Raw genomic sequence first — 57,671 nt, forward strand, 5'->3', positions numbered from 1 at the left:
AGCGCTGGTGGAGATGTCAGCCATGGTCGTGGGTGTGTTCGTGGTTGGTGGGTTAAATGGGGCGGCGCGATTCATATTCACCCCTGCCTTGCCTTCCATGCCAGCATCGGCCAGAGTTGTGTCGTATTTCGCAATCGGTCATGTCCACCAAGCCCTCCATCCTCAGTGTCGTGCCGGTTGGCGCGGCGCATCGTGTGCAGGGGCACCGGGCGGTGACGCTGCCGGGGGTGACGGTGGACATCCTGACCACGCGGCAGATCGAGCTTCAGCAGTGGGAACTGCATCGGCTGAATGACCCCTACTGGCGGCTGTACTGGCCCATGGAGGAGGGCGGCATCATCGAGATCAATGAGGAGGTCACGGCGCTGAAACCGGGCACGGTGTATCTGATCCCGCCACACACGACCTTCAGCACCACAACGAGCCAGCCCTTCAGCAAGTGGTACTCGCACTTCAATCTCGGGCCGCTGGCGGATCGCGCGGCACCGGGGATCTATGCTTTTCCTGTCACCGCTCCGCTGCGGACTCTGCTGCGTGAGGTGATCAAGCTCGGTGACCAGCCGGGCAAGGCTTCATTCCCCTGGGTGTCCATCCTGCTGGTGACGGAACTGGTCAAAAAGCTGCCGGTGAGCGTGTGGGAGCAGCAACGGCTGGATCCGCGTGTGCTGAAGGCCATGGAGTTCATGAACCAGCATCTCGGCTTAAAACTCACGGCGGAGCAGATCGCCCGGCATGCGGGGCTGAGTGTGCGAAATCTGAACCATCTGTTCCAACAAGAATTGCATCTGCCACCGATGCGCGTGCTTTTGGACTACCGGCTGGATGAGGCCTGCCGCCTGCTCCGGCACACGGACGACAGCATTGAGAACATCGCCGAGGACTGCGGACTGGTGAACCGGCACTACTTCAGCCGCATGCTGCGGCAGTATCGGAACACCTCGCCAGCGGCCTATCGGCAGGAAAGTCTGGGCTGAAATCAAGAGCCCCCGGAGTGGCGACGTATGTGTGGCTATGCCCTCGTCCGGTCATGGCTGTTCTGGTCACGGAGAAGCGCACGCATTCACCTTCATGAATCCGCGTGTGAGGGATGGTGTCGTCGTGCATGGACGTCGTTCGGTGCTGAAGACGAGCCTGGCAGGACTCGGTGGACTGACGTTGCCCGGCCTGATGAAGCTGCGAGCTGAGGGCACGGCCACGAAGAGTGGCAAGTCAGTGATCTTGCTCTGGATGACAGGTGGTCCGTCTCACATCGATACCTGGGATCCGAAGCCCGACCGACCGATCGAGAATCGCGGACCTTTCAAGACCATCCCGACCCGGCTGCCCGGGGTGCGCATCTGCGAGTTCCTGCCGAAGCAGGCGGCGATGCTGGACAAGTTTACGGTCATCCGTTCCGTGGACTGCCGATTCAGCAATCATGAGCCGAACATGGTCATGCAGACGGCGAACCTCGCCAACGAGCCGCGCACGAATCCAAAGGCCAAACTTTATCCTTCGTTTGGCAGCATCGTGGCGAAGCATCATGGCGCGAATCATCCGGCCATGCCGCCTTATGTAGTGCTGAACATGAAGTCGCGGTCACATGTGGCCTGGGGCGGTTATCTCGGCACGCAGTATGATCCTTTCGATGGCAACAATGCGACGAAGCTTTTTCAACTGCCTGCAGGCCTCACGATGGATCGCCTGCATGCGCGCCAGGCGCTGAGCAAGCAGATGGACGGACTGCGTGCGGAGATTGATGCGAGCGGCATGATGGGGGCCATGGACAGCTTTGGGCAGAAGGCTTTTGACATTGTCGCCGGCGGTCGGGCGCAGGAGGCTTTTGATCTGGAGAAAGAGCCGAAGAAGATCCGGGATCGCTACGGTGAGCATGACTGGGCCAAACAAGCTTTGCTCGCACGCCGGTTGGTGGAGCGCGGATCGTCCTTCGTCACCATCGATCTGAGCAATCACGGTGCCTCAGGCACCTGGGACAATCATGGCGACAACATCCCGCCTTATGGCGGCATCTGGAATGGCCTGCGCCCCTTGCTGCCGGTGTTTGATCATGTGATCACGACACTCGTCAGTGATCTCGGTGAGCGCGGAATGCTGGATGACACGCTGGTGATCGCGATGGGCGAGTTTGGCCGAACGCCGAACCTCGGGACCCAAGGCAGCACGGATGGCCGCAACCACTGGCCCGTGGTGATGAGCATGTGCCTGGCCGGTGGCGGGTTCAGGCACGGGCAGGTCATAGGCTCCTCCACAAAAGATGGGGCAGAGATTGACGAGCGTGCCGTGACACCGAGTGATCTCGCTGCCACCATCTTCCACCACATGGGCGTGCCGCAGGATGTGACCTATGCCGACCACCAGGGCCGGCCTAACTTCATGATCGATCAGGGCAGGCCGTTGGTGGAGTTGATTTGAGCGACAGGAGTGTGCGTGAAACTCCTGATGCACGCAATCACTTCGACGGCGCAACAGTCTGTGCATCCTGCGCAGGTTTGGCAAGGATGGCTGGAAGGGCGAGGCAGGTCGTCACACAGAGCCATGTCATGCAGCTCATGACGGAGAATGTGACCACCCAGGCGATTACTTTAGTCACTGGTCGACGAACCGCCTGCCATCCGGGCCACAAATTCTCCAGGGCGATGAAGAAGAGGATAATAGCGATGATGATGAAGTTAAAGTTGTCCACAAAGGTGTGGCAGAGGCCGATCACCCATTCCGCTTTGGACACTCGCGCTCCAGCCACTTTCCAGATCTGCTCGACCTTGGGAAGAAGGACGAAGCTGGCGAAGATGACAAAGAGTGCCGACGGCACTCCGTAGGCGAGAAGATGAAGATAGGGCCGAAGACCTTTGTCTGTCTTTTTGGCTGCGAGAGGTGATGGTGTCATGTGCCAGCAGCCTAATCGATATGGCTGCCAGCATACAAGCGCTCAGTTTACATGGGGTGAAGGCTAAACCTCCGGCAGCTCAAACCCGGCCGCATACTCTTCTTCGCAAAGTTTGTTCGCCTCGGCGGCGAACTCGCCGGTGAAGCGGTTGCTGGCGGCATCGAAGTCGAGCCAGGGGCCTGCGATGATGGGCTGCTGGGCGAGGTCGAGGCCGTTGTTGGAGAGGTTTTTCAGGAACTCGGCATAAAGCTCCTGGCCGAGCTTGTCGCCTTCGAGGCGCTCCTTGATCTGCTCCGGCTTCATGGCCTTGCCGACACGGTAGGAGACGTTGGCGAGATGGGACAGGCAGGCGGCGTGATGACCGTGACGGATGTGCAGAACGTCCTTCGTGTATTTGCCGGCGCGGACGCTGTCGATGAAGTTCTTCATGTGGTCGGGGCCGGTGAGGAAGTTCTCGAACTTCATGATGGCCTTGCCTTCGTGATCATAGGCCTTGGACTCAGCCACGTAACCGCCTTCGCAGTGGATGATGTTGCCGGTGCGGATGCCTTTGTAGGGTGGCTCGCCGCTCTTGGGATCCACATTGCGCATGGGCAGGCCGAACTTGTCCATGATCAGCGGCACAGGCTCATAGGGGTGATAGGCCATCTGGCAGTTCGCGCTCTGGCCGTCATCTACATAACCCCAGCGATTGCCAAAGCTCATCACGCGTTTCGGCAGAGTGTCCGGATCACCGAGTGCCCAGCGTGCCACGTCATACTGATGCGGGCCCTGGTTGCCGATATCGCCGCCGCCATAGGGCCACTGCCAGTGCCAGTCATAGTGGAACTGCTTGCGCATGAGGGGCAGCTCCGGACGTGGCGCGGACCAGAGCTTGTAATCCACCGTGGCGGGTGGTTGCTGAGGTCCATCGACCTTGTCGATGCTCATGCGCAGGCCGTGCACGACGGCATGGGAGAGCTTGGGTTTGCCGATGTGACCTTCCTTCACCCACTGCATGGCGGAGGCCCAGCCCTCGTCCGAGCGGCGCTGCATGCCATGCTGCACCACGATGCCTTTCGCGGCGGCCTTGGTGGCGGCAGCCATGAGCTTGGCGCTTTCGATGAGGTTGTGGCTCACGGGTTTTTCCACATACACGTGCTTGCCATGCTGCAGGGCAGTTAGCGCGATCAGAACATGGCTGTGGTTAGGCGTGGCGATGGTGACAGCATCCACGTCCTTGTCCGCGCAGCATTCGCGGAAGTCGCGGTAGGTCTTGACCCTGATGTTGCTCTTCGCGAGCTCGGCGACCTTCTTGTCCACCACGGCGGAATCGACATCGCAAAGCGCCACGAGCCGCACGCCGGGGACTTTGAGCAGTTCCTTGATGTGACCGCCGCCGCGACCTCGGAATCCGATGACGGCAACCCGCACATCTCCATTGGCACCGAGCGGTGCGCCCCAGGCGGGCAGTGAAACAGCTCCGGCAAGGGAGGTGGCGAGGAAATGACGGCGTGAGGTGGTGGTCGCATTCATGGCGCGGACAATACGCACGTCACCTGCGCTCCTTTGCTTGGCAGAGCCGAATGTGTTTACGGAGACTCTGATTCAACCACAGAGAACACAGAGGGACACAGAGTATGATTTTCAGGCCTCTGTGCTTCTCTGTGTGCTCTGTGGTGAAAAGGATCTCTATCTGGCTCTAGGCGGATCAGCTTCTCTTCACTTCTTCACCAGCGCATCCGTGGTCTTCAGGTCAAAGCGCAGGCTGACGACGCTGTGCTTCGCTTTGCCCGGAGCATACTTGACATAGGTTGTGGCGACGATGGTGCCATCGGGCAGGAGCTCCATGCCGGGGTAGCCGCAGTCACCGCCGGCATTGCTGTGCAGCAGTTTCACGCGATACTGGCCGGGCTTGGTGTTCTTGATGTCATCATAGGTGCCGACCCAGGCGACGAAGTGGCCTTTGGTCGGGCTCTTCAAGGCTTGATCGCGAAAGGCGACGACCATGCGACCATCCTTCGTGAAGACGCCCATGTGACGATCTCCGGTTAGGCCCCAGGAGGTGTTCACAGGAGTGCTCCAGGTCTGGCCTTCATCGCGGCTGAACATGACGAGGCTGCGCTCTTTGTGGGTATTTTCGCGGAGCAGGGTGCAAAGCTCGCTGCCATCGGGAGAGCGGAAGACAAAGGGTTCGCAGGGGTTCTTGCCCTCCACTTTCGCGACGACTTTGGGTTCGCTCCAGGTGAAGCCGCCGTCAGCGGTGATGGTTTGCAGGACTTCCAGAGGGGCTTTGTCCGCACCATCGGGACCTTTGTGATAAAGGCCGAGATAGCGGCCATCTTTGAGGCGCACGATGCTGCTGAAGGTCATCACGCAGCGGAATCCGAGCGGTGGCATTTCCTTCCAGGTCTTGCCAGCGTCCTCGCTCATGATGCTGGGCATGCCAGGGCCTTTGCGCGTGTCCTTCGCCGCGGAGAAAACCCACAGGCGCTCTTTGCCCGCAGGATCGGTCATGCGATAGATGCTGGGGCAGTTGAGATGGGTTTTGAAGCCGGGAGGCATGGTGTCGTCCATGCGAGTCCAGGTCACTCCGCCGTCATCACTGCGGGCCATGGGGCCGGCGGCACCACCGTGATTGATGCACCAGACGCAGAAGATGGTTTTGCCATCGGGCATCGAAACGGTGGTCGGGTGACCTTGATAGACCTCCTCAGTGCCTGCGGCGATGATGGTGTGCCGCTCCTTTTGATCCGAGATGTCCACGATAGGCAGATCGGGCTTGTCTTCGGCAAAGGAAGCGAGTGCAACAAAGGCGAGAAGGGCTGGAAGGAGACGGTTCATGCGAGTGCGAGTCAACCCGACTCGAGCGACATCTCTTTCGTGGTCTGTTCTTTTGGCCATCACGTGATGACACCTGTGAATGTGCGCTTTGCCATGCCGTGCGTTGTGACATAGTCGGCCCATGATGGATCTACATCTCAAAGGTCAGACCGTTGCTGTCATCGGTGCCGCGAGGGGCATCGGCCGCGCTATTGCCGAGGGTTTTGTCGCCGAGGGCTGCCAGGTGCACGGGTTTGATTTCAATGTGCAGGCGGGACCTGCGGAAGGCATGCGCGGGCTGCATCAGGGTGATGTGGCTTCTTTGGAGCAGGTGCGTGCCTTTGCGGACACCTTGGCAGAGGTGGATCACGTGATCTTTTGCGTCGGTGTTGGTTCGGGGAAGTTTGGCTTTCCGTTTTGGAATCTGGAGCCTTCGGACTGGTCGCGTGTGCTGGAGGTGAACCTCATTGGCGCGGTGAATGTGGCTCACACTTTTGCTCCCAAGCTCATTTCGCGTGGCAAGGGCTCGATGCTGTTTCTGGTGTCTGTGGCGGGGCAGATCGGCTCGCAAACGGACCCGCCATATAGCGCTTCGAAGGCAGGCTTGATCAACTTTACCCAATGCGCGGCGAAGGATCTGGGGCCCTACAATGTGCGGGTGAATGCGCTGTCTCCAGGCATGGTGAAGACGGAGCTGAACCAGTCCATCTGGGCGGCAGGGCAGGCGAGGCTGCCAGAGGCGCAGCGGCAGAGCTTTGACGACTGGGCGGCGGAGAAGATCCGCAAGGTCTCGCACCTCGGGCGCTGGCAGATGCCGGAGGAGTATGCCGCCATGGCCTGCTTCCTGGCGTCTGACCACGCGAAGAACATCACCGGCCAGACGATCAATATCGACGGCGGCCAAGTCATGCGCTAACTGGCACCTCTGCGATCCCTGTCATGCCCAGCGCGCCCCTTTTCCTCGCCCTCCGCTACCTGCGTCCGAAGCGCTCGTTTGTGTCCATTATTACGCTCATCTCTATTTTGGGAGTGATGCTCGGTGTGGGCGTGCTGGTGGTGGTGATGTCCGTCTTCAAAGGCTGGCAGGTGGAGTTCAAGAAGCTGCTGCTGGGCTTCGAGCCGCACATTGTGCTCGTGCAGGATGCTCCGCCGCGTGGCGAGCTTCCAGAAGGTGTGACTCCGCCGCCGCGCCTGGACTGGCGCGAGCTGCAGAAGCAGATGCTGAAACGTCCTGGCGTGGTCTCCGCGACACCGATCGTCGAGGGCGTGGGCTTCATCCGCAATGGCAAGAGCGACCCGGAAGGTGCGCAGCTTCTCGGTCTCAAAGAAGGCACTGACAATGCGCTGCTGACCAAGCTGGAGCGTCATAAGCTGGAAGGGAAGTTTGACCTGAAGAGTGACAACATCATCATCACGGACAAGCTCGCAAAGAAGCTCAAGGTGAAGCTGGGAGACACGCTCGGAGTGCTGGCGGGCGATACCATCCGCCAGATGATCCGCGACCTGCGCGCCGCAGATGAGGAGAAGGATGCCGCGAAGGCCAAGGCCGCGAAGGAGGACATCGTGGTGGTGCCGAAGGAGTTGGTCGTCACCGCCATCCTGCGCGCAGACACGGCGGGTGAGCGCTGCTACGTACCGCTCTTCATCGGGCAGGAGCTTTACAATTATGGTGGTGATGTGAGCGGCATCGAGATCGAGCTCAGTGAGCCGGATGCGGCGGACCAGCTCTCCTATGACTGGATGAACTCCGAGCAGTGGCCCTTTGACTGGCGCCCGCGCACCTGGACGGAGAACCACGGCTTTATGCTGCAGACGGTGGAGAACCAGAAGTCACTGCTCTACTTTTTGTTATTCTTCATCATCCTCGTGGCGGCTTTCTGCGTGATGAACACGACTATCACCGTGACGGTGCAAAAGCGGAAGGAGATCGGCATCCTCACCGCGCTGGGCACGAAGGCCTCGCAGATCATCAGCATCTTTCTCACGCAGGCGGGCATCGTGGCCGCCGTGGGCATTGTGGCGGGGCTGGCGGGTGGCTTCACCGTGCTGCATTTCCGCAATGATCTGCGGCAGTGGGTGGCGGCTCAGACGGGGAGGGATTTCTTCCCGCAGGACATTTACTTTTTGAGTGAGATCCCCGCGAAGATCGAGGCGGCGGATCTGGGATCGATCTGCGGGCTGGCGCTGGTGCTATGCGTGCTGGCGGCGCTGATTCCAGCGTGGTTTGCGGCGAAGGTGGATCCGGCGGTGGCGCTGAGGGAGTAGGGAACGTAACGCTAAAGATGGTTAGGTGATGCGTCAGGTGCTCGAGGCGCCCACCCCATTGGAATGGGGTGGTACGTCCGGACCGGATCAATACACGTCGCGGCGGTAGCGCTTGGCTTCCTTGAAGGCGGCCATCCAGGCGATGGCTTCCTCGGGGGACTTGCCGCCTTCTTTTTCGAGAATGGTGTGCAGGGCTTTGTCCACATCCACAGCCATGCGGGCAGCATCACCGCAGACGTATACGATGGCGCCTTGCTGCAGCCACTCGTAGATCTCGGAGCTGTTCTCCAGCATCTTGTGCTGCACGTAGATCTTCTCCGCCTGATCACGGCTCCAGGCGGTGGTCAGCTTGGTGAGGGTCTCATTGGCTAACCAATTTTCAAACTCGTCCTTGTAGAAGAAGCAGGTCTTCTCGCTGACTTCGCCAAAGAAGAGCCAGGCCTTGCCCTTGGCCGCCGTAGCGCGGCGCTCTTGCAGGAAGGCGCGGAAGGGGGCGATGCCCGTGCCTGGCCCGATCATGATGATGGGTGTCTCTTCGTTCGGATCTGGCAGGCGGAAGCCCTTGCCATGGTTCACGAAGACAGGGATCAGCGTCTCACCCACATGCACACGATCCGCGAGGAAGGTGGAGCACACACCGCCGCGCTCGCGGCCGTGGCTCTTGTAGCGCACGGTGGCGATGGTGAGGTGCACCTCTTTGGGATGCGCCTTCTGGCTGCTGCTGATGGAGTAGAGGCGGATGTTCAGCTTCTTCTGTGTGGCGATGAATTCCTGCGGCTCAAACTTGGCTGTGGGGTTTTCCAAAAGCAGATCCACCACAAAACGGCCCCAGAGATAGCTCTTCAGGTCTTCCTTGCGATCAGGCTCCAGCAAACCAGCGAGCGCGGTATTGCCGCCGGTTTTCTCAATGATGGCCTTGATGAGCTTGTTATCGATCTCCGTGATCAGCGAGGCCTCGGTGAGGGCCTGACGGATCGGCACATCCGTGGCGTTCTTGGGATGCTTCACGATCTCTTCACCTGTGAAGCCGAGGGCCTTCAGGGTGTCATCGACCAGCGCCGGATCATTCGTGGGCTGCACGGCGAGGGAATCGCCAGGCAGATACTCCAGCTCACCGCCTTCGAGGTCGATCTCATAATGGCGGGTGTTTTTCGGCGCATCCGGATCGGAAATGTCATGCGCCTTCATCACGCGGGCGATGAAAGGGTTCTTGACGTTGTAGACGGGCTTTCCGGCGGCGGCTTCAGTGCTCATGGACAGGTTTTGGGGGGAGGAAAAACGGGCGGGAAGGTTATGGGACGGCAGCGCTGCTTGTCAATGAGCAGGCCTGTCGTTCGTTTGAGGTAGGTTGTCGGCCCTCCGGGGAGGCGGATCTTAGATGGAAAGCGTGCCCGTGCTGGTGCCGAAGCTTTCGGTCGGCACGCCTAGGTTTTGCAGCAGCTTAACAAAAAGATTGCTCATCGGCGTGTTGTTCTTCGGGTCACCTGCGATGTGCTGCCCGTGCTTGAAGCCGCCACCGGCCAGCATCATCGGCAGGTTGTGCCAGTCATGGGAGTTCGCATTGCCCAGATTGCTGCCGAAGAGCACCATGGTGCTGTCCAGCAGGCTCTTGCCAGCCTCCTGCGCGCCGTTCAGCTTCGTGAGCAGGCCATTGAGGGCGGAGATCTCCGCGCGCTCCACCAAGCGAAGCTGCGCGATCTTTTCCGGATCCTGGCCGTGATGGGAAAGGTTGTGGTGATCCTGGCTCACCCCATCGATTTTTGGCACATCGCCGCGACCCTGAATCATGACGGTGATGAGGCGCGTGCTGTCCGTCTGCAGGATCAGCGGGATGAGCTCAAACATCAGGTTGATGCGGCCGATGAGGTCCTTCTCATCGGTGATGTCCTGCGGCTGCTTCATACCCACCTGCGGCTTCGGCTTTTTGGCCCATTCCTCAGCCTTGATCAGGCGCTGCTCCATCTCGCGGACGGAGGTGAAATACTCGTCGAGCTTGTCCTTGTCAGCCGCGCCGAGACGACGCTGCACGCGCGCGGCTTCCTCACGCACGGCATCCATGATGCTGCGCCCCTCGCGGAGCTGGCGCATCTGGTTAAAAATCTCGCCCTGGGTGCCATTGAGGAAGAACTTGGCGAAGATTTTCGAGGGATGCGAATCAGCCTGCAGCATCACACCTGCGCGGCTGTAGCTCTGGCTGTTTCCGCCACCGGTGTTCAGCACCAGGGAAGGGTAGCGAGTCTCCGCGCCGAGGGTCTCCGCCGCGAGCTGGTCGATGGAGATCGTGTTGCGAAAGCCACCCATGCCCGGATGACGAGCGCTGGTGAGCCAGGTCATCTCCGAGGCATGGCCATCACGCCCATTTTGATCCGGGTGCGACATGCCGGAGAAGACCGTGAACTGCTTCCGATGATCCTTCAGCAACTCAAGGTAGGGCGAGGCCGTGTAGTTCTCTCCGGCATCCTTCGGGAAGAAATCAGGGCCGTAGATGCCGAGCGATGAGCAGACCGTGACCAGGCGCTTCGGAGCCGGAGTCGCCGCTGCTCCCATCATGCGCCGGGGCAGCATCGCGTCCAGAAACGGCAGCGCCATGGAGATGCCGGAGGAGCGGAGAAAGAGGCGGCGTGAAAGGGTGCTCATGAACTGGAAAAAGGGCGGTCAGAAACAGGAATGCCGGGAGCCTTTAAAGCAGCCCCTAAAGAGGTCATCTTCAAGCACTTTGTGGGGCTTGTTGACGGAGATGAGGGTAGCCTCACCGTGCTCGATTTCCGCACTCTAACGAGTGCGCCTGCTTGTCATCACTTCACCGTCCGCACCTCCAGCTTCCGGAAGGTCACCTTGCCACCCATGGGGATGTAGATCCCGGCCAGGGCCACGAGTCCGCGAGGCGACTCCAGTTTCAGATCTGAGGTGCGCTGCGGAGGCATGGCCACACCGTTGAAGGCATAGTCTACGTTCGGTCCATTGACGGTGAGGTGAAAGGTGTTCACGGGTTTGATCGGGGTTTCCTGCTCACCCACGCGCTTGGTGTAGAACTTGCCTGCCAGGGCCATTTTTGGCTTCTCACCGGCCTTGTGGTAGAGCACGCCGCGGACACCGCTGGCCACCGGGGGAAAGCTGGCGCGTTCAGGCTGCCAGCGCAGCATCGGTGACACGACCCAATTGTAGAACCAGTCTTTTTCGGGCGGCATGGCCATGCTCACCTCGCCTCTCATTTCCACCTGATCTCCCACCGGCACCAGAAAGGTGAGGTCGGCCTGATACACATCGCCACCGGTCAGGGTGATCTCACCGGGCACGCTCACGCTCCACTCTCCGCCGGTGCTCAGGCAGGTGGCCAGACCTGCATGCACGGGCAGGGGATGCCAGCCGCCTTTGGCAAGCTTTGCGGGCATGTCCAGAGTCGCCGTCAGCTCCTGCACATAGGTTCGGGCAGCATCGTTCTTCAAGCTCTGCGTCTGGATCTTCGCCAGCATCTCCTGAACCTTCTTCATGTTATACTGGCGGTAAGCGAGCTCCACCGCTTTGAGCTCCTCGCCCCACTCACCGGAACCAGCCGCCACGGAGATCTTCATGCCGTCAGGATGGCGGAGGAGGGAGCCTAGCTCCACGATGCTTTCGTGATCGAGTTTACCCCCCGTGGCTTTCAGGGCGCGGGCGGCCAGCGCATCATCACCGGCGAGCCAGGCCGTGATGGCTGCCAGACTCCTTTCACGCAGCGCATGAGCGGGATCGGTCTCTGCATGCTCCAGCGTGCCACGGGCAAACTCCACCACCGCATCCTTGATGGAAGGATGGGAGAAAACCCCGCGCGCATTCGCCTGCTCCACCGCGATGCGTTTGCAGGCATAGAAGAGCTGCCGCGGCACCTCCGTGTCATAGCGCTTCGTCTCCGCAAACCGGCGCGCGAGGGTGAGTACATACTGGTCACTGCCGCCCCAGCGCGCGGTGCAGGCATACGCCAGTGTGCTGTAGGCGGGCACATAGTCGAGCTGGGCTTTCACCGCCCGGTCAAACCACTCCCGCAGCTTGACCGGACCTCCGCTCGTGCCCATGACCACGCTCAGCATCTTCGCCGCTGCCTCAGGACGATCTGGACGAAGCTCCCAGGCCTTCTGCGCATGCTTCTCCGCTGCTTGCAGATGCCCTTCAAAACCTTTCCACGCATCCTCCTTCACCATTACGGCCACCTTGCCGCCGCGGATGTTCCAGGCCCATCGTGTCTCCAGATCTGCCAGCATCGTCTCCTTCACCCATTCGGAATACGCGCACTCCTCGATGGACTTTTTCAGCAGCTCTAGATTCCGCAGCTCCAGCTCGTTGCTGTTCGACAGCCAGTCGATGAAATCACGCACCAGCACGGATTCGAACTCTTGGTTATAACTCGCGTCCTTCATCGCCGCGGCCATCATCTGCGCCTGCTCATTTTGAAACGGCTCGGAGACATTCCGCTCATGGCTCTTCAGCAGGTCGATCCGTTCATCGATGATCCACGCGCGCAGCGCCGCTGGATACTGCGTGTCATCCACCCCCTTCAGTGCATGGGAGAAGCTGCGCTCATGCACACGCCAGTCCTTCTTCGGCCAGAAGAGGATCTTGTGCGCCATCAGACAGGCCAGCGGCTCCTCACAGCCGGCTTTCAGGAGTGCCTCCACCGTCTGCGTCATCCTCTTCATGGCATCCTCATTCGGTGTCTGACGGGTCAGCCAGAGCTTGAGTCCCGCGTCCGTCACCACTCGTGCCTGATCCGCCCAGGGCTTGCCCTTCCAGCGCTTCTCCGCGTCCGGCAGGAGCATCTGCTGAGCCCAGCGGAGGCGCAGCGCCTCATGATCTTTCTCTAGAAAGCCTGAGTCAGACACCTCGATCGGTCCCGTTCCCGGAAGCTCAGCATAGGCAGTCAGGACACACAAACAGCAGCTCAGAGCAGCAAGGACGGGTTGGCGCATAAGTGTGATCATTACGCCAACTGCCCGGCATCACGTCAAGCCTCCTGAGTCTTTGATTGAAAATTTGTTCGCGGAATCCGCTACAGCGCCGGGCCAGCCGTGCGCACCTCCAGCTTGCTGATCCTGATCTTCACACCCGTGGGCACATTGATCCCGGTGAAGGCCGCGAGACCCCGGGAGTTCCGGAGCCCGAAGGACTCGATGTCCTGCGGCGGCATCACCCTATCATTGAAGGTAAAGCTCATCTCATTGCCCGAGAGGCTGGCCTGGAAGGTGTTCACGGGTTTGAGCTGCACCGCTGCCTTCCCCTTGAACTGGCCGTTCCAGGGGCCTGTGACCCGGGCTTCAGGATCGCCTTTTTTCGGATGATAGGTTAGGCCGCGAAGCGCATCCGGAATCTGAAGAATCCCGGACCGCACAGGCGACCAGCGCAGGCTCGGCCCGAAGGACCAGTGCGCGAACCACTGCGTCTGCGCATTCAGCTCATACGTCACCTCGCCGCGGATCTCCAAGGCCTTGTCCACCCAGATGGGGAAGGCCAGATCCACGAAGCCTGCATCACTCCCCGTCAGCGTGATCTCACCGGGCGCCGTCACGCGCCAGGAGCCGCCGGAGGACCGGCAGGTGCTGAGCCCGGGGTAGATGGGCAGCGGCTGCCAGCCGCCCTCCTTGAGCTTCTCAGGCAGCTCCACCTCCGCGCGGATCAGCTCCACATAGTTGCGTGCATTTTCTGTCGGCAAGCTTTCCAGCTTCAGCTTTGCCAGGGTTGCCTTCATCGCCTCCACATCACGCTCGCGATACTTATGCTCGAGCTGGCGCAGACCCTCGCCCCAACCACCTTTGCCGGCAAAGACGGACGTCCGCAGCATGCTCGGATGCAGCAGCATCTCATTCAGATCCCTCGTCACGGAGGCCGGGAATTCGCGGTCCAGAGCACTCACACCGCGTTGGGCCAGCTCATCATCCCCGGCGAGCCAGGCCACCACGGCCACCAGCCCTTGCAGACGTGCGGCGCGCGCAGGATTCGTCTCCTGATGAGCCTGCAGTCCGCGCGCAAAGACGAGCGCGCTTTCCCTAACCAAAGGGTGGGAGAAAACAGCGCGCGGGTTGCCATTCTCGATCACGATCTGTTTGCAGGCCTGGAGGAACTGCTCCGGCACGTCTGTGTCATAGCGCTTCGTCTCGGCAAAGCGTTTGCCCAGCGTGAGCACCAGGCCGTCACTACCGCCCCAACGCTTCGTGCTCGCGTAGATGAGCCCGGTGTAGGCATTCCGATAATCAAACTGCGCCGCGATGGAGCGGTCAAACCACACACGTAGCTCGTCAGCCCTACCCGTGGTTCCCATCACCACCTGCAGCATGCGGCCCGCCGCCTCCGGACGTTCCGGGCGCAGTTCATGCGCTTTCTTCAAATGCTCCTCTGCTTCCTTGAGATGCGCGCGAAAGCCCTTTCTCGCGTCTTCGTTGACTTCGTTCGCGTAGCCGCTGCCGCGGATGAACCAGGCCCAGTGCACATGCACATCTCCCAGCAGACAGGCGCGGGTCCATTCACTGAGCGGACTTTCGCGGATGGCCTTTTCCAGCTTCTCAAAATGGACTGCCTCCAGTTCGGTCAGGTTCTCCATCCAGTCCAGGAAGTCACGCACCAGCACCGGCTCAAACTCCGGCGCGTAGCTGGCACTGTTCAGCGCCTGCACCAGCCGGTCCACCTGCTTCTTGTGGTAGTCGTTGTAGCGCCAGTTCGTGGTCTTGAGCCGGTCGATCTGCTGATCCTCGATCCACACCCGCAGGGCCGCAGGAACCTTCTCATCATTCACGATTTTGAAGGCCTTGTTCAAACCACGCGCGCCACCCCACCAGTCCTGTTTCAGCTGCCAGAGGATCTTGTGCGCCATCAGGCAGGCCAGCGGCTCCTCACACTCCGTCCTCACCAGTTCACGGGCCGCGGCAGCGGTCTTGTCCGCGTCCTTCTCAGCTTCACTCGGGCCGTTGAACCACAGCGCCAGCCCCTTCTGCGTCACCGCCTTGGCCTGCTCCGCCCAGGGCTTCCCCTGCCAGCTTTTCTCTGCCTCCGGCAGCAGATGCTTCTCCGCCCAGCTCATGCGAAGAGCCGCATGGTCCTTCTCCAGCGGCCCATTCTCCGGAACCAGGATGCCAGACGTTCCTGGCAGGTCAGCCGCATGGAGCAATGCCCCGCTCATCAGAGCCAGGGCCATAAGAGCGTGTATCTTCATAAAGCGCTGCATTACGTCAAACCGCGCTTGGGAGGTCAAGACTCGAGCATGGCCGTCTCACTCACTCCATTCCCAGCACCTTCCAGAGGAAGGCCCATTCGTCGGCGGTTTCTTCGATGACTTTGGTCAGGGCGGTGCCGGCACCGTGACCGGCGCTGGTTTCGATGCGGATGAGGACGGGCGGGGCGTCGGCGTCCTTGGACTGGCTTTCCTGAAGGCGGGCGGCGAACTTGAAGCTGTGGGCAGGGACCACGCGATCGTCATGATCCGCAGTTGTCACCATGGTGGCGGGGTAGCGGGTGCCGGGCTTCAGGTTGTGCAGAGGTGAGTAGGCCACGATGGCCTTGAACTCGTCCGCGTTTTCGCTGCTGCCGTAGTCGCTCTTCCAGGCCCAGCCGATGGTGAACTTGTGGAAGCGCAGCATGTCCATGACACCCACGGCGGGCAGCGCCGCGCCATAAAGTTCCGGACGCTGGGCCATGCAGGCACCGACGAGAAGACCGCCATTGCTGCCGCCCATGATGGCGAGCTTTTTGGAGGAAGTGTACTTCTCCGTCTGCAGCCACTCGGCACAGGCGATGAAGTCGTCAAAGACGTTCTGCTTGCGCAGCTTCGTGCCGGCGAGATGCCAGTCGGCGCCATACTCACCACCGCCGCGCAGATTCGCGAGGGCATACACGCCGCCGAGCTCCAGCCAGATGGCGCGGCCTATCGAAAAGTTCGGCGTGAGGCTGATGTCAAAGCCGCCGTAGCCGTATAGCAGGGTGGCGTTGTTGCCATCGAGCTTCAGGCCTTTCTTATACACGAGGAACATGGGCACCTTGGTGCCGTCCTTGCTCTTCACGAAGACCTGCTTCGTTTCATACGGCGAGGCATCGAAGTCGACCTTCGGCTGCTTCCAGAGCGTGCTTTTGCCACTGGCGACATCGTAGCGATAGATGGCGCCTGGTGTGGTGAAGCTGGTGAAGACATAGTGCGTGGACTTGTCCTCACGCTTGCCACCGAAACCGCCGACGGTGCCGATGCCGGGTAGCTCGATGTCGCGGATCTTTTTGCCTTCGAGATCGTAGGCGGTCATGGCGCTGCGTGCGTCCTTCAGCGTCTTGCAGAGGAACTGCCCGCCCACGCAGGTGACGGTGTCGAGCTTGTCCTCGCCTTCAGGAATGAGCTCGCGCCACTGGTCGCGTGCAGGCTTGGTGAGATCGATGGCGATGACGCGGTAGCGCGGTGCCTTCAGATCGGTGTGGAAGTAGAAGGTGCTGCCGATGTTGTCGATGAAGCTGTAGGAAGCATCGAAGTCATTGAGCAGTTCCACCACCTTCGCATCAGGCTTGCCGAGTTCCTGGTAGAAGAAGCGGTTCTTCGGGTCGGTGCCATGCGTGACGGTGTAGATGAGATAAGCTCCATCTTCTGTCACGGAGGCATGCAGGCCCCAGTCGGGCTGATCGGGTCGTGCGTAGATGAGCTTGTCGTCACTCTGCGGGGTGCCGAGCTTGTGGAAGTAGACGGTCTGGTTTTTGTTCGCCTCGGTGAGGGCTGCGCCTTCCTTCGGTTTGGGGAAGCGGCTGTAATAAAAGCCGCTGCTATCCTTGGCCCAGGAGGCGCCGCTGAACTTGATCCACTCCAGCAAATCGTCCTTGTCCTTGCCGGTGGCGATGTCCTTCACGCGGAATTCCTGCCAGTCACTGCCGGCCTTCGACACACCGTAGACGAGCAGCTTGCCGTCCTTGCTCGGAGCGGTCTCGGTGAGGGAGGTGGTGCCGTCTTTGGAAAGTTTGTTAGGGTCGAGAAGCTCGCGGGCTTCTTGATCGAGCGAATCCGTCACAAACAGGACACCCTGGTTCTGCAGACCCGAGTTGCGGGTGAGGAACCACTTGCCGCCTTCTTCAAAGGGGATGCCGGTGCGCTCATAGTTCCAGGCCTTCTGCAGGCGGTCGCGGATCTCATCGCGCTTTGGAATGGCTTTGAGAAAGCCAAAGGTCACCTCGTTCTGCGCTTTGACCCAGGCCTTGGTTTCCTCGCTATTGTCATCCTCAAGCCAGCGATAGGGGTCGGCGATCTTCGTGCCGAAGTAGTCATCGGAGACTTTGTCGTCCTGGCGGGTGGCGGGGTATTTCAAAGGTTCAGCGGCAAGGGCAAGAGCGGGCATGAGGGCAAACAGCAGGCTGGTTTTCATGGTTGAGAGTGATGATGGCTATGAAACGCTCATTGTCGAAATCTCCTTGAAAATCATCTCGCCATCTCATGGTGCCGTAGGCAGGATGATCGCCTCAATCGAATAAATCCATGAGCGTCCCTCCTCAAACTCCTCAGAAGAAAGGCATGTCCTGCCTCGGTATTGGCGGCGTTGGCTGCCTTGTCATCATCCTCGCGTTCCTCGCTGCTGGCGGTTTTGTGGCCTACAAGTATGGTCCGAAAATCAAAGCTGCAGCGGAGGAGTATCAACGGGATGCCGCTTCCAGTCCTGACAAGGCGGCTGCCAAACTGGCCCTCAAGTTTATCCCAGATGTGACCATTGTCCGTGAAGACGATGCTGCCAAGACGATCACCTACAAAACAGGTGCTGCAGGCGAGGAGATGACCATGCATTATGATGGCATGACCACGGGCAAGAAGAAGCCAAAGATCACCAACAGCAAGGGTGAGGTCATCGAAGGTGGCGACGCTGCCCCAGCCCCGGCTCCTACTCCAGCCCCGCCTCCGCAGAACTGAGCCGTTCGTTCAAACTCTGAATTCCAAGGCCGGATTCCGCAAGGGATCCGGCTTTTTCGTGGGGTGTGGTTGCTGAGCAGTTCGGTTCTTCGAGACTTCCAATCACATGCTGAAGCGTGAACAACGCACTTGTGGATTCGTGCCCTGGTCAGGAATCGACCGCATGAAGGGGTGGGGGAGGCAACCGAGAAGGGAAGGGGCGCGAATTGATTGAAGAAACAAAGTTGACTTCTTCTCAAAACAAATAACATACCAACTAGTTTGTATGCAAACGCAGCCCACCACGACCAAAAGAGAGAGAAACCCTGCCGAAACCCGGCAGCGGCTGCTGGGGGCGACGGTGCAACTCATCCTGAAGCAGGGCTTTGCGGCGACGACGGTGGATCAGATCTGCGCGGAGTCGGGACTCACCAAGGGCAGCTTCTTCCACCATTTCCCAAACAAGGAGGCCATCGGGAAAGCGGCGGTGGAGTGGTGGGGCGACTTCGGCACGAACCTCTATGCGGAAGCCTGGAAGGACGAGGACATGGATCCGCTGGAGCAGTTTCACCGCATGCTGGACATCATGAGCGGCTTCACGGAGCGGCATGATGAGGTGTGTACCTGTGTGGTCGGCATGCTCTCGCAGGAACTGGCGCAGTCGCATCCAGTATTGCGCGATGGATGTGCGCATCAACTGGATGTCTGGACGGCGAATGTGGCGCGCATGCTCACTGAAGCGAAGATCAGGCACAAGCCTGATGCGTGTTTCGAGCCGGTGGATATCGCCTGGTATCTGAACAGCCTTTGGCAGGGTTCCATGCTGATCGGAAAGACACGTCAGGCACCGGAGATGATCCGGTCAAATCTGCGGCTGGCCCGTATCTGGGTAGATGGATTGCTAGGTAAATCCTAACCAAATCTGAAACCCCAACTTATCCAGACTATGAAAGCTCCTTCTTTATATCCGCCGGTCATTCCTTATCTCACCGCCTCGGATGCGGCGAAGACGATCGAGTTCTACCAAAAGGCTTTTGATGCCCAGGAACTCTACCGGCTTGTCGACAAAGGCACTGGCAAGATCGGTCATGCTGAACTCACCATCCAGGGCCAGATCATCATGATCGCTGATGAGTTTCAGGGCATGTGCACCAGTCCCAAAACCCTGAACGGTGTCACCGCCCGCATGGTAGTCATGGTGACAGACACTGATGAGGCCTACAGCAAGGCCATCAATGCCGGTGGCACCAGCATCCGTCCGCCCGCAGACCAGTTCTATGGCTTCCGCATGGCTGTGGTGGCGGACCCTTCCGGCCAGGAGTGGGCCATCCAGCAACAGGTGGAGCAGATGGAGCCTGAGGAAATGCAGCGCCGCTGGGATGCCATGGCGGACAAGTGCTCCGAGAAGAAAGAGGCCTGATAAAGGCGACCTGACCGCATCACTTCACTCCCGTTTCATCACCCCACCTCAGCCTAACAGAAATTATGATTAAAAAGATCCTGCTCACCCTGATGGCAATCATTGGCGTCATCCTGATCGCCGCCTCCTTCCAGTCGGACGACATGAACGTCAGCCGCTCCGCCACGATCAACGCAGCACCGGAAGCGGTGTATAAAGTCGTGAGCGACTTCCGTCAGTGGGATGCCTGGTCTCCCTGGTCAAAGCTCGACCCGGAGATGAAGAAGAGCATCGACATCAAGCCGGAAGGCGTGGGCTCGGTCTACAAATGGTCAGGAAACAGCGAGGTGGGAGAGGGCAGCACGACCTTGGTCGAGGCCAAGCCTAACGAAAAGGTGGGTATGAGGCTGGAGTTCGTGCGTCCGATGGAGGGCAGCAGCGATGTGCAGTTTACCTTCGTTCCGGAAGCTGCAGGCACGAAGGTGACCTGGAGCATGCAGAGCAAGAAACCATTCATCGGCAAGGTGGCGGGCCTCTTCATGGACTGCGAGAAAATGTGCGGTGACCAGTTCAGCGAGGGCCTGAACAACCTCGCGAAGGTCGTGGCTTCAGCGCCTGCTCCAGCGGTGGCCTCTGAAATCCCGCCTGTTCCTGCGCCTCCGGGTCCAGCCACACCAGCGACCGCGAATCCCTGAGTTTTTAAATCATAACATCACACGGCCATGCTCGACACACCTCATCTCGTCCAGACGGAGCCCCAGATGGCGGCCATGATTCATATCACGGTTCCCAGTGACCAGATGCAGGAGGTCATGTGCCCTGCGATCATGGAGGTGTATGAGGCCGTAAAAGCGCAGGGCATCGGCCCCACCGGCGCGCTGTTCGCGCATCATTACGGGATGAAGCCTGGCATCTTCAATTTTGATGTCGGCGTGCCAGTCTCTACTCCGGTGGAACCTGTGGGCCGTGTCATTGCCGGTGAGCTTCCTGGAGCCGTGGTCATGCGCACGCTCTACACCGGGCCTTATGAAGGCCTGGGAAGTGCGTGGGAAGACTTTCAGGAACTCGTCAAAGCTGAGGGGCGCGCGCTCGGTCCGAATCTGTGGGAGCGCTATCTCAAGGGTCCTGAGAGCGGGGAAGATCCCTCCGCTTACGTCACTGAACTCAATCAAACCATCATCCTCTGAGTCATGAAACCGCATCCTATTGCTTCTCAGGAAGGCTGGCTGGAGGCGCGCCTGGCGCTGCTGGCTCAGGAGAAGGCCCATACGCGTGCGGGGGAGGAGATCGCCCGCCAGCGCCGTGCGCTGCCGTGGGTGAAGATCACGAAGGACTACGTCTTTGACAGCACAGAGGGGAAGGTCTCGCTCGCGGATCTCTTTGACGGGCGCAGCCAGCTTTTTGTGTATCACTTTATGTTCGGCCCGGAATGGGACGAGGGCTGCACGGGCTGCTCCTATCTCTGTGATCATGTGGATGCCGCCCGCCAGCATTTTGAGCACAATGACCTCTCGTTTGTGGCCATTTCGCGTGGTCCTTTGGAAAAGCTCCAGGAATACCGTCGGCGCATGGGCTGGAAATTCCGCTGGGTTTCCGCCGCCAACACGGACTTCAACTTCGACTTCCATGTTTCCTTCCCGCCGGAGCGTGAGCATGAGGGCAGGATCACCTACAATTTCGGCACCATCGATGCCATCCCGGATCTCGACGAGCTTTCCGGCTCGAGCGTCTTTTTCAAAGACGAGGATGGGCAGATCTATCACACCTACTCCGCCTACAGCCGTGGTGATGAAGTCCTGCTCGGTGCCTACAACTTCATCGACATGGCACCCAAGGGTCGCAATGAGAACGGCCCCAATAAGAATCTGATGGACTGGGTGAAGCGCCATGACCGCTATGAGAATGACGGTCATCATGCCGAGAAGCCATGCTGCGGCTGCAAGACTGAAAGCAAAGCGGCCTGAGGAGATCCATCCGCTTCCATCACTGAACTCAATCAAACCATCGTCATCTGAATCTTATGAAACCGCATTCCGTCGTGTCCCAGGAAGAATGGCAGAACGCCGCCAAGGCGCTGCTGGCGAAAGAGAAAGAGCACAGCCGCAAGGGCGATGAGATCGCCCGTCAGCGCCGTGAACTGCCGTGGGTGAAGATCACCCAGAACTACGTTTTTGAAAGCACGGAAGGAAAAGTCTCGCTCGCGGATCTTTTCGACGGGCGCAGCCAGCTTTTCGTGTATCACTTTATGTTCGGCCCGGACTGGGAGGAAGGCTGCACGGGGTGCTCGTTCCTTTGCGATCATGTGGACGGAGCACGCCAGCATTTTGAGCATCATGACCTGTCCTTCGTGGCAGTGTCTCGCGGTCCGCTGGAAAAGCTGCAGGAATACAGGAAGCGCATGGGCTGGAAGTTTCGCTGGGTTTCCTCGGCCAACACGGACTTCAACTATGACTTCAATGTCTCCTTTCCGGCGGAGCGTGTGAAGGACGGCAAGATCACCTACAATCTCGAGACCATCGATGCTGGTGAGGACACGGAAGAGCTGCCGGGCATGAGCATCTTTTACAAAGACGAGAACGGAGAGGTCTACCACACTTATTCGTCCTTCGGCCGCGGGGGCGAGGCCATCCTCGGCGCGTACTCGTTCATCGACATGACACCGAAGGGCCGCCAGGAGAACAAGAACGGTAATCTCATGGACTGGGTGAAGCGCCATGACCGCTATGAGGATGACGGCCGTCATGCGGCGAAGTCCTGCTGCGGCTGCAACTCCGAGAGCAAAGCCGCATGAGTGCGCCCTGCCACTGTTCGCGTGAGAAGACCGCGCGCGCCGTGAAAAACGGCGCCGGCTGGATCATCCCGGGAGTGGTGCTGGCGCTCATGCCGAAGTGTCCCCTCTGCCTCGCCGCGTGGATCAGCCTTTTGTTAGGCATTGGTGTGACCACCTCCACGGCCACGGCTCTTCACGGGGGCGTGATCCTGCTGTGTGTCGTGCTTGTGACTTTCTTCCTCGTTCGTCAGCTCCTGATGCGTCCCGGCTGATCTGTTGCGAGGTCAATTTTGTTCAATACCTGCCCGAGAGCCGCCTGTAGAAATTTTCTGCGCCATGATTTACCTCACCCATCGCCCGCGAGCTCCGCTCTCCCATGCGGTGGAGGTGCTTTGGCTGTATTCGGGGTATCAACCGCCGCATCAGCTGGAGCGTGTGCTGCCCAGCGGACGTGTGGAGATGGTGATCAATCTGCGTGAGGACGTGCTGCGCTGCTATCACCCGGAGACTTTCCGGCTGCAGAAGAAGCTGCGCGGGGTGATCCTCGCCGGACCGAGACAGGAGGTGCAGATCGTGGACACGGCGCAGCAGCTGGAGATCATGGGTGTGCATTTTCTGCCGGGTGGTGCGCATGCGATGTTTGGCATGCCGGTGGATGAGCTGCGCGATCTGGACGTGCCGCTGCATGATGTGTGGGGCGAAGGCGCGGCCGATGCCTTTCGCAGCCGCGTGGCGGAAGCTCACACACCGCAGGGCAAACTGCTGGCTCTGGAGCAGGCCTTGCTGGAGCGCATGCCGCACTCGCGACAGACACATCCGGCTGTGCTGGCAGCGCTGCGCCGGCTGGATGTGGAGGCTCCGAAGGTGAATCTGGCGAACCTCGCCAGTGAGATTGGTTTGAGCTCACGGCATTTCATTGATGTCTTCTCCAATCACACAGGCCTCACACCAAAGGTGTATGCGCGTGTCAGACGCTTTCAGTCCGCGCTAAAGCAGGTGCATGCGCAGACGCGGCCGGACTGGTCAGACGTGGCCTTTGACAGCGGCTACAGTGACCAGGCGCATTTCATCCGTGACTTCAAGGCCTTCACCGGTCTCACGCCGAGCGCCTATGCGCGGCTGCGTGGGTCTGACATGCACCACGTGCCCGTGATGGAGCGCACCAAGATGTGTCCCATCCCCGTCTCAGTGACGGAGAATATTCACGAATCTTCCCCAACCCCAGATCCCCATCCTCATGCCACCGCCCACACCTGTTGAATCTTCTCTTTCGGAACGCGAACTCGTGCTCGTCCGTGAAACGGATGTGCCGCCTGAGAAACTGTATGCCGGCTGGACCACGCCGGAGCTTTACCCGCAGTGGTTTTGCCCGAAACCCTGGTATGTGAAGGATGTCGAGATGGACTTGCGCGCCGGTGGCTACAGCAAGATGACCATGTGCGGCCCGAACGGCGAGAGCTTCCCCAATGAGGGCGTGTATCTCGAGATCGTGCCGAACAAAAAGATTGTCTTCACCGATGCCTACAAGGCGAACTGGGAGCCGAATCCCAATCTGTTCTTCACCGGCATTGTCACCTTCGAGGTCTTGCCCTCGGGAAAGACCCGCTACACTGCCCGCGCCGTGCACTGGACCAAGGAGGCCTGCGAGAAACACGCCGCCATGGGCTTCAAGGACGGCTGGAGCGCGGCCTTTGACCAGCTTGTGGAACTCATGAGCAACTAAGCAAGCCCGGTCCACTTCACCCCCACCTAAAACTCGTTACCTAACCAACATCATGGCACGCGTCAGCACCTACCTGAACTTCCCTCGTTGCACGGAGGAGGCCTTTGCCTTTTACAAGACCGTTTTCAAAACGGAGTATGTCTGCCCCATCGCCCGCTTCGGTGACATCCCGCCGAGTCCGGACTGTCCGCCTGCCGCTGAGGAGGACAAGAACCTGGTCATGCACATCGGCCTGCCGACTCTGGGAGAGCACGTGCTGATGGGCACGGACGCGCCGGAGTCCATGGGTTTTAACTGCAAGCCGGGCACGAATGTCTACATCAACCTCGAGCCAGATACCCGTGAGGAGGCTGAACGCCTCTTCAACGAGCTGTCCGCAGGAGGCAAGGTGGAGATGCCGCTGCAAGACATGTTCTGGGGCGCCTACTTCGGCTCCTTCTCGGACAAGTTCGGCATCCAGTGGATGGTCAACTGCAGCCAGCCCAAGTGATTCACCCTTCAAGCCTAACATCAAACACAACAAATCTATGTCGAAACCCGTTGTTCAATCCTATCTCTTCTTCAATGGCAACTGTGAGGAAGCTCTCGAGTTTTACAAGACCGCCCTCGGTGCGAAGGTGGACATGGTCATGCGCTTCAGCGACAGCCCGGAGCCGTGCACGGAGATGCAGCTTCCTCCAGGGCATGAAAACAAGATCATGCACGCCAGCTTCCACGTGGGCGACACGATGATCATGGCTTCGGATGGCTGTGGTGAGGCGCAGGCCTTTGCCGGTTTCTCACTTTCACTCGCTCTCGGCACCGAGGCGGAGGCAGACAAGTATTTCAACGCGCTGGCCGAAGGCGGCGAGGTCACCATGCCGCTGGGCAAGACCTTCTGGTCACCGCGCTTCGGCATGCTGAAGGACAAGTTCGGCATGGGCTGGATGATCAATGTGATCCCGGTCGAGCCATGACCGGCCTGCCATCCTGAAGAAAACAAAAACTACAACCTCCACCGCCCTCCTTATGCAAAGGATCAATCCCTGTCTGTGGTTCAGCAACAGCGCTCAGGAGGCGGTGGAGTTTTACCGCTCGGTGTTCAAGGACCTCAAGGTTCTGCGCAAGACCTACTACCCCGATGTGCCCTCCGGTTCCGAAGGGGCACCGACGCTGCCCCCGGCAGGTACGTTGCTGACGCTGGACTTCGAGCTCTTCGGCCAGCTCTACACCGCGCTGAACGGTGGGCCGGACTTCCCCTTCACGGAAGCCATCTCCCTGGTCGTGAATTGCAAGGACCAAGAGGAGATTGACTGCTACTGGGAAGCGCTGCTCGCGGGTGGCGGCCAGGAATCCCAGTGCGGCTGGCTTCGGGACAAATTTGGCCTCTCGTGGCAGATCGTGCCGATCGAGATGACGGAAATCCTGGTCCAGAATGATCCCGGTGCCTGCTCCCGCATGATGCAGGCGATGTTCACGATGGTGAAGCTGGACATCGCCACTCTCCGGAAGGCTGCCGAGGGGTCGTAACCGACCGCCTTTTCCCTTTCGTGTAGCGTTTTTGACGACCCTGGCATCCGCGCGGGAACCTGAGTCGTTATTCAAAACCGTCAAAACTCCCGAACCATGCCTCAGCAAACTATTCTCCCGGCCGAGGGCAACGAGATCGTCAGCACCCGCGTGTTTGACGCTACCTGCGAACAGCTCTTTGAGGCCTTCAGTGATCCCCAGCGCCTCCAGCAGTGGTGGGGGCCGCAGGGCTTTACCAACACCTTTGAAGTCTTCGAGTTCCAGCCCGGAGGCTCCTGGCGCTTCACCATGCATGCTCCAGAAGGGGCCAAGTACGCGAACGTGTCACGCTTCCTCGAGATCGAGAAGCCTGCGCGCATTGTGCTTGAGCATCTGGAGCCGGTGCACTGGTTTCAGATGACGATGACCCTGGACGAGGAGGGCGCAGGCAGCCGCCTCACCTGGCGAATGCGATTCAAGACCGAGGAAGAGGTGATGAAAATCGGCCGCTTCATCACCGCCGCCAATGGCGAGAACTTTGACCGCCTGCAGGCGCACCTCGGCCAGTCTTGACTTTCTTTTTGCTCTCCCAACCTCAGACACACCTAACTACTTATGAAAATCGCAGCCGCCATCGCCGGAATCCTTCTCGGAGGATTGTTCATCATGTCCGCCTCCATGGTCCTTTTCAAACTCGCTCCCATGCCGGAGATCCCGAAGGACACGCCACCCTATCATTTTATGACCGCCGTCGGGCCCACGGGTTACATGACGATGGTGAAGATTGTGGAGCTGCTGGGCGGCCTGATGGTGCTGGTTCCGAAGACACGAAACATCGGCCTGCTCTTCCTTGGCCCGGTGATCGTGAACATCGTGGCATTCCATCAGTTCGTGGCCAAGGACGGCATCTTCCAGCCCATGCTGCTGGGGATTGCGGCGCTTTCACTGTTCCTGCTGTGGGTGGAGCGCGCGCGCTGGAAGGCGCTCGTGGCCTGATCACTCGCTCTTCAGTCTAACCAACAAAACAACCAACCAAGGAGATCACATCATGCCCAACTACGTTGACGGATTTGTACTGCCCGTGCCGAAGGATAACCTTGACCGTTACAAGAAGGTCGCGAAGAAGGCCTCCAAGATCTGGATGGAGCACGGAGCGCTGGCCTACTTTGAATGCGTGGGCGACGACATGGAGGCGGAACACATGACCCCCTTTCCAAAGCTGGTGAAGACCAAGCCGGACGAGGTGGTGGTGTTTTCCTGGGCCGTCTTCAAGTCACGCAAGGACCGGGACAAGGCGAACAAGGCCATCATGGCCGATCCACGCATCCAAGGCATGTGTGAGGAGACCAAGGGCATCTTTGAGTGCAAGCGCATGGCCTACGGTGGGTTCAAGGTGATGGTGGAAGGGTGAGCGTGACAGCGTTTTAAGGCGTGCCGGGTGCATTGAAGTATGCGTTCGGCACGCTTTTTGTTGGGGGGATCTTGGTGCGCGCGAGAGCGACATGGACTGCGGCAGCCTGCTGCCGCTATAGTGTTGGGCAGCCGAGCTGCCGGGGGGAAAAGCCCCGATTCAACGCCTGACATTTCTGTGTTGGCGACGGCCAGCAGGGCTGGCCTGGAGAAAGCGGCAGCAGGGCTGCCGCAGTCCATATAGGGCCATGTGCGGCTCGCAGAACTTGTGGGTAAATCAGGGGCTCGCCACCTTCACGCTCAATCCTGCCGGCGGCGGCGGAAGAACATGGCGGCGAGGGCGAAGGCGATGAGCAGCATCCGGGAGGGTTCGGGGATGGCGACGACGACGACGGAGCCGGATGTGGCGAAGCGGCTGATGTCCCAGGCATAGCCGCTGGCGCTGATGTCAGGCAGGTCGAACTGCGAGCCATTGTCAGCGGTGCCATCACGGTAGTTGTTGCCGAAGCTGAAGGAACTGAAGTTCGTGGAGATGAGAGCGCTCCAGTCGATGAGATTGAAGACCTGGCCGAGGGCAGGGGTGAAGGCGGTGCCGCTGACGCTGATGTTACCACTGAAGGTGAGCGTGCCGCTGGTGCTGGCATTGAAGGTCAGGAGATCATGGCTGCCGCTGCCAAGGCCGGTGCTGAAGCTGTCCACCCAGGCATTGTAACCGGCTGAACCCAGTTCGTTGCCGCCGTAGGTGGCATCGGTGACGTTCGGGGTGGAGATGCCGAGGAGGAGGTTGCTGCCGGACTGGAAGTCAAAGCTGCCGATGGCGGCGGCTGGACTGAAGGCCAGGGTGCCAAGGCTGCCGACTGCGGTGGAATCTCCCGCATGAATGGTGGAGCCACTCTGGGCGATGAAGCTGCTGCCGCGCACCAAGCCGGAGCCGAGCAGCGTGCCACCATTCATCACGGTGACTGCGCCTGTACCGGTCTGGCCGACGCCGCTGGAACCGACCTGCAGAGCACCTGCGCTGACGGTGGTGACACCGGCGTAGGTGTTGGCGGCGGTGAGCGTGGTGGTGCCAGCGCCAGCCTGCACGAAGCTGCCGGAGCCGGTGATGGCGGAGCCGCTGAAGTGGGTGCCCTGCACCACGGCGTTGCTGCGGTTGATGACGAAGCTGCCGTTGTTGGTGATGGTGCTGCTGGTGGCGAGTGCACCGGTGGTGCCGCCATCACCCAGCTGGAGCGTGCCAGCGCTGATGGTGGTGGTGCCGGCGTAGCCATTGTCAGCGGTGAGGATGGTGGTGCCGCTGCCTGCCTGGATGAAGGCACCGCTGCCGTTGATGGTGTTGCTGACCGTGTAGGAGTTGCTGCGGTTGACGGTGAGGGTGGCGTTGTTTGTCACGGTGCCGCTGCCGAGGGTGCCGGTGGTGGAGCCGCTGCCGACCTGGAGAGTGCCGGCGCTGATGGTGGTGCCGCCGGTGTAGGTGTTGGTGCCTTCCAGGATGAGCGTGCTGGCCGTGGTCTTGGTGAGACCAGCGCCGCCATTGAGCTCAGCGAGGTTTTGGAGGGTGCCGCTCTGGGCGTTGAAAGTGATCAACGCGCTGGCAGCTCCGATGCTGCCCGCCGTCATGTCGAGCGTGCCTCCCTGCAGGTTGATAACCGCGTTTTCCGTGCCGACGCCGTTGGTGTAGGCGATGTTGCCACCAACGGTGAGCAACCCGCCGGTGAGATTGAGGGTGTTGTTGATGATGTTCACCGCGTTGGCCGTGGTGTTGCCCATGCTGATGTTTCCAGTCACGTTCAGGGCTCCGCCGCTGATGTTGATGGTGGAAATTGCGTTGGTGGCGGCGACGACCGTGGCGGCAGACGAGTTCACCGCCATGTTCAGGGTGCCGATGGTTAGACCAGCCGTGCCCGCGACGTTCAGCGTGGACTTGGTGACCGCGGCTTCGGTGGCGTCATTGATCGCCGTAGCGCCGGTGATCGTGCTGGTGCCCATGTTGAGCGTGGTGATGCTGTTGGTGCCGGCACCATTGAACGTGAGGGTGGAAAGAGCCACCCCGGCGGATGCTGCTGTGGTGTTGGAGTTGTTACTCATCGTCACAGTGGCAAAGCTGGTGGTGCCGCCGCCGAAGGTGGCGCTGGAAACCGTGTCGCCCGTGGTGAGCGAACTGCCGCCGCGATTGCTCATCACGGTGTTGCCGGTGACGGTGAAATTCCCGGCATCAAAGGTCAGGGTGGCCGTGGAGACTGCGGTGTTCGCGGTGGCAGTCGACGTGCGGGAGGCCATCGTCAGCGTGCTTAGGAGCACATCGGCGTTGTGGCCGGCCAGGGAAAGGACAGCGGTGTTGCCGGCATTGGTGGAGCCGCTGGTATTGACCATGTTGAGGGCGGCGGCGCTGGTGCCGTCATAGGCGCGGATGATGACGCTACCGTTGGTGGCGTGGGCGAAGTTCAACTGGCCGCTGGCGCGCCGTGCCCCGGTGCCGCTGTCGCGGCCGCCCAGATCGATGGAGCTGGCATTGATCGTGGTGAGGCCGGTGCCCATCGTGATCGTGTTGAACTGTCCGGCATTGTTGCCATGAACCGTGTTTCCGCCAATGTCGAGGGTGCCTGCCTTGATGGTGCTGTCGGTGGCCAGCAGCACGTTCGTAGATGTGTCGTTGCTTGAGCCTACGATGTCCGAGCTGCCGAGGCGGAATGCACCGGCGCTGCCGAGATCGGCGGTGAAGGTCGCCAGTGAGCTCATGTCCAGCGTGTTGGGCTGGGCGGTGACGCTGTTGGCACTGCCGCCGACGCGGAAGGTGAGTCCGGGGGCCGTGACATTCCAGGTTCCAGCGCCGGCCACGTTGAGACGGCTGCCGCCGGTGGAGGTGCCTGAGTTGCCGATGATGACATTGCCAGTGGTGGTGAGCGTTTTGCCCGAGCCGATATTGATCACATTGGCCGTGGGCGTGTTGGTCTGGGAGGTCAGCCCGGTGATGGTGAGGTTGTTGGAAGCCAGATTCAGCGTGGCGGGCGTGCTGCTCGTGGAAGTGGCGCCGAAAATCAGACCGCCAGCGAGGGAGGCGTCGCTGGTGATGTTGGTGATGCCGTTGTCGAGGGTGAGGGCACCGGAGAAGTTGCTGGCGGCCACGCTGCTCAGCCCGGAGAGCACGAGAGTGCCTGTTCCGGCCTTGGTGAGGCCAAAGCCGCCGGTGATGCCGCCAGCCACGGTCAGGGTGTTGGCGCTGACAGTCGCCGTGGAGGCGGCGTCGAGCGTGACGAGGCCTGTGCCAAGGTTGAGGCTGTTGCTACCGGTGAAGGTGAAGGCGCCAGCCCAGCTCTGGGCGTTGTTGGTGGCCAGGGTCACGGCCCCGCCCGTGGTGTTGTTGAAGGTGCCGCCATTGATCGTGAAGACACCGGTGCCGAGGGCGCCGACATGGGCGATGTTCAGCGTGGTGCTGGCAGCCATGGTGACACCGCCCGCCGCTCCGGAATTGTTTCCGGCGAGAGTCAGGGTGCCTGCGGTGAGGTTGGTCAGCCCGTCGTAGCCGTTCGCTCCGTTAAGCACCAGCGTTCCGGTGCCAGCCTTGGTCAGCACATAGGCGGAGGTTCCGTCATCGATCACGCCGCCCACTGTGAGTGTGTTGCTGACTGTGGCGGTCACATTGCCGCCCATGGTCACGCCTCCGGTGCCGAGGTTGAGATTCTGCGTGCCGCCAAACGTGAAGCCGCCGTTCCAGACCTGGGTGTTGTTGGGGGTCAGTGTCAGAGCCCCGGCGCTGCCGTTGGTGAAGGTGGTTCCGGCTTCAACCGTGAAGGTGCCCGTGCCCAGCGCGGTGGCGCTGTTGAGGTTGAGAGTGCCAGCCACGAGATTGACACCGCCACCGCCGGAGTTAGTCCCGCTGAGCGTCAGGGTGCCCGCGCCGGTCTTGGTCATGCTGCCGGTGAAGGTGACGTTACCGCCAACTGTCAGCGAGGAACCGTTGGCGCCGCCGCCGATGACTTCCCAGGTCTGGGTCGTCGCGGCGACCACCGGAGCACCGATGGTGATGGCTCCGGCGTTAGTGGCGACGGAAATGCCGTTGTTGGCGCTGAGCGGCGAGAGGGTGAGCGTGCCACTGGTGCCTTGATTGATCGTCACGGAATTCACGCCAGCGGGGTTGGATGTGAACTGAAGACTGTCTGCGGAGAAGTTACCGTCGAGCGTGGTGGTGATGACCGGTCCCGTGGCGTTCGTGGTGCTGAAGACCAGCGTGTCCGTGGCGGAAGGCAGCGCGCCGAGATCAGTGGTGCCGGCGGCGTTGGTGGCCCAGTTGGTGGTGAAGGGGCCGGCACCATTCAAGGTGCTCCAGGAACTGCCGCCGGGTGTCTCATCTCCCTGCCAGTAGCGCAGGCTCAGCGTGCTGGCCGTCAGACGCAGTGTCTGGTTGCTGTTGACGGTGCTGAAGCTGTAGTTGAAGCCGGAGGGCGCGAGGCCCAGCGTGAAGGCCGACGCGTTGAGCGTGCCGCTGGTGACATTGATGAGGTCGTAGTTACCCACGGCGAGTCCGCCGAGGTTGTTGAAGTTGAGCGAAATCACCGGGCTGACGGCCGCACTGCCGGTGACATTGAGCATGTCGTTCACCATGGGGGCGTTGAGGTCGAAACCGAGCATGCTGCCGCTGCCGAGCGTGAGGCCCGTGAGCGCGGTGGAGGTGGCGGTGCCGTCGTAGAGGTTCAATGTGGCGCCACTGGCGACTGAAAGGGCTCCGATGCCCGTGGCGGCCAGCCCGGCCTGCATGAGGCCATCGCTGACGGTGAGATTGCCGCCGTTCAAATTGATCGCTCCGGTGACCTGGAGGCTGCCGGCACCGGTTTTGACGAGGTTGGCGGGTCCGGCGGTGAGAATGCCGCCGGTGGCCTGCACGGTGCTGGTGCTCACGACGACGTCGATCGTGCTGGTGGTGCCGGTGGCGAGAGTGATCTGGCGGTTGGCGGTCAGATCCAGCGTGGTGCCGGCCGGAGTGAAGCGCAGTGTTCCGCCGGAGAGAGTGATGTCGTTGGTGGCGGAGGCATTGCCAATATTGCTGCTGGAGGCGAAGTTCAGCGTGCCACCGGCGACATTGACCACGCCGCTGAAGGTGTTCACGCCGCTGAGGGTGACGACGCCGGACGTGGTCTTGTTGACCCCGGCAGTTCCGGCGAGGATGGCGCTGACCGTGCCATCCTGCAGATCGAAGCTGGCGGCGGAGGTGAGGACGCCGGTGGTTCCGGTGATGCTGCCGTTCTGCAAGGTGACCGTGCCCACGGTGTCAGTGCGGGTGTTGATGTCAAAGATGCCGCCGTTGACTGTCACACTACTGGCATCGGCCAGGACGTTGTTGGCGCCGAGGGTGAGAGTGCCGGCGTTGACGTTGGTGCTGCCGGCGTAAGTGTTCGTGCCTGAGAGCGTGAGGATGCCGGCACCCGTCTTGGTCAGGCCGCCGGAGGTGTTGCCGCCGTTGAAGGCCACCGCGCCCACGGTGGCCTGGGTGGTGTAAACAGTGGTGTTGTCGATGAACGAGACGGTGAGGACGTCGGTGTTCAGGTAGCCGGTGCCGGGGTTGGTGATGGTGTAACTGCCGATCTTGTAGGTGCCGTTGCCGGTGCCGTCATCCACCATGTTGGCGATGGCGGTGGCCCCGGATCCGGTGCCGCCGGAGATGCGCACGATGGGGGCGCTGAGATAGCCGCTGCCCTGCGTGGCGACCGCGATGGACTGCACGCCTTCACCTCCAGGAGCGAGCAAGGCGGCGGGGATGGTGGAGTTCAAGCCATTCGTGTCCACCGTGACGCCGCCGGAGTAAACGTAAGCGCCGCTGCGATTAGCGGCCGTGTCGAGCACGCTGTTGGTGTTGTTCACGCTGATGAGCGTGGTGGAGGCGGCGTTGGTGATGATGGTGCCGCCATTGAGGTTGATCTGCATCAGGTTGGCCGAGCCGCCGGTGGCGGTGCCGTTGGTGATGCCTCCGGCGATGGTGCGGATGGTGCCGCCCGCGCCCAGATTGAAGATGCTGGTGGAGCCGATGGTGGCGGCGTTGCCACGATACACATTGAGCGTGCTCTGGAGGATCATGGTGCCGGTGCCGCGCACGTTGATCACGCCGTAGCTGTTGTTGCTGCCCGCCGTTGAGTTGATGCCGAAATTGGAGTTGCCGCCGGTGAACTGTCCGCCCGAGATGTCCATCACCGAGCTGCCGGAACCGTGGCTGGGCAGGACGTTGGTGTTGATGGTCACCGTGCCGCCGGTCTGGCGGTAGTAGCCGTTGCCGCTGGTGAGGGTGTTGCCAATGGTGAGGCGGTTGGAAGTGATGGAGCCGCCGCTGACCTCGTAGTAGCCGTAGCTTGTGTTGGCCGCACCCAGGCTGAAGATGCCGTTCGCATCCGCCCCCGAGAGGCTGACAGTGCCTGCGGATTGATAAACGGCACCGGCCGAGGTATTCGTGCCCACATCAATGTCGGAGACGGCGACGTTCGCTCCAATGAGGAGGATGCCGCGTCCGCCGGCGCCACTGCCCACGTTGACCTGGTTGTTGGTGGCGATGGGGCTGCTGAGCTGGAGGATGCCGCCTGGCACGGCGGTGGTGCCGGTGTAGGTGTTCGTGCCGCTGAGGGTCAGCATGCCGGTGCCGCCTTTGGAAAGGCTGAGGGTGCCTGCCGCAGCACCGTTCTGGAAGGTGCCGCTGAAGGTGGTGCTGGCCGAGCCGCCGATGCTCAAAGTGACCGACGTGGCGGCGTTGTTTTCCACCGTGCCCGAACCGGAGAGAGAGGCGATGGTGCTGGCGAAGCCGTTCAGCCGCAGCGTGCCGCCCGCATTGACGACATAGGCGGAGTTCTGGGCGAAACCGGTGGCCGACCCGGCGCGAAGGACGCCGCCGTCCACGGTGGTGGTGCCGGTGTAGGTGTTGGTGCCCCCGAGTTGAAGAATGCCGGCGCCCGCCTTGGTCAGACCGATGCCCGTGCCGCTGATGCCGCCGGAGGAGGACAGCACTGAGGCCGCTGCCACCGTCCAGGTCTGGTTCGCACCGAGAATGACCGGCGCGGTGAGATTGATGGCCGCAGGTGCGCCGGTTTGAACTTCAATGCCGGCGGTGGACGCGACCGGCGTGATGGTGAGAGTGCCGGCGGTGCCTGGAGCGATGGTGATGGAGCCGAGCGGGCCGCTTCCAACCTGATTGTTGAAGGTGAGGTCCTTGATGCTGAAGGCACCGTCCAGCGTGGTGCTCAAGGCGGTGCCGGACTGCATGCTGGTGGTGAAGATAACGCTATTGTTCACGCCAGGGGTGCCATTGGCATTCGAGGCGCCGGCCAGATCGGTGGTGAAATTGGTGTTGATCCCGGAAATCCCCATCCAGCTTGTGTTGACGCCGCCGTTCCAATAAAGGTCATTGGTGGTCGTGGTGGCGGTCAGGCGCACCAGGGTGTTCGAGGCCGTCAATGACAAGGTGTAACCACTGAAGCCTGCAGAGAGGCTGCCGATGCCGTAGGTGGCTCCGGACAAGCCGCTGCCTGCGGTGAGCAGGTCGTAGTTTCCGACTCCGAAGCCGGTGAGACTGAGGAGATTGAACACCACGTTGTTGGCCGTGGTGGCAGTTCCCGAGGTCGAGAAGCGGTCGTAGGCCGCAGTGGAGCCGAGCTCCAGGCCCAAGGTGGCCGTGCCGGTGCCTGCTCCGAGGTTCAAAGCGCCAGCGCCCAGATTGAAATGCTGTCCGGTGGTGTTGAGAAGGTTCAAGGTGCCGCCTGCGGCCACGGTCAGCGCACTGAGCGTGGGTGCCGTGGTGGCTCCTCCGGTCATGTTCAGCGTCCCCGCGCTCACCGTCAGCGGGCCGGTGAAGGCGATGTTCGCACCTGTGAGGTTGAGCAATGATGTGGCGGAATTCTGGGTGATGCCGGTGACATTGGAACCGATGTCCGCGCTGATGGTGGTGGTGCCGGTGGCGGTGCTGGAATGGGTGATCGAACCCACAGGATTGATCGCGCCTGTGGCGAGAGTGATCGTGCCCGTGGTGGCCTGGTTAAGAATGGTCACATTGCCGGTGCCCGTGATGCCGCCGGTGAATTGCGAGGCACCTGTCGTCCCGATCTTGCCAAGGACGACATCATGGGTGTTCAAGGTGATGGGTCCGGCGAAATTGACGTTCCCCGTGGTGGTTCCCGCGATGATGGACGCGATGCCTGTGTTCCCTGCTGCGACCGTGATAGGCTGCAGGTAAGCGAAGCTGTTGACCGCGCGGATTGTCGCGTTGGCGTTGCCAGAGCCGGCCCCCAAGGTGATGGGGTTCGTGCTGGCACCAAAGGTGTTGACGTTGTTACCGCCAGTGACGGTGCCCGCTTCAACGATAAGTCCACCATCGAACGTGCTTGCAACAGCTCCCAGAGTCAGGCTGCCGTTGCCCACCTTGGTCAGGGACATGCCAGAACCGCTGATCACACTGGCCGTGGCAATGTTTCCCGCTCCACCCACAGATGTATTGGAGGTGAGGGTGATGCCTGCTGTGGAGGTCAACGTGCCCGCCGTCGTGCCTGCCGCATTGTTCACCCATGCGCCGGTGCCTCCGATGCCAGTGCCCGCGAGATTGAAGGCGGCGATTGTTTCCACTCCGGTCTGTTGATTGTCGAAAACGCCGCCGGACTGGACGGTGATGGTGGCAGTGTTGCCGATGGAGTCAGTGCCACTGCCGATGTTCTGGAGGGTGCCGCCGCTGCCGACATTGATGTTCCCAATCCATCTGGAGGTATTCGTGAGGATGGCCGTGCCTCCATTGACCAGGAGCTGCCCCGTGCCGGTGCTCACGCCGGTGATGGTCAGCGTGCCCGCTCCCTGCTTGGTCACATCGAAATTCCCTGTGGCCACGACCGGGAGAGAGAGGTTCGCGCCAGTCCCCACATTGAAGGTCGGCGCACCGGTGAGGGTGGTCGCGCCGAAGGTCAAACCTGCGATCCCACTGCTGACATTGGCCCCGGCGTTGACCGTCAATGTGCTGGCCCCGATACTCAGCGTTCCCAGCGTGTGCGTGATGGCCGCTTCGGCCGTGGCGCGGTTGGAGATGATGGTGGTGTTGCCTGAGATAGTGGTGGGGTTCGCCAGGATGCTGCTGTTGATGGCGAGATCCAGGGTGCCTCCTGCCAGGGTCAGCGTATTGGTCGCCAGGCCCAGTGCCTGCGGGTTCGCCGCGATGAGCGTGCCTGCGGAAAGAGTGGTGCCGCCGCTGTAAGTATTGATTCCGCTGAGAGTGAGCGTGCCAGTGCCCGCCTTTGTTAGGCCAAAAGCTCCGCTGACAACGCCGCTGACGGTGAGATTGTTCGTCGAGTTGTTCGTCCAGGTCTGCGCGGCCCCGACGGCCACATTCGCGGCAATGGTGCTGGCTGGGACGCTGGCAGCCATCGTAATACCGGTGGCGGAACTGGCCGGGGTGATGGTGAGGGTGTTGCCATCAGCATTCAGACCGAGACCATTGACCGTGTCGGCGATGGTCAGCGTTTTGATTGTCATGTTCGCGCCGAGCACCGTGGCGGTGGGAGCGGTCGTTATGGTCGAGTTGGAGAAGGTGACATCCGCCGCCGCTCCGGGAACGAGGGCTTGGTCCGCGCCTCCCAGCGTGGCCACGAAGTTACTTTGCGTGGTTCCGTTGGAGGCGGCCCACACGTTTGTCGCCCCTGTGAGACCGCCCTTCCAGAAGGCCCCAGTGAGCGCAGTCTGTGCGGTGATGGCCACATCCAAGGTCGAGGCCGTGCGGGAAAGTGCTCCGACCGTGAAATTGCTATTGTTGTAAACCGTTCCCAATGTGGGCACGGCGGCCGGGTTCAATGAACTTCCAGCACCGCCTTGAATCAGCGTGTAGGTGCCGGTAGCAGGAGTGGTGCCGGTGACGCCATAGACATTCACCCGGTGGGCAGCGTTGCTGATGGTCGCCGCGCCTGTGACATTGATTCGTGCACTAGTGGTGGTGGAACCGATGGAGCCGCCGATGACAGTGCTGGCTCCTCCGGTGATGCCCAAGGTGCCCGCCACCGCGAGGGGCGCATCCGTGGCGGCGAAGTAGTTCAGTCCCGCATTGCTGACCGTCACCGCTCCCGCCCCCAAACCCGCTGCGTTGGTCACAATGAGTGTGCCGCCAGTGACTGAAGTGGTGCTTGTGGACGCATTGGTGCCGGACAGGGTCAGCGTTCCCGTGCCGATCTTCGTTAGAGAAATGTGACCACCACTGGTGCCGCCGATAACGATGTTGCCGGGCACATGCATGTTGCCGGTCCCGCTGATGGTCAACGCGCGCACCGTGGTGCTGTCGGGATCGCCGCGCAGACCGCCGGCTAGCACAAGTAGACCTGCATCCGACTGGATGCGGCCCGCTGCATTGTCCACCGTGACCAGGCCAGTGATGGTGTTGTTTCCAGAGATGTTGCGAATGGCTCCGTTAGTGGAAATACCAGTGGCGCTGTTGAGAGTAATCGCCTCGTTAGTGCTGATGCCGCCGACGAGTTCCAGCGCAGCATTGGCCGAAATGCTGGTCACCGCGGATGTGCCGCCCAGCGCTCCGCCATCACTGATACGCACCGTGCCCGCGCTGATGGTGAAGGCGCCCGTGCTGGTCCAGGTATTGGCCACCGTCAGATTCAATGCCCCGACACCACTCTTAGTCAGCGTGGGGTTGGCTGAGCCCGCCAGCAGGATCGCGTCGTTGAAGGTAATGGTGCCGGCAGCATCCAAGGTCGTGTTCGCGTTGTTGGTGTTGAGGGCTGTCCCGATGCCCGGCCGGTCAAAAATAAGCGTGGTTCCGGTGTCAGCCTGAATCTCCGTGGTCGCAGCGGCGACGGTGACGAGACCCGTGTAGGTGTTCGTACCGCTGAGGTTGCGCAACGCACCATTGCTTGAGACGCCCGTGCCGAAAATGGTCAGCGCCTCGTCTGCCACGGTGATGCCGCCGGAAAGCTCCAGGGCTGCGCCCTCCGCCACATTTGTGCTGCCGACGATGGAGCCTAGACCAGCACCATTGACCAGACGGAGCACGCCCGTCTGCACCCCTGTGGTGCCTGTGTAGGTATTCGTCCCGGTCAGAATGGTGGTGGCCCCGGCAATTCCATTCATCACAAGGTCCACCGCACCGCCCCCATTGTTTGCGATGACGGAGTTCACGGTGAGGGTGCCGGTGGCATTGCCATTGGTCAAAATCAGGTCCGCTCCTGCGGCAGTGCCAGTGGTCAAGGTGCCGGAATTGACCGCATCTCCCACGACCAGACTGCCTGCGGTGGCGCCGCGCAGCAGGCCGCCGATGCTGCCGAGCTGCAGCGTATTGCCCGCGCCGATGGCGATGGTGCGCGCGGCGGCATCCGTGACTTGGATGGTGTTGATCACGGTCGTGCCTGCTGTCTGGATCACGTTACCTGTGGAGGTGCTGTCCACCAGCAGGTTGCTTTGAGGAGTGTAGCCTGCCAGGGCGCTGATGTTTGTGGCAGTCACATAAACAAGGTCGCCATTGAAAGCTACGATCTGGCCGCCGCTGATCTGCGCGTAGGACGCGCCATTATTCAGCGTGATGTTCGGCGAGAGCAGCCCACTGCCATTCGTGGTGGTGATGGCTCCCGAGGTCGGCAGGCCAAAATCCACAAAGGCAGTGCCGAAGTTGATCGCCCCCAGCACCAGATTCGTTGTCCCGCCCGCGCCGGAGGTCGCGACGACGCGGTAACGGCTGGCACCAAAAGTGGTTCCATTGAAGGTCTGGCTGTTGGTCTGGGTCGCGTCGCCGGTGATCGTGAGGGTCTGAATGCGCGAGGCGGAGGTGTTGTTCATCGTTAACTCTGAAACTGCGGCGATGAGGTTGGAGGTTCCAGTCGCTGTCACGAAATCCAGGGTCAGCCCGCCGCCGGTTCCATTCAGCGACGTGGGGCCGGTGTAGGTGTTCGTGTTTGTGATGGTCATGACGCCGGTGCCCATCTTGGTGAGCGCCAGTGTGCTGCTCCCCGCGCCGTCCTGGATGACACCGCCCCAGGAGAAGGTTCCGCTGTTCTCACCCAAAGTAAGCACACTGGCGTCGCTCGTGGCCCCGTTGGTCACCAATCCGGTGCCGGTCATGTTGTTGAAGCTTTCATCCTGACCTTGAAGATCGAAGATGCCGTTGTTGGCCAGGTCAACGCCGCTGAAGATCTGGTCGCCATTGGCCTGACCGGTGGTCAGGCGCAAGATGCCCGAACTGCCGATGGTGGAGGAACCGCCCAGCGCCCGCACGGCCGAACCACCCTTGTTCAACTGCACCACGCCAGCGTTGATGATCACCGCCGCCGCTGAATTGTCCGCTGTGCCCGCGAGGATGAGCGTGTTGGTGCCGTCCTTGGTGATCGTCGGGTTACCGGAGGTGCCGTTGGCACGGCGAACGCGGCTGAGGGTGATGTCTCCCGTTCCGTTCACCGTGAAGGCACCAACGCCATCAAAGTTGATGTCGCCTGTGATGGCCGCCGCCGCACCGGTATTGGTCAGGATCGACGTGACGCTGCCAAACCCGTCCGAGAAGGTCGTCGTGCTCTGCCCGAACTGCTCGGCGATGGTTTGGCCGTTCAAGTCCAGGATCGCGTCAGTAGCCACGATGGTGTGATTGAGATTGCCCGTTGCACCCAAAGCCGCCGCATTCCCCAGTTTCACCGTTCCCGCGCTGATCGTGGAGATGCCTGTGAAGGTGTTCACGCCGTTGAGCACCAAGGTTCCGGTCCCGCTCTTGGTGAAACCGCCCGAAGTGTTTGCCAGGATCGAGTCAATGGTTCCCGTCAGCCCGGCTCCCACCGTCAGCGCCGCAGCGGTCGTGCCGAAGTTCAGTGTTCCCCCGCTGAGCGTCACGGTTCCCTCCTCAAAGGTCAGCCCGCCGATGCTCTGCGTGCCGCCGACTGTCACCGTGTAGATGCCTGTGGCGTCAGTGCCTGCGGCGAAGGTCAAGATGTCCGTCGCGTTTGTCGTGGCGGAAAGTGTGCCCACACCGCCGGTGGAGTCAGTGTTTAAAAACAGGTTAACGCCATCCCATAGGCCGGTGGGGGTGGCACCGCCCGCGCCGGCCGTGGTGCCATTGATGTCCCAGTAATAGGTGATTGCTTGTAGCGGCTGGACGATCTGCCAGAAGGCGAGCAGAAGGGTCATGAAGGAGGCAACGAGCCTGCGGTACAGTCGGAAAAATGGCATGGTTGGGGGGCGAGTTGGAAGGGGGGCGCCGGGAAGCACGCAGGATGCGTATTTTCAGGGTTCTAAGCAATCTTTTTGGCGGATCTCAGGACACAAAAAGGCAGGAAAATTCTCGCCGATGACAGCAAGTTTTCTGACTGGGGTGGCGGGGGCCGGATCAGCGGGCTTTTTTCTTCTCCTCGGCTTCGCGCATGCGCTGCACCTTGGGCTTGTAACCGGCGGAGAGATTGACCTGGCTGGAGCGCAGGTGCGTGAGCAGTTTTTCACGCATTTTGTTCAGTGTTTCCAGGTGTTCTGGTTTTTCGGAAAGATCGGTCATTTCCAGCGGATCTGTTTGGAGATCGAAGAGGAACTCGCGCTGCTCATCGGCCCAGTATTTGTAGCGTGAATCGCGGGCCATCATGCGCAGCGGGGCGCGGTCGCCGATCTCGCTGATGGCGATGGGGCGGACGCTTTCTTTTTCGCCCTTGGCAATGGGGAGGAGGGACTTGGCAAAGCGGCCGGGGCTGAGCTCTCCGCCGACGGCTTCGACGATGGTGGGATACACGTCCATCATCTGCACGGGGGCCTTGCTGCGGCCGGTTTTGACCTGGCCGGGCCAGCGGACAAGCAGGGGGACGCGCACGGCTTCTTCATAAAAACGTCCTTTGGTGAGGTAGCCGTGGCCGCCCATCATCTCGCCATGATCAGCGGTGACACAGACGAGCGTTTTGTCCCAGGTGCCACGGGCTTTCAGGGCTTCGGCGAGACGGCCGACGCAGTCATCCACAAGCGTGAGCTTGCCGAGGTAGTTTGCGAGCATGCGGCGGGTGGAGGCGTGGTTCATGGCGCGGCCTTCACGCAGATATTTTTCCGCCACGTTGCCCGGCAGCGTGAGCTTTTCGGGATCGTACATCGTGGCGTAATCACCGGGCGCATCGAGAGGCGGGTGCGGTGAATGCAGGCTGACGACGAGACACAAGGGCTTGTCCTTGGGCTGGGCGCGGATGAAGTCCACGGCGAGGTTTGAGGTGACGACATCGTGGTAGTCTTCAGGGCCGACGACGCTGGCGCGCGGCTCCATCTCGCCCTTGATGTAGCGGTCATGCAGATCATTGGCCACCTTCTCCAGCAGGCCCTTCTTCTTCAGATGGTCGGCATAAGCATCACGCGCGTTTGTGGAGTCAGGCGGGCCGGAGATGTCCTCGACGTGATCGAGGCCTAACGATTTGAAGAAAGCGCCGCTGTTCTTGAACTCGTCATGCCAGGCAGGACCTGCGGTCCAATGAGTCTTGCCAATCTGCGCGGTGGTGAAGCCGGCGTTCTTGATGTCGTGAAACATCGGCACGTTCTCCGCCTTGGGATAATACTGCGCACCATTGCCCCAGAGGTCATGGCCTGCATTGTGCGGATAGAGGCCGGTAAGCAGGGAAACACGTGCTGGCATGCACACGGGGGACGTGGTGTAACAGGCATCAAAGATCATGCCTTCACGTGCGATGCGGTCGAGGTTCGGCGTGCGCACCTCGGGGTTGTCCCAGCTGGTGTAACGAGGGCTCCACTGATCCGCGATGATGACGAGGACGTCCGGTTTTTCCTGGCCTAACAGTGTATTGGAAATGAGGATGAGCGAGAGGGCGAGGAGGGTGTTTTTCATGTCTCGGATCACTCTTCTTTGTCTCCTTTGGAAGATTTCATGGCGCGCTTGTTCTGGCGCATTTTGCTCAAACATTCTGCGGGCAGCGAGGCGGGGAGCGTGGCTTTCCAGGCATCCAGTCTGGTGGTGAGTTGCTGGACGATCTCAGGTTTCTCGCTGGCGAGGTTTTTCTCCTCTCCAGCATCTTTGGTTAGGTCGTAGAGCTCCACGCGCTTCGCGTCGTCCTTCAGCAGCTTGAAGTCACCATCATGGATGGCCCAGCGTGCCCAGTTCGTCGGTGGACGATCGGTGCCGGTCCAGTCCCAGAAGATGGGTTTGGTGCGCTTCACTTCCGTGCCTTTGAAGGCAGTGAGCATGTCCTCGCCATCGCCTTCATAACCCTCAGGAAGCTTCACGCCAGTGGCCGCACAGACGGTGGGCAGGAGATCCGTGGCGCTGAGGCGCGTGGTCTTGTCCACACGACCTGCGGGGACTTGGCCGGGCCAGCGGACGATGAAGGCGGTGTTCGTGCCGCCTTCATGCAGGCTGCGCTTGCGACCTTTGTGACCGCCGGTCTCGCCGATGCTGTAGTAGCCGCCGTAGCCGCTGCCCATTTTCTTGTTGGTCGGGTGAGTGTTTTCGGGGCCGTTGTCGCTGGAGAAGACGACGAGGGTGTTTTCCTCAAGCCCGAGTTCCTTCAGCTTGGCGAGGATGATGCCGACGCCGCGATCCGCATCTGTGGCCACGGCAGCATAGATGCGCTGGCGCTCATCGAGATGCGCATAAGCTTTGAGCGATTCCTCGCTGGGATGATGGGCGAGGTGGGTCTCGTGCATCCAGACATTGAGGTAGAAGGGCTTTTCACGGTTCCGCTGGAGGAAGTCGGTGGCAGCGGCCCAGATCTCATGATCGGTGATGGTCTTCTCGATCTCAGGGTGGGCGGTTCCGGCGAAGAGGGCGGCTTCCATGACACCGTAGGCGGCGGGGAGCGGGCCGTCCTTGGCCTGACCGCTCTGGAGATGCCATTTGCCGACATGGCCGGTGACATATCCGGCGCTCTGCATGAGGCGGGGCAGGGTGGCTGCCTTCACATCCAGCCAGTCCACCATGTTCCATTCGATGTTTTTGGAGATGGCTCCGATGGCACCCTTGATGCCGAAGCGGGCAGGGAACTTGCCCGTCATGAAGCCAGCACGGCTGGGGGAGCAGACCGGGCTGGCGGTATTGAAGCCCTGGAAGTCCGTGCCCTGGGCGGCGAGGGAGTCGATGTTCGGGGTCTTGATGTAGCCGTTGCCGTGGCAGGAGAGGTCTCCCCAGCCGAGGTCATCCGCGAGGATGAAGACCACGTTCGGTGGCGCGGCGTGGCTGAGGGAGCAGAGGCTGAGGGAGAGGAGGGTGGTCAGCAGGCGTTTCATGGCGGCGGCGCGGGGAAACGTGACTGAGGGGCGGATCATACGAAGAAGACACGGAGACACGGAGAGGGGAGACGCGGAGAATTTATGATTTATGATTCACGATTTATGATGGGGGATGTGGGATTGAGAATGGTCAGAGTCCCCACAAAGAGGAGGGTGGAGGGAGGCGGGAAGGGCAGTTTTGCCCTTGCCAGAGGGGCTGGGGATGATATGCGTCCGTTTCCCTCACGTCATGGTATCGACTCGCAAAACTCTGCTCACTCTGGCCGCATCCCTGGGACTGGCCTCCGCCGTTTTGGCTCAATCTAGCAGCAATGGCATCGCTGCCGTGGTGAACGGACAGGTCGTCACAAAATCTGAGGTGCGTGACGCGGTGAACGCGCAGGAGCAGATGCTGCGGTTTCAGCACCAGAATGACCCGACCGTGCTTCAGCGTGAGCTGGCGAATCTGCACGCGACGGCGCTGGACAGCCTGATCGACCGCGAGCTGGTGCTGGCGGAGTTCAAGCGCATGGGTGCCCAGATCAAGGCGCAGTGGGTGGACGATGATGTGAACGGAATCATCCGCGAGAGCTTCAAGGGCGACCGCGACGCCTTTGTGAAGGAACTGGCGAAGAACGGCATGACGCTGAAAAAGTTCCGCGAGATGCGCGAGAAGATGATGATCGTCTCCGCGATGCGCGGCAAGCAGGCCAGCAATGACACGCCAGCCACGCCGAAGGAGATCGAGGAGTATTACAAGAAGCACATCGATAGCTGGCGCTCCGGCGGCATGGTGAAGCTCAGCCGCATGGTCATCCAGAAGTACAGCGGCGAGGCCGGCACAAGTCCGGAAGGCCAGCGGAAGATCGCCGAGGAGCTGCGCCGCAAAGTGCTGTCGGGGGCGGATTTTGCCAAGACGGCCCGAGGCTATTCCCCAGACTGCCTTTATGAAGATGACTGGGTAGCCCGCGACCAAATGAAGCCCTCCATCGCCAACGCTGCGTTCAGTCTGAAGCAGGGCGAGGTGAGCGACATCATCGACGAAGAAGGCTTTTACATCATCATCGCCTGCGAGGCAGTGAAATATGGCGCTGCGAAGTCCCTGGAAGACGTGCGTCCGGAGATCGAACGGGCGATTCATTCCGAGAAGAACAAGGGCACGCTGGACAAGTGGATGGACGGCCTGCGCAAGCGCTCCGTGATCAAGAAGTTCGGCTGGTAAGCCACATTCTGAAAGGCAGGTCATGTCTGACGTGCGCTTGGTTCTCTGCACCTTTCCTGATGTGGAAAAGGCGCGGGAGATCGGCGCGAAGCTGGTCGAGGAGAGGCTCGCCGCCTGTGTGAATCTGCTGCCCGGCGTGGAGTCCATCTACCGCTGGCAGGGCGTGGTGGAGAGCAGCGCGGAGGTGCTGGCGATTTTCAAAACGACGGCCGATGGCTGGGCGGCTTTTGAAGCGAGGCTGAAGGAACTGCATCCCTATGAGGTGCCGGAGATCATCGCGGTGGAACCTGATCAGGTCACCGCAGCTTATGCGAAGTGGGTGGGGGAGTCGGTAGGAGCTGCGCGGATGTCGGAGGCAGGTGAATGAAGTGATGGGGGATCTCCACTGGCTGAGTCAGCGGTTTGACGCCGTGGAAAATCACGACACTTGTTTGACCATGCCGGGCTGGGACAGTAGAGACTCGACCTGTCGGATCTGCCGTCACGTGTTTTGCCATGAAGCCTGAACCACCCAGCAGCACAGACAAGGCTGTGGAGCGTGATATCGCCTCCCACATCTTCAGCACTTCAGCGATGATGATGGGCCTGTGCCTGACGGTGATCAGCCTGATGGATGTCCGCAGCGGCACCAACCGCCTCGCCACGGTGGTGGACGATATCATCGCGCTGGATGCGCTGTTTTTTCTGGTCTCATGCTTCCTGAGTTATGGGGCGCTGCGCTCCCGGAGAGTGAGGCGAATGCACCATGTGGAGGCTTTCGCCGATGGGGTTTTCCTCATTGGCATGGCGGGCATGGGGGTGGCCTGTGTGCTGTTTGTCTGGACCATTTTCTGAGCCAGGGATCTGCTTTTTCCATGACCACGTCTTCCACTACTCCACGCAAGTCCCGCTGGAGACGCCGCGTGCTGTGGGGGTTGGCCTTCATCGTGGCGGCCTGCGCGATCAAGTTCCTGCTGCACCTGCTGCTGCCGCGAAATTTCAATGCGGGTGGCGAGGTGGTGACGCTGCCACTGCAAGGCGGTCCGCAGAACATGCCCTTTTACTGCCAGACGGAAACGCCGAAGGGCCTGGTCATTCTGGGCACCGGTGATGGCGGCTGGTCCTACTGGGAGGAGAATGTGGCGCAGCATCTGGCCAAAGATGGTTATGCCGTGGGTGGCTGGGACTGCCGCAAATTTGCGGACTCCCGGAAGTATGATCATGCGCAGCTCTGCGCGGGGTATAAGGCGGCTGTGGATGCGGTCCGCCAGCGCAGCGGGGCAGGGGAGGATGTGCCTGTGTGGTACGGTGGCTGGTCGACCGGTGCGGAGCAGTCTCTGGCTGCTGCGACGGCCGATGACAGGCCAGCCCATCTGGCGGGGCTCCTGCTGGCCGCTCCCGGGGAGCGCGGGCGCTATGGCATCACCACGGCGGATCTTCTGGGCAAGCTGCCGACCGGGCCGGGGAGTTTCGCGCTGGCCGAGCTGGCACCGAAGCTGCGCGGTGTGCCCGTGGCCCAGTTCGCTGCTGGTCTGGATCCCATGGATGACGTCACCTGGCTAAATGCCTACCGTGGTGGGCCGAAAAGACTCTTTCCTCTGCCCGGTCTGCTGCATGACATGGGAGGTGCGGGTGCGACTTTCTTATCCGTGCTTGATGAAGCGCTCTCATGGACCCTGAACCCTCTGCCCTCTCTGCCCTGACACCGCTTTCCGAAGCTGCCGGGCCGCCGCCTCCTCCGAAGTGGCGCGGATGGCTGGCCCGTCTGGGCGGCGTGCTGTGGATCGCGGTGTGCGGCCTGGCTCTCCATGGCCTGCATCGGGAGTGGTCGGGATTCCACCTCGCGGATCTCAATGCTGCCCTGGCTCAAATCGGTGCGCGACATCTGGCACTGGCGCTGGGCTTCACGGTGGTGAGCTATCTGTGCAATGCCCTGCTCGGGGTGCTGGCCCAGCGCTGGCTGGGGCATCCGGCGGTCGGCGTCTGGCGGGACCTGCGGAACAATTTCATCGTCAGTGCCTTCAGCATGAATGCGGGTGGCTCGGTGATCGGCGGCGGCAGCATCCGCCTGCGTTTCGCTGCCGAGCATGGGGTCAGCGCAGCAGAGGTGGGGAAAGCCACGCTGTTCAGCGGGCTTGCGGGGTGGATGGGACATGTGCTGCTCTGCGGAGTCCTGCTGCTGTCCGCCCCGCCACCGCTCGACTGGCTGCCGGTGGCATCGGCACGCGGCGTGGGTGTGGTTCTGCTGGTGCTGGGCCTGCTGCTTCCCTTTGGCGCGCTGCTCTGGCCGCGTGTCTGGCCGCCGCCCTCTCTCGCCTGCCTGACGCTGGTGGTTTCCATGCTCGACTGGCTTTTCGCGGGTCTCACTCTGTGGGCCTTGTTTCCTGGCGCTTTTGTGATGAGCGCATGGTCGCTGGTGGCCGTGGTGGTCCTGGCGCAGGCGGTGGCGGCGCTCACCCATGTGCCCGGCGGCGTGGGGGTGCTGGAGCTGGCCATCACCAAGGCCCTGGGCTCCACCGTGGCGGCGCCAGTGCTGGCGGGCACGCTGGTGACCTACCGTCTGCTGTATTACCTGCTGCCCTTTGCCGCCGCCATCATCCTGCTGGGCCTGCGTGAGATGAGCCTGCGCCGTCATGCCCTGGAGAGAGGTGGGCGGCTGGCCCTGCGGGGCTGGAGCATGGTGGCGCCGCGCTTGGCGGTGCTGCTGGTGCTGGGCGGCGGCTTCCTGCTGCTGCTCTCCGCTAACACACCCATGGAGGAGTCACGGCGCGGTCTGGTGGCGCTGCTGCCTCTGCCGTTTGTGGAGGCGTCCCACTTCTTCTCCAGCCTTGCCGGAGCGCTGCTGATTGTGCTGGCCCGCGGCCTGCAGCGGCGCATCCAGACGGCGTGGTGGCTGTGTGTGGCCGCCATGGGGGCGGGCATGGTGTTCTCGCTTTTCAAAGGTTTTGACTGGGAGGAGACGCTGGTGCTGGGCTTCATGCTGGTGTGCCTGCTGTCCTGCCGGGATCATTTTCACCGTCATGGCGCGCTGTGGACCCAGCGCTTCACGGCTGGCTGGTGGCTGCTGCTGGGAGCTCTGCTGGGGGTGGCCGTGTGGGTGGGCTTTTTCACGGCGCGGCATGTTCCCTATCAAAATGCCCTGTGGTGGCAGTTTGCGCTGGAGAACGATGCCTCGCGCTTCCTGCGTGCGATGACAGGCGCGGGATGTGTGTTTTTGATCGCAGGCATCGCCCAGATCCTGCGACCCGCCAGGCCCCGCCAAAAGGCGCCCGTCGACTGGCCCGCCGTGGATCAGGTCGTGCGCACGACTGACCATGCTGACGCTGCGCTGGCCTGGCTGGGAGACAAGGAGTTCACCCTGGCGGCGGATGGCCGCTGCGGTCTCATGCATGCGGATCAAGGGCGCAGCCGCATCGTCATGGGAGATGTGCTGGGTGACTCCGAGGCTGCGGACGACCTGCTCTGGCGGTTCATCGAGGAAGCCCAGGACCAGGGCATGCGGCCGGTGTTTTACCAGGTGTCCGTGGCCGAGATGCCACGCCTTGTGGACATGGGATTCAAGCTTTTCAAGCTGGGTGAGGAGGCGCGTGTCTCCCTCACCTCATTCACGCTGGACGGTGCGGATGCCCGGAAACTCCGCCAGGCCCGCAGCCGCTTCCAGCGCCAGAACCTGACTTTCTCCATCTGGGCAGCGGACAAGGTCGCGGAAAAGCTTTCCACCCTGAAGGCCATCTCGGACACCTGGCTGGCCGAGCATCGCGCGGGAGAAAAGGGCTTCTCCCTCGGTCGTTTCGAGCCTGATTATATGCGCCGCTTCCCCTGCGCGGTGGTGGGAGATGCCAGCGGCCGGATCATTGCCTTCTCCAATCTCTGGCAGACGGAGAGCAAGGAGGAGCTGTCCATCGACCTCATGCGCCACCTTCCGGAGGCTCCGAATGGTGTCATGGAGGCTCTGTTTATTGAGATCATGCTCTGGGGGCATGAGCAGGGTTACCGGTGGTTTAATCTCGGGATGGCGCCTCTTTCCGGGCTCTCCACGCATCCTCTGGCGCCGCTGTGGCACAAGATCGCCGCCGGCATTTTTCATCGCGGCGAATCCTTCTACAATTTTCAGGGCCTGCGCAGCTTCAAGGACAAGTTCAGCCCTCAGTGGGAACCCCGCTACATCGCGGTGTCCAGCACCTGGAGCCTCCCCACCGCCCTGCTGGATGCCACGGCGCTCATCGGTGGCGGCATGCGCAAAACCTTTGGCACCTCCCAATCATGATCCCAGAAAAGACCTGCGCCATCACGGGCAAGACCCTCCGGGCGGACGAGTGCATGCCCTGCGCGGCGCTGCGACCCTCGCTGCTTCAGTTCATCCGCAAAAGCCATCCGCAGGTGGGTGACAATGACTGCATCTCCAAAGACCTGCTGCCTGCCTTGAAGGCCGCTTATGTGGAGGATGCGCTCAGCGCCGAGTTGGGGGAGATCACCGACCTCGAGCGGGACGTGATCCAAAGTTTGCGCGAACAAGAAATGATCTCTGCCAGCCCGGCAGCCGATGACGATGATGCCCGGCGGACCTTCGGAGAAGGGCTTTCTGACCGCATCGCCGAGTTTGGCGGGAGCTGGGTCTTCATCCTGGGCTTCATCGCCTTTTTGCTGCTTTGGGTGCTCTTCAACACGGTGGTGCTGGTGGCCCGGCCGCTGGATCCCTATCCCTTCATTTTCCTGAACCTCATCCTCTCCTGCGTGGCGGCCATCCAGGCACCCCTGATCATGATGAGCCAGAACCGTCAGGAAGCCCGGGACCGGCGGCAGGCCGAGCAGGACTACAAGATCAATCTCAAAGCGGAGCTGGAGATCCGGCATCTCCATGAAAAGGTGGACCATCTGCTGCATCACCACAGCCAGCGGCTGCTGGAGATCCAGCAGATCCAGACGGATCTTTTGCGGCAGATCGTGGCGCAGAAGGAGACGCGGGAGTGATGGCTGAATGGAGGAATGGAGGAATGGAGGAATGGGGCAATCCAGGCGTGGTGGAGGGCAAGGAAGAGGTAAAATGAATGGTTGGGGGGCCGTATGGGTCTATGTCCGCCCCCCTTTTATCCTTTGATGAGTTTTCGACGTCTCTTCATGCTTCTCCTGCTGCCTGCGCTTCTGGTGCAGGGGGAGGAGGAGTATGAAATGGCGCCGATCTTTTACTCGAAGACGGAGCCCCGTGATGCGGTTCAGGCGATGGAGAAGCTGATGCTGGCGGGGAAGGTCAAAATTGACCGCCGGAATGCGTGGACGGCGCTGCGGCAGGTGCTGAAGCATCTGGAGATCCCCATGGAGTCGCAGGTGATGGTCTTCTCCAAGACGAGCAAGCAGAACGACCGCATCACGCCGCAGACACCGAGGGTGGTGTATTTTTCGGACAATGCCTATGTGGGCTATGCGCTGGGTGGATCCATCGAGGTTTCGGCGATCGATCCGAAGCTGGGGCCGGTCTTTTATCTGTTGGACACGGAAGTGCCGGAAGAAAAGCCGCTGCGCTTTGAGCGGGATCAGAGCTGCCTGAACTGTCATGGCGGGCCCTTCACGCCGGAAGTGCCGGGGCTGCTGGTGCGGTCGGTGTTTCCGGGGCCGGAGGGGCATCCGATCATGAGCCAGGGCAGCACGGTGGTGAACACGACCACGCCGTTTTCAGATCGGTGGGGCGGGTGGTATGTGACGGGCAAGCATGGCGACCTGCTGCATCGCGGCAATGTGACGGCCACGGAAAACCCGGACAACACCTGCGACATGCCGATCGAGAAGGGGGCGAACGTGACCGACCTAACCCATTTTTTCGACACAAGTCCCTATCCCAGGAAGAAGAGTGACATCGTGGCGCTCATGGTGCTGGAGCATCAGACGTCGGTGCAGAATGTGCTGACGAAGGCGAACCAGACGGCGATGCGGGCCATGCTGATGCAGACCAGCCTGCAAAAGGAACTGGGCGAGCCCGTGCAGCATGAGCCCGTGGGCACCGCGCGGCGGATCATCGACCACATGGCCGAGGACGTGGTGGAGGCCTTGCTTTTCAAGGATGAGGCCGCGCTGCCAGAAGGCGGCATCGAGGGCGAGGATGACTTTCAAACGGCCTTCGCCGCGAAGGCGCTGAGGTCGAAGGAAGGGAGGTCACTGAAGGACTTTCAACTGTTGAACCGGCTGTTCAAGCATCGCTGCAGTTTCATGATTCACTCGCTGACCTTTCAGCATCTGGAGCCGCATCTGAAGAAGACAGTGCTGGGGATGCTGGGGAACATTTTGGCAGGGAAGGATGCGAGCGGGTTGTATGACTACCTGGGCGAGGTGGAGCGTGGGAACATCCTGGCGATCTTGCGGGATACGGGGGTGATGTGAGGGAGAACAATTTATGATTTACGATTTATGATTGATGATTTGGGGGAGTGAGGCGTGGTGGCAAAACTACCTCCCCATCCTTCTGATCCTATGAAATACCCCCGAGACCGCGCCATTGCTCGAGTCGTCTACATTGGGCTCGCGCTGGTGGTTACAATCATCGTTCTTCTGATCTGGCTGATCTACCGATGGATCTTTGCATGAAGCATCCAGATAGCCGCGCTTTTAGCTAGGTGACATGGATGGCGGAGAAGCTGGGGATGAATAGCACGACCAATGTGAGCCAGCCATTGGGAAGGTTAGACTGGATGGAGGCTTTGGCAGCGCTACTGGGGGCCATGCTCCAGTGTCTGGAAGCAACGGATCCCGCGATATGAAGAAGACTGTCAGTTTTTTTGCAGACTGACCCCATTTCAAGTTCAACAGCAACGCCTTCAAGAGATGACTAACTCATGATGAACTCTCTCAAGACACTCCTTTTTTTCTCTCTTCTTTGCCTCGGTGTCAGCTTATGTGCCCAGACTCCGACGATAGACAGTCAGCTCAGCCAATTGTGGAGAAGCCGCAATCATGATCAGGTTCGGACCATTCTGGAGGCCAACCGGGCAGCCGCCGCTCCTGATGTTGGGATTCTCCATTGCTCCAAGGTTTTCTACCTTTTCGTTCAACCCGACAAGGCGAAAGCAATATCGGCGATGACCCAATTGAAGCAGCTAGCCGATTCCAGTGGAAAGCAGACTTTTGTGGATTTGGCCGCAAGCGAACTGGCTGAGGTCCAAAGCCTTCCGGATCATGAGTTTGGCGCGTCCACGCAAGAGGCTCTGAACATATTACATAGCGAGTTTAGTGATAAGTTTCCGAATATCGAATTCTCGGCATCGCTACGGCGGTTCGTGCAACCTTAGCTTTGGAATGTCACACTCCCATTGCCAGTCATTGGGCCGGTTTCGGGGCAGGTGGCCGCGGTGTCCAAAGGGTCCGCTTGGGTCCCTTGGGGCATTAGGGGGAAACGGTGGAGAGTGCCGGGCTATGAATGATTTTTTTCACAGGAGATTTGGAGAGTCCTTCGCCAAGGCTACGGACTCCAAGGATGGAGAGGGGAGCCGTTTACGATGGTTGGCGGTGGTTTCAGAGGAGAGAGGCGATCCAGGCTAATCCAGGTGGATCCGATCTTGGGGGTGTTGGCGGACGTCAGAGACAGCATGCTGACGCATCTCCTTCGCCGAGGCTTCGAAGATCGCGGGCTGCCGCTACAGGGGTTGTTTCGGGGCGATCCGAGCGAATCCGACCAGATCCGATCTGCAGAGGCTGGGGAAGGGAGCGGTTTACGGTCGTTGACAATGGTTTGAGAACTCAGAGGCTGATCCAGCCTGATCCGAGTAGATCCGACCTCGCGAGAGTTTGCCACCTCCAGAGACGGCATGCTGACGCATCTCCTTCGCCAAAGGCTTCGGAGATCGCGGGCAGCCGCTACACTGGGGGATCCGAGTGAATCCGACCGGATCCGACCTGCGCGGGGAGGGCAGGGGAGAGGTGAATTTGAGGTGTTCATGCAGAGTTGTGAAAATTTTCACAAGCACCCTGCACGCTCTGTGCTAATCCTCCGGCCCCCCGCCGCCAAGGCGCTGATTTTCATCCCCCTACGACCATGCCCAAAAAGACCATCCGAGACATCGATCTGAGCAACAAGCGCGTCCTCGTGCGCGTGGACTTCAACGTGCCGCTGGAAGAGAAGGACGGACAGATGGTGATCACGGACGCGACCCGCATCCAAGAGACCCTGCCGACGATCAAAGCGCTGTTGGAAAAAGGCGCGAAGGTGATCCTCTGCTCCCACCTGGGCCGCCCGAAAGGCCAGCGTGATCCGAAGCAGTCGCTGGCTCCTGTGGCGCCGGCTCTGAGCGAGCTCCTCGGCGTGCCGGTGGAGTTCTCCGAGGAGACGACCGGCCCGGTGGCGAAGGCCAAGGCTGAGGCGCTGCCAGCCGGTGGTGTGCTGCTGCTGGAAAACACCCGCTTCCACGCCGGTGAGGAGAAGAACGACGCTGAGCTGGCCAAGGGCCTGGCTGATCTGGCCGAGGTGTTCGTGAATGATGCTTTTGGTTCGGCGCACCGCGCGCACAGCTCCACCGCGGGTGTGGCTGACTATCTCCCGGCTGTCTCCGGTCTCCTGATGGAGAAGGAACTGGCCTACCTGCACGATGAGCTCGAGAGCCCGGACCGTCCGTTCGTGGTGATCCTGGGCGGCGCGAAGGTGAGCGACAAGATCGGCGTGATCAACCGCCTGCTCGAGAAGGCGGACACGATCATCATCGGCGGCGGCATGGCCTACACCTTCCGCAAGCTGGTGCAGGGCATCTCCATCGGCAAAAGCCTCTACAAGCCCGAGTGGGAGCCTATCGCCCAGGCGGCCCTGGACAAGGCCAAGGAGCGCGGCGTGAAGCTGCTGATCCCGGTGGATGCGATGATCACGGATTCCTTTGATTTCGATGCCAAGAAGCTGGGCGAAACGAAGTACACGGCCGTGAACGAAAGCATCCCAGATGGCTGGGAAGGCGTGGACATCGGCCCTGAGTCTGTGAAGCTCTTCAGCGAGGAAATCTCCAAGGCGAAGACCGTGATCTGGAACGGCCCGATGGGCGTGTTTGAAATCAAGGAAGCCTCCAAGGGCACCTTTGAGATCGCCGAAGCCATGGCCAAAAACACCGGCGCCAAGAACATCATCGGCGGTGGTGACAGCGTGAAGGCTGTGAAGAAAGCCAAGCTCGGTGACAAGATGACCTTCATCTCCACCGGCGGTGGTGCCTCCCTCGAGCTGCTCGAAGGCAAGGTGCTGCCAGGTGTGGCCTGCCTGCAGGAAAAATGACCCAAGCCGTGTGCGGTGGTTGGCTGTGGTTTGCGGTTGTTGCCCCAAGCCCCCCTTCTGAAAGCCACTGCCAACAATCGCAAACTATTGCCAACAATCGCAAACCTCCCCTCTCATGATCCATATCCGCAAACCTATCGTCGCTGCGAACTGGAAGATGCACATGACTCCGCAGGAGTCGGATGACTTCCTTCGCGCTTTTGCCCGCCTTGTGCCGGACAAGTGCCCCATTCAGATCGTCGTCGCCCCTCCGGCCGTGAGCCTGGAGCGCGCGAACAACGCCCTGGTCCATGCTCGTGAACAGAGCGTAGAACTGGCGGCGCAGAACATGAGCCAGCACGCTGGCGGTGCCTTCACCGGCGAGATCAATGCGCGCATGGTGAAGGAGTGCGGCTGCAGGCACGTGATCCTCGGTCACAGCGAGCGCCGCAGCATCTATGGCGAGACCAATGCCATCGTGAACGCGAAGGTGCTGGCGGCGCTTGAGGCCCGTCTCCACCCGATCCTTTGCATCGGTGAAACCCTCGAAGAACGCGATGGCGGCCTGATCGAAAAAGTGCTCGAGAGCCAGCTGCGTGAGTCCCTCGCGGAAGTGGGTGCCCGTCGTGTGCTGGACACGGTGATCGCTTATGAGCCCGTGTGGGCCATCGGCACCGGCCGCACGGCCAGCCCTGAGCAGGCACAGGAAGCGCACGCTTTCGTCCGCAAGGTGCTGACCGACATGTTTGGTGAGGACACCGCGCAGAAGATCCGCATCCAGTACGGTGGCAGTGTGAAGCCTGGCAACATGGCCGAGCTGATCAGCCAGAAGGACGTGGACGGCGCGCTCGTGGGCGGTGCCAGCATGGAGCACGGCAGCTTCTGGGAGATCTGCCGCGCGGCGATCGACTGGGTGAATGCGCAGTAAGCCATTCATTCCGCAGGTCATTTTGGTTTCAGAAGGCCGTGTTGGGATGACCCAACACGGCCTTCCTCTTTGAGGAAAGCTCGCTAAATACCGCTGCATCGTGTCCACCCCCCTCACCAGCCTTTCTGAACTCCGCGAACGTAAGCTAAATGGCCCGAAGGTGGCTGTGCTCACGGCCTATGATTACCCCACCGCACGTCTTTTGGACGAGGCGGAAGTGGATCTGATCCTCGTCGGGGATTCGCTGGGCATGGTGGTGCTGGGGCTGCCAGACACGGTGGGAGTGACGATGGACATGATGGTGCATCACATCGCGGCAGTGCGCCGAGGTGTGAAGCGCGCGCCGATCATCGGTGACCTGCCGTTTCACAGCTACCAAACACCGGAGGAGGCGCTGGCGAATGCGCGCCGTCTCATGGAAGCGGGCGCGGATGCGGTGAAGCTGGAGGGAGGCACGGCCTTCATCCCGCAGGTGAGGGCGATCATCGATGCGAACATCCCTTTTGTTGGGCACATTGGCATGCTGCCGCAGAGCGTGCGTGAGGAAGGTGGCTATAAGAAGAAGGGCAAGACGCCCGAACAGGCGGACAAGCTGATCGCGGATGCCCTTTCTCTCGATGAAGCAGGTGCGGTGGCCATGGTGCTGGAGAGTGTGGTGGCGGATGTGGCCACGGAGATCACGCGGCGTGTGAAGAGCAGCACGATCGGGATTGGTGCAGGTTCAGGAACGGACGGCCAGGTGCTCGTCACGCCGGATCTCGTGGGCGGTTTCCCCTGGTTTCGTCCGCCTTTTGCCAAGGTTCGGGCAGACATCGCGGCAGAGATCACGCGTGCGGCGCGTGAGTATGTGGTGGAATGCCGAGGGTGATTGGGGCAAACTAATTGGATGTTATTTGGGCCAATTCTTAGTTAGGTGACTCATAACCAAGTTTGTGACAAATTTCTGAGAATTTTCTGAAACGTGTTACAGCCGTGCCGGTAGATGCCATATGACGACGTGCAGCCTGTCTGGGTGCGGCGGTCATGGACATGAAGGTTTTCTCCCGAGCACTTCACCAGATAGCCATCCCCTGGACTGGCGTGGTTTTATGCGCCCTGATTTTGCCCGCGTGTGCGAAGACGGAGGACACCCGGGTGGGAGACACGCCGCCTCCCGCAGACGCCAAGAAGGAGATTTCCCCGGTGGTGCAGCAGAAGCTGGATTCCCATCTCATCATGGGGCTCAAGAAGAGCCGTGGGGAGCCGCCCTTTGACAGGCCGACCCTTTTTGATCCGGACCTGCCTGTGGATGCGGAGGGCAAGGTGACGGTGGATTTGACGGCGAAGGTCACGCCTGGGCTGCTGGAACAGATCAGGAGCTCGGGTGGAGAAGTGATCAGTCACTTTGAGGCCATGAACGCTGTGCGCGCCCGAGTGCCGCTGGTTCAGGTCGAGACTCTGGCCGCGCTGCCCGAGGTCCGGTTCATCTCCCCGGCCGCACGCGCGACCACCAACGCCCCTGCCGCCGCCGCAGGAGGCAACCTATCTCCCCCCGATTCGTCCACCTCAACCCCACCTGCCAAGCATGAAAACTAACCGCGAACTTCTGTTCAGCCTTCTGGCTGCAGCAGCACTCCTGCCGCCCTCGTTTCTCCACGCCCAGGAGGAAATTTCACCCAGTGCTTTGCAGCAGATCGAGGCGTTGATGGCTGAAAAGGAAACTCGCACGCCTGCGGAGCAGAAGCTGGATTCGCAGCTGGTGTATCTTTCGGCCCAGCAGCAGGGGCAGCCGGTGGCCAATGGCGCGCCGAGCCTGATTCCCTCCGTGGAGTTGACTGAGGGGAATCTCGTTCTGGTGGACATCTCAGGTGGGGTCTCCAAGGGGCTGCTGGATGCCATCACGGAGGCCGGTGGCGCGGTGGTGAATCAGTTCGCACCTTTTGATGCCATCCGCGCCAAGGTTCCGGTGGGGGCCCTGGAAAATCTGGCTGGGCGTGCGGATGTTCGCAGCATCAGTCCTGCGGCACAGGCGATCACCAACATGGGTACGGTGGTTTCGGAAGCTGACCGAACTCACCGCGCCAGTACGGCCCGCGCCAATCTCGGCGTGACGGGAAACGGGGTGAAGATCGGGGTGCTCTCTGATGGTGTGAACAGCCTCGGCATCTCCATCAACAACGGGAACATCAATGCCAACGCCGTGGTGATCCCCGGTCAGGCGGGCTCGGGGGATGAAGGGACGGCCATGATGGAACTGATCCAGGACCTGGCGCCCGGAGCACAACTTTATTTTGCCACCGCCTTCAATGGCAACGCCAGCTTTGCCAGCAACATCCTGGCCCTCCAGGCGGCGGGTTGCACCATCATCGTGGATGATGTCGGCTATTTCAATGAGTCTCCATTCCAGGACCAGGTCATCTCCCAGGCGGTGAAAACGGTGTCCGATGCAGGGGTGCTGTACTTCTCCAGCGCGGGTAATTCGGGTAATAAGAACGATGGTACCTCAGGCACCTGGGAAGGTGACTTTGTCAGCGGTGGTGCGGTGGCGGCGCCCGTCACCGGCACCGGAACCTTGCTTGATTTCGGCGGTGCCACCACTTTCAACACTGTGACTGCGGGTGGCAGCAGCCGCCGCGTGGACCTCTTCTGGTCGGACCCTGATCTGGCCTCGGCCAATGACTACGATCTCTTTGTGCTGGACTCCACAGGCGCCAGTGTGCTGCGCAGTTCCACCAACCTCCAGACGGGCACGCAGAGTCCTTATGAAGCGGTTTCCACCCTCAATATCGGTGAGCGCATCGTCGTTGTGAAGCGCGCTGGAGCGGCGGATCGATTCCTCCAGCTCACCACTGGGCGTGCGCGCCTAACCATCAGCACGTCCGGCGTGGTTCGTGGTCACAATGCCTCCGGCGCGGCCAATGCCTTCTGTGTGGCTGCCACCAACGTGGCCAACTCTCCCAGCCCGAGCGTGTTCGTCGGTGGAGGCACCAATCCGGTGGAGACCTTCAGCTCAGATGGCCCGCGCCGCATTTTCTTCCAGGCCAATGGCACGCCGCTGACGGCTGGAAACTTCTCTTCGACCGGTGGTCAGGTGCTGAGCAAGCCAGACATCACGGCAGCGGATGGCACTGTCACCACGGTCACAGGATTCACCACCTTCTTCGGCACTTCCGCTGCCGCGCCGCATGCGGCGGCCATCGCAGCTCTGTTGAAGTCCTACAAGCCATCCCTTACCCCGGCGCAGATCCGCACCGCCATGACCAGCACCGCGCTGGACATTGAGACCGCCGGAGTGGACCGCGACTCAGGGGCTGGCATCGTCATGGCTGAGCCTGCGCTGGCCTCCGTGGTGGCACCCGATGCCATGACTGTGAGCAGCTCAGGTGATCTCAATGCCAGTGGTCCTGCGGGCGGCCCCTTCGTTCCTACGTCCGTCAGTTACACCGTGACAAATACCTCCGGTGCTCCTCTGAACTGGGCCGCCTTCAAAACACGCCCGTGGGTCAGCATCAGCCCCAATGGCGGCCTCCTGGCCCCTGCCGCCAGCGCCGTGGTCACCTGCTCCATCAACGC

General features: G+C 60.9%; 44 protein-coding genes (1 of these 44 running past the window's edge). 33 read left to right on the plus strand and 11 right to left on the minus strand.

The window, feature by feature from the left end; translation table 11 throughout:
* Positions 1–140 precede the first annotated feature (140 nt).
* Positions 141–974, plus strand: a complete 834-nt coding sequence (locus BGE01nite_RS22775; protein ID WP_170266990.1) for an AraC family transcriptional regulator — start codon at positions 141–143, stop codon at positions 972–974.
* Between the two features lie 94 nt (positions 975–1,068).
* Positions 1,069–2,412: a DUF1501 domain-containing protein gene (locus BGE01nite_RS22780; RefSeq protein WP_218033072.1), complete on the plus strand. Its 1,344-nt coding sequence runs from the start codon at positions 1,069–1,071 to the stop codon at positions 2,410–2,412.
* 37 nt (positions 2,413–2,449) lie between these two features.
* Here BGE01nite_RS22780 and BGE01nite_RS22785 read toward each other — a convergent pair whose 3' ends face one another.
* From BGE01nite_RS22785 to BGE01nite_RS22795, 3 genes are all read right to left on the minus strand, one after another.
* A complete protein-coding gene (locus BGE01nite_RS22785; RefSeq protein WP_146854046.1) occupies positions 2,450–2,884 on the minus strand; it encodes a hypothetical protein in 435 nt (144 codons plus the stop codon).
* Between the two features lie 63 nt (positions 2,885–2,947).
* Positions 2,948–4,399 carry a Gfo/Idh/MocA family protein gene (locus tag BGE01nite_RS22790; RefSeq protein ID WP_146854048.1) on the minus strand — a complete coding sequence of 484 codons (1,452 nt, stop codon included), beginning with the start codon at positions 4,397–4,399 and terminating at the stop codon, positions 2,948–2,950.
* Positions 4,400–4,585: 186 nt separating this feature from the next.
* On the minus strand, positions 4,586–5,707 hold the full coding sequence (locus tag BGE01nite_RS22795; protein ID WP_146854050.1) for a sialidase family protein: 1,122 nt from the start codon (positions 5,705–5,707) through the stop codon (positions 4,586–4,588).
* Positions 5,708–5,831: 124 nt separating this feature from the next.
* Between BGE01nite_RS22795 and BGE01nite_RS22800 the strand changes: the two genes are divergently transcribed.
* Together BGE01nite_RS22800 and BGE01nite_RS22805 are read left to right on the plus strand one after the other, a co-directional pair.
* Positions 5,832–6,602, plus strand: a complete 771-nt coding sequence (locus tag BGE01nite_RS22800) for an SDR family NAD(P)-dependent oxidoreductase (protein ID WP_146854128.1) — start codon at positions 5,832–5,834, stop codon at positions 6,600–6,602.
* A 23-nt stretch (positions 6,603–6,625) separates the two neighbouring features.
* A complete protein-coding gene (locus tag BGE01nite_RS22805) occupies positions 6,626–7,951 on the plus strand; it encodes an FtsX-like permease family protein (RefSeq protein WP_146854052.1) in 1,326 nt (441 codons plus the stop codon).
* Positions 7,952–8,038: 87 nt separating this feature from the next.
* On the opposite strand, the gene BGE01nite_RS22810 is transcribed toward BGE01nite_RS22805, so the two are convergent.
* The 5 genes from BGE01nite_RS22810 to BGE01nite_RS22830 all read right to left on the minus strand — a co-directional run bounded on the left by BGE01nite_RS22810 (position 8,039) and on the right by BGE01nite_RS22830 (position 17,304).
* The gene (locus BGE01nite_RS22810) at positions 8,039–9,205 is read right to left on the minus strand and encodes a diflavin oxidoreductase (RefSeq protein WP_146854054.1); all 1,167 of its coding nucleotides are present in this window, start codon (positions 9,203–9,205) and stop codon (positions 8,039–8,041) included.
* Positions 9,206–9,325: 120 nt separating this feature from the next.
* Positions 9,326–10,588, minus strand: coding sequence for a DUF1552 domain-containing protein (locus BGE01nite_RS22815; protein ID WP_146854056.1), 1,263 nt, complete (start codon positions 10,586–10,588; stop codon positions 9,326–9,328).
* Positions 10,589–10,746: 158 nt separating this feature from the next.
* The gene (locus tag BGE01nite_RS22820; protein WP_146854057.1) at positions 10,747–12,894 is read right to left on the minus strand and encodes a tetratricopeptide repeat protein; all 2,148 of its coding nucleotides are present in this window, start codon (positions 12,892–12,894) and stop codon (positions 10,747–10,749) included.
* Between the two features lie 80 nt (positions 12,895–12,974).
* On the minus strand, positions 12,975–15,128 hold the full coding sequence (locus BGE01nite_RS22825; protein WP_146854059.1) for a hypothetical protein: 2,154 nt from the start codon (positions 15,126–15,128) through the stop codon (positions 12,975–12,977).
* A 61-nt stretch (positions 15,129–15,189) separates the two neighbouring features.
* Positions 15,190–17,304, minus strand: coding sequence for a prolyl oligopeptidase family serine peptidase (locus BGE01nite_RS22830; protein WP_218033074.1), 2,115 nt, complete (start codon positions 17,302–17,304; stop codon positions 15,190–15,192).
* A 110-nt stretch (positions 17,305–17,414) separates the two neighbouring features.
* Here BGE01nite_RS22830 and BGE01nite_RS22835 point away from each other — a divergent pair, with 110 nt between their 5' ends.
* The 16 genes from BGE01nite_RS22835 to BGE01nite_RS22910 all read left to right on the plus strand — a co-directional run bounded on the left by BGE01nite_RS22835 (position 17,415) and on the right by BGE01nite_RS22910 (position 26,610).
* Positions 17,415–17,840 carry a hypothetical protein gene (locus BGE01nite_RS22835; protein WP_146854061.1) on the plus strand — a complete coding sequence of 142 codons (426 nt, stop codon included), beginning with the start codon at positions 17,415–17,417 and terminating at the stop codon, positions 17,838–17,840.
* Positions 17,841–18,105: 265 nt separating this feature from the next.
* On the plus strand, positions 18,106–18,735 hold the full coding sequence (locus BGE01nite_RS22840) for a TetR/AcrR family transcriptional regulator (RefSeq protein ID WP_146854063.1): 630 nt from the start codon (positions 18,106–18,108) through the stop codon (positions 18,733–18,735).
* Between the two features lie 30 nt (positions 18,736–18,765).
* Entirely contained in the window at positions 18,766–19,239 is a 474-nt protein-coding gene (locus tag BGE01nite_RS22845; protein WP_146854065.1) for a VOC family protein, read from the plus strand.
* A 65-nt stretch (positions 19,240–19,304) separates the two neighbouring features.
* On the plus strand, positions 19,305–19,913 hold the full coding sequence (locus BGE01nite_RS22850; RefSeq protein ID WP_146854067.1) for an SRPBCC family protein: 609 nt from the start codon (positions 19,305–19,307) through the stop codon (positions 19,911–19,913).
* A 27-nt stretch (positions 19,914–19,940) separates the two neighbouring features.
* A complete protein-coding gene (locus BGE01nite_RS22855; protein WP_146854069.1) occupies positions 19,941–20,405 on the plus strand; it encodes a GyrI-like domain-containing protein in 465 nt (154 codons plus the stop codon).
* A 3-nt stretch (positions 20,406–20,408) separates the two neighbouring features.
* On the plus strand, positions 20,409–21,182 hold the full coding sequence (locus tag BGE01nite_RS22860) for a DUF899 domain-containing protein (protein ID WP_146854071.1): 774 nt from the start codon (positions 20,409–20,411) through the stop codon (positions 21,180–21,182).
* Positions 21,183–21,238: 56 nt separating this feature from the next.
* Positions 21,239–22,009 carry a DUF899 domain-containing protein gene (locus BGE01nite_RS22865; protein ID WP_146854073.1) on the plus strand — a complete coding sequence of 257 codons (771 nt, stop codon included), beginning with the start codon at positions 21,239–21,241 and terminating at the stop codon, positions 22,007–22,009.
* Positions 22,006–22,260, plus strand: a complete 255-nt coding sequence (locus BGE01nite_RS22870; protein WP_146854075.1) for a hypothetical protein — start codon at positions 22,006–22,008, stop codon at positions 22,258–22,260. The genes BGE01nite_RS22865 and BGE01nite_RS22870 overlap by 4 nt, the downstream gene beginning before the upstream one ends.
* Positions 22,261–22,324: 64 nt before the next feature.
* The gene (locus BGE01nite_RS22875) at positions 22,325–23,248 is read left to right on the plus strand and encodes a helix-turn-helix domain-containing protein (RefSeq protein WP_146854077.1); all 924 of its coding nucleotides are present in this window, start codon (positions 22,325–22,327) and stop codon (positions 23,246–23,248) included.
* Positions 23,226–23,711 (plus strand): SRPBCC family protein, encoded by a 486-nt coding sequence (locus BGE01nite_RS22880; RefSeq protein WP_146854079.1) that lies wholly within the window; start codon positions 23,226–23,228, stop codon positions 23,709–23,711. The genes BGE01nite_RS22875 and BGE01nite_RS22880 overlap by 23 nt, the downstream gene beginning before the upstream one ends.
* A 52-nt stretch (positions 23,712–23,763) precedes the next feature.
* Entirely contained in the window at positions 23,764–24,201 is a 438-nt protein-coding gene (locus BGE01nite_RS22885; protein ID WP_146854081.1) for a VOC family protein, read from the plus strand.
* 37 nt (positions 24,202–24,238) lie between these two features.
* Positions 24,239–24,667 (plus strand): VOC family protein, encoded by a 429-nt coding sequence (locus BGE01nite_RS22890; protein ID WP_146854082.1) that lies wholly within the window; start codon positions 24,239–24,241, stop codon positions 24,665–24,667.
* A 52-nt stretch (positions 24,668–24,719) separates the two neighbouring features.
* A complete protein-coding gene (locus tag BGE01nite_RS22895; protein WP_146854084.1) occupies positions 24,720–25,220 on the plus strand; it encodes a VOC family protein in 501 nt (166 codons plus the stop codon).
* A 96-nt stretch (positions 25,221–25,316) separates the two neighbouring features.
* Positions 25,317–25,772 carry an SRPBCC family protein gene (locus BGE01nite_RS22900; protein ID WP_146854086.1) on the plus strand — a complete coding sequence of 152 codons (456 nt, stop codon included), beginning with the start codon at positions 25,317–25,319 and terminating at the stop codon, positions 25,770–25,772.
* A gap of 42 nt (positions 25,773–25,814) precedes the next feature.
* A complete protein-coding gene (locus BGE01nite_RS22905; RefSeq protein WP_146854088.1) occupies positions 25,815–26,195 on the plus strand; it encodes a hypothetical protein in 381 nt (126 codons plus the stop codon).
* 52 nt (positions 26,196–26,247) lie between these two features.
* Complete coding sequence (locus BGE01nite_RS22910) at positions 26,248–26,610, plus strand: DUF1428 domain-containing protein (RefSeq protein WP_146854090.1); 363 nt, start codon at positions 26,248–26,250, stop codon at positions 26,608–26,610.
* A 299-nt stretch (positions 26,611–26,909) separates the two neighbouring features.
* Here BGE01nite_RS22910 and BGE01nite_RS22915 read toward each other — a convergent pair whose 3' ends face one another.
* From BGE01nite_RS22915 to BGE01nite_RS22925, 3 genes are all read right to left on the minus strand, one after another.
* Positions 26,910–39,722, minus strand: coding sequence for a beta strand repeat-containing protein (locus tag BGE01nite_RS22915; RefSeq protein WP_170266991.1), 12,813 nt, complete (start codon positions 39,720–39,722; stop codon positions 26,910–26,912).
* A 199-nt stretch (positions 39,723–39,921) separates the two neighbouring features.
* Complete coding sequence (locus tag BGE01nite_RS22920; protein WP_170266992.1) at positions 39,922–41,400, minus strand: sulfatase family protein; 1,479 nt, start codon at positions 41,398–41,400, stop codon at positions 39,922–39,924.
* Between the two features lie 8 nt (positions 41,401–41,408).
* Positions 41,409–42,794 carry a sulfatase family protein gene (locus BGE01nite_RS22925; protein WP_170266993.1) on the minus strand — a complete coding sequence of 462 codons (1,386 nt, stop codon included), beginning with the start codon at positions 42,792–42,794 and terminating at the stop codon, positions 41,409–41,411.
* Positions 42,795–43,026: 232 nt separating this feature from the next.
* Here BGE01nite_RS22925 and BGE01nite_RS22930 point away from each other — a divergent pair, with 232 nt between their 5' ends.
* From BGE01nite_RS22930 to BGE01nite_RS22990, 13 genes are all read left to right on the plus strand, one after another.
* Entirely contained in the window at positions 43,027–43,998 is a 972-nt protein-coding gene (locus BGE01nite_RS22930; RefSeq protein WP_170266994.1) for a peptidylprolyl isomerase, read from the plus strand.
* 22 nt (positions 43,999–44,020) lie between these two features.
* Complete coding sequence (gene cutA, locus BGE01nite_RS22935) at positions 44,021–44,365, plus strand: divalent-cation tolerance protein CutA (protein WP_146854099.1); 345 nt, start codon at positions 44,021–44,023, stop codon at positions 44,363–44,365.
* 128 nt (positions 44,366–44,493) lie between these two features.
* Positions 44,494–44,832, plus strand: coding sequence for a hypothetical protein (locus BGE01nite_RS22940; RefSeq protein ID WP_146854101.1), 339 nt, complete (start codon positions 44,494–44,496; stop codon positions 44,830–44,832).
* A 20-nt stretch (positions 44,833–44,852) separates the two neighbouring features.
* On the plus strand, positions 44,853–45,680 hold the full coding sequence (locus tag BGE01nite_RS22945) for a serine aminopeptidase domain-containing protein (RefSeq protein ID WP_170266995.1): 828 nt from the start codon (positions 44,853–44,855) through the stop codon (positions 45,678–45,680).
* The gene (gene mprF / locus BGE01nite_RS22950) at positions 45,647–48,244 is read left to right on the plus strand and encodes a bifunctional lysylphosphatidylglycerol flippase/synthetase MprF (protein ID WP_146854110.1); all 2,598 of its coding nucleotides are present in this window, start codon (positions 45,647–45,649) and stop codon (positions 48,242–48,244) included. The genes BGE01nite_RS22945 and mprF overlap by 34 nt, the downstream gene beginning before the upstream one ends.
* Complete coding sequence (locus BGE01nite_RS22955; RefSeq protein WP_146854111.1) at positions 48,241–48,948, plus strand: DUF1003 domain-containing protein; 708 nt, start codon at positions 48,241–48,243, stop codon at positions 48,946–48,948. Before mprF ends, BGE01nite_RS22955 begins: the two co-directional genes overlap by 4 nt.
* 147 nt (positions 48,949–49,095) lie before the next feature.
* A complete protein-coding gene (locus BGE01nite_RS22960; protein ID WP_170266996.1) occupies positions 49,096–50,349 on the plus strand; it encodes a hypothetical protein in 1,254 nt (417 codons plus the stop codon).
* Between the two features lie 452 nt (positions 50,350–50,801).
* Positions 50,802–51,254 (plus strand): hypothetical protein, encoded by a 453-nt coding sequence (locus tag BGE01nite_RS22965; protein ID WP_146854116.1) that lies wholly within the window; start codon positions 50,802–50,804, stop codon positions 51,252–51,254.
* Positions 51,255–51,997: 743 nt separating this feature from the next.
* Positions 51,998–53,212: a phosphoglycerate kinase gene (locus tag BGE01nite_RS22970; protein ID WP_146854118.1), complete on the plus strand. Its 1,215-nt coding sequence runs from the start codon at positions 51,998–52,000 to the stop codon at positions 53,210–53,212.
* A gap of 115 nt (positions 53,213–53,327) precedes the next feature.
* On the plus strand, positions 53,328–54,119 hold the full coding sequence (tpiA, locus tag BGE01nite_RS22975; RefSeq protein WP_146854120.1) for a triose-phosphate isomerase: 792 nt from the start codon (positions 53,328–53,330) through the stop codon (positions 54,117–54,119).
* A gap of 100 nt (positions 54,120–54,219) precedes the next feature.
* Complete coding sequence (gene panB / locus BGE01nite_RS22980; protein ID WP_146854122.1) at positions 54,220–54,987, plus strand: 3-methyl-2-oxobutanoate hydroxymethyltransferase; 768 nt, start codon at positions 54,220–54,222, stop codon at positions 54,985–54,987.
* A 161-nt stretch (positions 54,988–55,148) separates the two neighbouring features.
* A complete protein-coding gene (locus BGE01nite_RS22985; RefSeq protein WP_218033075.1) occupies positions 55,149–55,694 on the plus strand; it encodes a hypothetical protein in 546 nt (181 codons plus the stop codon).
* On the plus strand, positions 55,684–57,671 hold part of the coding region annotated (locus tag BGE01nite_RS22990; RefSeq protein ID WP_146854126.1) for a choice-of-anchor D domain-containing protein (this coding region is incomplete at its 3' end). 3,853 nt of the annotated region lie beyond the right edge of the window; 1,988 of 5,841 annotated nt are visible. The genes BGE01nite_RS22985 and BGE01nite_RS22990, both read left to right, overlap by 11 nt.

The sequence above is a fragment of the Prosthecobacter gellanilyticus genome (genome assembly GCF_007992435.1).
Lineage (GTDB): Bacteria > Verrucomicrobiota > Verrucomicrobiia > Verrucomicrobiales > Verrucomicrobiaceae > Prosthecobacter > Prosthecobacter gellanilyticus.

Bases quoted from the DNA above. Each gene is read 5' to 3' on its own strand.
- BGE01nite_RS22775 (WP_170266990.1), top strand. From the start codon at position 141: ATGTCCACCAAGCCCTCCATCCTCAGTGTCGTGCCGGTTGGCGCGGCG.
- BGE01nite_RS22780 (WP_218033072.1), top strand. From the start codon at position 1,069: ATGAATCCGCGTGTGAGGGATGGTGTCGTCGTGCATGGACGTCGTTCG.
- BGE01nite_RS22785 (WP_146854046.1), bottom strand. From the start codon at position 2,884: ATGACACCATCACCTCTCGCAGCCAAAAAGACAGACAAAGGTCTTCGG.
- BGE01nite_RS22790 (WP_146854048.1), bottom strand. From the start codon at position 4,399: ATGAATGCGACCACCACCTCACGCCGTCATTTCCTCGCCACCTCCCTT.
- BGE01nite_RS22795 (WP_146854050.1), bottom strand. From the start codon at position 5,707: ATGAACCGTCTCCTTCCAGCCCTTCTCGCCTTTGTTGCACTCGCTTCC.
- BGE01nite_RS22800 (WP_146854128.1), top strand. From the start codon at position 5,832: ATGGATCTACATCTCAAAGGTCAGACCGTTGCTGTCATCGGTGCCGCG.
- BGE01nite_RS22805 (WP_146854052.1), top strand. From the start codon at position 6,626: ATGCCCAGCGCGCCCCTTTTCCTCGCCCTCCGCTACCTGCGTCCGAAG.
- BGE01nite_RS22810 (WP_146854054.1), bottom strand. From the start codon at position 9,205: ATGAGCACTGAAGCCGCCGCCGGAAAGCCCGTCTACAACGTCAAGAAC.
- BGE01nite_RS22815 (WP_146854056.1), bottom strand. From the start codon at position 10,588: ATGAGCACCCTTTCACGCCGCCTCTTTCTCCGCTCCTCCGGCATCTCC.
- BGE01nite_RS22820 (WP_146854057.1), bottom strand. From the start codon at position 12,894: ATGCGCCAACCCGTCCTTGCTGCTCTGAGCTGCTGTTTGTGTGTCCTG.
- BGE01nite_RS22825 (WP_146854059.1), bottom strand. From the start codon at position 15,128: ATGAAGATACACGCTCTTATGGCCCTGGCTCTGATGAGCGGGGCATTG.
- BGE01nite_RS22830 (WP_218033074.1), bottom strand. From the start codon at position 17,304: ATGAAAACCAGCCTGCTGTTTGCCCTCATGCCCGCTCTTGCCCTTGCC.
- BGE01nite_RS22835 (WP_146854061.1), top strand. From the start codon at position 17,415: ATGAGCGTCCCTCCTCAAACTCCTCAGAAGAAAGGCATGTCCTGCCTC.
- BGE01nite_RS22840 (WP_146854063.1), top strand. From the start codon at position 18,106: ATGCAAACGCAGCCCACCACGACCAAAAGAGAGAGAAACCCTGCCGAA.
- BGE01nite_RS22845 (WP_146854065.1), top strand. From the start codon at position 18,766: ATGAAAGCTCCTTCTTTATATCCGCCGGTCATTCCTTATCTCACCGCC.
- BGE01nite_RS22850 (WP_146854067.1), top strand. From the start codon at position 19,305: ATGATTAAAAAGATCCTGCTCACCCTGATGGCAATCATTGGCGTCATC.
- BGE01nite_RS22855 (WP_146854069.1), top strand. From the start codon at position 19,941: ATGCTCGACACACCTCATCTCGTCCAGACGGAGCCCCAGATGGCGGCC.
- BGE01nite_RS22860 (WP_146854071.1), top strand. From the start codon at position 20,409: ATGAAACCGCATCCTATTGCTTCTCAGGAAGGCTGGCTGGAGGCGCGC.
- BGE01nite_RS22865 (WP_146854073.1), top strand. From the start codon at position 21,239: ATGAAACCGCATTCCGTCGTGTCCCAGGAAGAATGGCAGAACGCCGCC.
- BGE01nite_RS22870 (WP_146854075.1), top strand. From the start codon at position 22,006: ATGAGTGCGCCCTGCCACTGTTCGCGTGAGAAGACCGCGCGCGCCGTG.
- BGE01nite_RS22875 (WP_146854077.1), top strand. From the start codon at position 22,325: ATGATTTACCTCACCCATCGCCCGCGAGCTCCGCTCTCCCATGCGGTG.
- BGE01nite_RS22880 (WP_146854079.1), top strand. From the start codon at position 23,226: ATGCCACCGCCCACACCTGTTGAATCTTCTCTTTCGGAACGCGAACTC.
- BGE01nite_RS22885 (WP_146854081.1), top strand. From the start codon at position 23,764: ATGGCACGCGTCAGCACCTACCTGAACTTCCCTCGTTGCACGGAGGAG.
- BGE01nite_RS22890 (WP_146854082.1), top strand. From the start codon at position 24,239: ATGTCGAAACCCGTTGTTCAATCCTATCTCTTCTTCAATGGCAACTGT.
- BGE01nite_RS22895 (WP_146854084.1), top strand. From the start codon at position 24,720: ATGCAAAGGATCAATCCCTGTCTGTGGTTCAGCAACAGCGCTCAGGAG.
- BGE01nite_RS22900 (WP_146854086.1), top strand. From the start codon at position 25,317: ATGCCTCAGCAAACTATTCTCCCGGCCGAGGGCAACGAGATCGTCAGC.
- BGE01nite_RS22905 (WP_146854088.1), top strand. From the start codon at position 25,815: ATGAAAATCGCAGCCGCCATCGCCGGAATCCTTCTCGGAGGATTGTTC.
- BGE01nite_RS22910 (WP_146854090.1), top strand. From the start codon at position 26,248: ATGCCCAACTACGTTGACGGATTTGTACTGCCCGTGCCGAAGGATAAC.
- BGE01nite_RS22915 (WP_170266991.1), bottom strand. From the start codon at position 39,722: ATGACCCTTCTGCTCGCCTTCTGGCAGATCGTCCAGCCGCTACAAGCA.
- BGE01nite_RS22920 (WP_170266992.1), bottom strand. From the start codon at position 41,400: ATGAAAAACACCCTCCTCGCCCTCTCGCTCATCCTCATTTCCAATACA.
- BGE01nite_RS22925 (WP_170266993.1), bottom strand. From the start codon at position 42,794: ATGAAACGCCTGCTGACCACCCTCCTCTCCCTCAGCCTCTGCTCCCTC.
- BGE01nite_RS22930 (WP_170266994.1), top strand. From the start codon at position 43,027: ATGGTATCGACTCGCAAAACTCTGCTCACTCTGGCCGCATCCCTGGGA.
- cutA (WP_146854099.1), top strand. From the start codon at position 44,021: ATGTCTGACGTGCGCTTGGTTCTCTGCACCTTTCCTGATGTGGAAAAG.
- BGE01nite_RS22940 (WP_146854101.1), top strand. From the start codon at position 44,494: ATGAAGCCTGAACCACCCAGCAGCACAGACAAGGCTGTGGAGCGTGAT.
- BGE01nite_RS22945 (WP_170266995.1), top strand. From the start codon at position 44,853: ATGACCACGTCTTCCACTACTCCACGCAAGTCCCGCTGGAGACGCCGC.
- mprF (WP_146854110.1), top strand. From the start codon at position 45,647: ATGGACCCTGAACCCTCTGCCCTCTCTGCCCTGACACCGCTTTCCGAA.
- BGE01nite_RS22955 (WP_146854111.1), top strand. From the start codon at position 48,241: ATGATCCCAGAAAAGACCTGCGCCATCACGGGCAAGACCCTCCGGGCG.
- BGE01nite_RS22960 (WP_170266996.1), top strand. From the start codon at position 49,096: ATGCTTCTCCTGCTGCCTGCGCTTCTGGTGCAGGGGGAGGAGGAGTAT.
- BGE01nite_RS22965 (WP_146854116.1), top strand. From the start codon at position 50,802: ATGATGAACTCTCTCAAGACACTCCTTTTTTTCTCTCTTCTTTGCCTC.
- BGE01nite_RS22970 (WP_146854118.1), top strand. From the start codon at position 51,998: ATGCCCAAAAAGACCATCCGAGACATCGATCTGAGCAACAAGCGCGTC.
- tpiA (WP_146854120.1), top strand. From the start codon at position 53,328: ATGATCCATATCCGCAAACCTATCGTCGCTGCGAACTGGAAGATGCAC.
- BGE01nite_RS22985 (WP_218033075.1), top strand. From the start codon at position 55,149: ATGAAGGTTTTCTCCCGAGCACTTCACCAGATAGCCATCCCCTGGACT.